The sequence below is a fragment of the Devosia sp. Root685 genome (assembly GCF_001427875.1).
GTDB lineage: Bacteria > Pseudomonadota > Alphaproteobacteria > Rhizobiales > Devosiaceae > Devosia.
Window position 1 is genome coordinate 855,916 of the sequence record NZ_LMHK01000002.1, and the last position, 57,671, is coordinate 913,586.

Annotated in this window: 47 protein-coding genes and 3 pseudogenes (2 of these 50 only partly in view); 15 read left to right on the top strand and 35 right to left on the bottom strand. The window is 62.1% G+C overall.

Translation table 11 applies throughout. The features are described from left to right. Positions 1-195, top strand: partial view of a DUF4142 domain-containing protein gene (locus ASD83_RS12500; protein ID WP_056311323.1) — the final stretch only. The gene continues 330 nt to the left of window position 1, outside the view; 195 of the gene's 525 nt are visible here — the last part of the coding sequence; its start codon lies off the left edge, out of view; its stop codon occupies positions 193-195. A gap of 100 nt (positions 196-295) precedes the next feature. Further along, entirely contained in the window at positions 296-559 is a 264-nt protein-coding gene (locus ASD83_RS12505; RefSeq protein WP_056311326.1) for a hypothetical protein, read from the top strand. A gap of 50 nt (positions 560-609) precedes the next feature. Here the strand turns inward: ASD83_RS12505 and treY are convergent, their stop codons facing one another. The 9 genes and pseudogenes from treY to ASD83_RS12545 form a co-directional block, all read right to left on the bottom strand. Continuing rightward, complete coding sequence (gene treY, locus ASD83_RS12510; protein WP_162249160.1) at positions 610-2,844, bottom strand: malto-oligosyltrehalose synthase; 2,235 nt, start codon at positions 2,842-2,844, stop codon at positions 610-612. 110 nt (positions 2,845-2,954) lie between these two features. Then, complete coding sequence (locus ASD83_RS12515; RefSeq protein ID WP_056311328.1) at positions 2,955-3,635, bottom strand: ROK family protein; 681 nt, start codon at positions 3,633-3,635, stop codon at positions 2,955-2,957. Then, positions 3,625-5,040: a glucose-6-phosphate dehydrogenase gene (zwf, locus tag ASD83_RS12520; RefSeq protein ID WP_056311330.1), complete on the bottom strand. Its 1,416-nt coding sequence runs from the start codon at positions 5,038-5,040 to the stop codon at positions 3,625-3,627. The genes ASD83_RS12515 and zwf overlap by 11 nt, the downstream gene beginning before the upstream one ends. Continuing rightward, positions 5,037-6,035 carry a phosphogluconate dehydrogenase (NAD(+)-dependent, decarboxylating) gene (gene gnd / locus ASD83_RS12525; protein WP_056311332.1) on the bottom strand — a complete coding sequence of 333 codons (999 nt, stop codon included), beginning with the start codon at positions 6,033-6,035 and terminating at the stop codon, positions 5,037-5,039. Before gnd ends, zwf begins: the two co-directional genes overlap by 4 nt. Positions 6,036-6,056: 21 nt before the next feature. After that, positions 6,057-8,459: a glucan 1,4-alpha-glucosidase gene (locus ASD83_RS12530; protein WP_056311335.1), complete on the bottom strand. Its 2,403-nt coding sequence runs from the start codon at positions 8,457-8,459 to the stop codon at positions 6,057-6,059. 129 nt (positions 8,460-8,588) lie between these two features. Then, positions 8,589-9,367 (bottom strand): annotated as a pseudogene (locus ASD83_RS12535) (ATP-binding cassette domain-containing protein). Then, positions 9,367-9,519: pseudogene (locus ASD83_RS21320) on the bottom strand (ABC transporter permease); the annotation flags it as partial. The pseudogenes ASD83_RS21320 and ASD83_RS12535, both read right to left, overlap by 1 nt. 1 nt (position 9,520) lies before the next feature. Next, positions 9,521-10,566, bottom strand: a pseudogene (locus ASD83_RS12540) (ABC transporter permease); the annotation flags it as partial. 80 nt (positions 10,567-10,646) lie between these two features. Further along, the gene (locus ASD83_RS12545; protein ID WP_056312401.1) at positions 10,647-11,621 is read right to left on the bottom strand and encodes a sugar ABC transporter substrate-binding protein; all 975 of its coding nucleotides are present in this window, start codon (positions 11,619-11,621) and stop codon (positions 10,647-10,649) included. Positions 11,622-11,851: 230 nt separating this feature from the next. Here ASD83_RS12545 and ASD83_RS12550 point away from each other — a divergent pair, with 230 nt between their 5' ends. Next, positions 11,852-13,048 carry an ROK family transcriptional regulator gene (locus tag ASD83_RS12550; RefSeq protein WP_056312402.1) on the top strand — a complete coding sequence of 399 codons (1,197 nt, stop codon included), beginning with the start codon at positions 11,852-11,854 and terminating at the stop codon, positions 13,046-13,048. 61 nt (positions 13,049-13,109) lie between these two features. Here the strand turns inward: ASD83_RS12550 and ASD83_RS12555 are convergent, their stop codons facing one another. Further along, the gene (locus ASD83_RS12555) at positions 13,110-13,964 is read right to left on the bottom strand and encodes a LysR substrate-binding domain-containing protein (protein ID WP_056311337.1); all 855 of its coding nucleotides are present in this window, start codon (positions 13,962-13,964) and stop codon (positions 13,110-13,112) included. A 96-nt stretch (positions 13,965-14,060) separates the two neighbouring features. Between ASD83_RS12555 and ASD83_RS12560 the strand changes: the two genes are divergently transcribed. The 8 genes from ASD83_RS12560 to ASD83_RS12595 all read left to right on the top strand — a co-directional run bounded on the left by ASD83_RS12560 (position 14,061) and on the right by ASD83_RS12595 (position 23,613). Further along, positions 14,061-14,948, top strand: coding sequence for a PhzF family phenazine biosynthesis protein (locus ASD83_RS12560; protein WP_056312404.1), 888 nt, complete (start codon positions 14,061-14,063; stop codon positions 14,946-14,948). A gap of 191 nt (positions 14,949-15,139) precedes the next feature. Then, the gene (locus ASD83_RS12565) at positions 15,140-16,258 is read left to right on the top strand and encodes an epoxide hydrolase family protein (protein ID WP_244489164.1); all 1,119 of its coding nucleotides are present in this window, start codon (positions 15,140-15,142) and stop codon (positions 16,256-16,258) included. 188 nt (positions 16,259-16,446) lie between these two features. After that, positions 16,447-17,460 carry a LacI family DNA-binding transcriptional regulator gene (locus tag ASD83_RS12570; protein WP_056311339.1) on the top strand — a complete coding sequence of 338 codons (1,014 nt, stop codon included), beginning with the start codon at positions 16,447-16,449 and terminating at the stop codon, positions 17,458-17,460. 44 nt (positions 17,461-17,504) lie between these two features. Beyond that, positions 17,505-18,743 carry an ABC transporter substrate-binding protein gene (locus tag ASD83_RS12575; RefSeq protein ID WP_056311341.1) on the top strand — a complete coding sequence of 413 codons (1,239 nt, stop codon included), beginning with the start codon at positions 17,505-17,507 and terminating at the stop codon, positions 18,741-18,743. A 67-nt stretch (positions 18,744-18,810) separates the two neighbouring features. Further along, the gene (locus ASD83_RS12580) at positions 18,811-19,731 is read left to right on the top strand and encodes a carbohydrate ABC transporter permease (RefSeq protein WP_056312409.1); all 921 of its coding nucleotides are present in this window, start codon (positions 18,811-18,813) and stop codon (positions 19,729-19,731) included. After that, positions 19,728-20,594, top strand: coding sequence for a carbohydrate ABC transporter permease (locus ASD83_RS12585; RefSeq protein ID WP_056311343.1), 867 nt, complete (start codon positions 19,728-19,730; stop codon positions 20,592-20,594). The genes ASD83_RS12580 and ASD83_RS12585 overlap by 4 nt, the downstream gene beginning before the upstream one ends. Before the next feature lie 20 nt (positions 20,595-20,614). Next, positions 20,615-22,531, top strand: coding sequence for a glycoside hydrolase family 127 protein (locus ASD83_RS12590; RefSeq protein WP_056311345.1), 1,917 nt, complete (start codon positions 20,615-20,617; stop codon positions 22,529-22,531). 11 nt (positions 22,532-22,542) lie between these two features. Further along, the gene (locus ASD83_RS12595) at positions 22,543-23,613 is read left to right on the top strand and encodes an ABC transporter ATP-binding protein (RefSeq protein ID WP_056311346.1); all 1,071 of its coding nucleotides are present in this window, start codon (positions 22,543-22,545) and stop codon (positions 23,611-23,613) included. Between the two features lie 89 nt (positions 23,614-23,702). Here the strand turns inward: ASD83_RS12595 and ASD83_RS12600 are convergent, their stop codons facing one another. The 12 genes from ASD83_RS12600 to ASD83_RS12655 all read right to left on the bottom strand — a co-directional run bounded on the left by ASD83_RS12600 (position 23,703) and on the right by ASD83_RS12655 (position 38,106). Further along, positions 23,703-24,656, bottom strand: a complete 954-nt coding sequence (locus ASD83_RS12600; RefSeq protein ID WP_056311348.1) for an NAD(P)-dependent oxidoreductase — start codon at positions 24,654-24,656, stop codon at positions 23,703-23,705. Continuing rightward, positions 24,653-25,651, bottom strand: a complete 999-nt coding sequence (locus ASD83_RS12605) for an MDR family oxidoreductase (protein ID WP_056311350.1) — start codon at positions 25,649-25,651, stop codon at positions 24,653-24,655. The genes ASD83_RS12600 and ASD83_RS12605 overlap by 4 nt, the downstream gene beginning before the upstream one ends. A gap of 77 nt (positions 25,652-25,728) precedes the next feature. After that, positions 25,729-27,603 carry an ABC transporter ATP-binding protein gene (locus ASD83_RS12610; RefSeq protein ID WP_200946505.1) on the bottom strand — a complete coding sequence of 625 codons (1,875 nt, stop codon included), beginning with the start codon at positions 27,601-27,603 and terminating at the stop codon, positions 25,729-25,731. Between the two features lie 11 nt (positions 27,604-27,614). After that, entirely contained in the window at positions 27,615-28,499 is an 885-nt protein-coding gene (locus tag ASD83_RS12615) for an ABC transporter permease (RefSeq protein WP_200946506.1), read from the bottom strand. Continuing rightward, on the bottom strand, positions 28,500-29,435 hold the full coding sequence (locus ASD83_RS12620; RefSeq protein ID WP_056311353.1) for an ABC transporter permease: 936 nt from the start codon (positions 29,433-29,435) through the stop codon (positions 28,500-28,502). It lies immediately after the preceding gene. A 57-nt stretch (positions 29,436-29,492) separates the two neighbouring features. After that, entirely contained in the window at positions 29,493-31,088 is a 1,596-nt protein-coding gene (locus tag ASD83_RS12625; RefSeq protein ID WP_056311355.1) for an ABC transporter substrate-binding protein, read from the bottom strand. Between the two features lie 75 nt (positions 31,089-31,163). After that, on the bottom strand, positions 31,164-32,756 hold the full coding sequence (locus ASD83_RS12630; protein ID WP_056311357.1) for an ABC transporter substrate-binding protein: 1,593 nt from the start codon (positions 32,754-32,756) through the stop codon (positions 31,164-31,166). Between the two features lie 24 nt (positions 32,757-32,780). Further along, positions 32,781-33,893 (bottom strand): mandelate racemase/muconate lactonizing enzyme family protein, encoded by a 1,113-nt coding sequence (locus ASD83_RS12635; RefSeq protein WP_082561154.1) that lies wholly within the window; start codon positions 33,891-33,893, stop codon positions 32,781-32,783. Beyond that, positions 33,890-34,342, bottom strand: a complete 453-nt coding sequence (locus ASD83_RS12640; RefSeq protein ID WP_082561155.1) for an acyl-CoA thioesterase — start codon at positions 34,340-34,342, stop codon at positions 33,890-33,892. Before ASD83_RS12640 ends, ASD83_RS12635 begins: the two co-directional genes overlap by 4 nt. A 142-nt stretch (positions 34,343-34,484) precedes the next feature. Further along, positions 34,485-34,979, bottom strand: coding sequence for a MaoC family dehydratase (locus ASD83_RS12645; RefSeq protein ID WP_082561156.1), 495 nt, complete (start codon positions 34,977-34,979; stop codon positions 34,485-34,487). Beyond that, positions 34,933-35,748 (bottom strand): hypothetical protein, encoded by an 816-nt coding sequence (locus ASD83_RS12650; RefSeq protein ID WP_056311364.1) that lies wholly within the window; start codon positions 35,746-35,748, stop codon positions 34,933-34,935. The genes ASD83_RS12645 and ASD83_RS12650 overlap by 47 nt, the downstream gene beginning before the upstream one ends. Next, positions 35,749-38,106 (bottom strand): CaiB/BaiF CoA transferase family protein, encoded by a 2,358-nt coding sequence (locus tag ASD83_RS12655; RefSeq protein WP_056311366.1) that lies wholly within the window; start codon positions 38,104-38,106, stop codon positions 35,749-35,751. Positions 38,107-38,320: 214 nt separating this feature from the next. On the opposite strand from ASD83_RS12655, the gene ASD83_RS12660 reads away from it, so the two are divergent. Next, a complete protein-coding gene (locus ASD83_RS12660; RefSeq protein ID WP_056311367.1) occupies positions 38,321-39,406 on the top strand; it encodes a LacI family DNA-binding transcriptional regulator in 1,086 nt (361 codons plus the stop codon). A gap of 36 nt (positions 39,407-39,442) precedes the next feature. Here the strand turns inward: ASD83_RS12660 and ASD83_RS12665 are convergent, their stop codons facing one another. The 10 genes from ASD83_RS12665 to ASD83_RS12710 all read right to left on the bottom strand — a co-directional run bounded on the left by ASD83_RS12665 (position 39,443) and on the right by ASD83_RS12710 (position 50,948). Further along, entirely contained in the window at positions 39,443-40,906 is a 1,464-nt protein-coding gene (locus ASD83_RS12665; protein WP_056311369.1) for an NAD-dependent succinate-semialdehyde dehydrogenase, read from the bottom strand. Further along, entirely contained in the window at positions 40,906-42,153 is a 1,248-nt protein-coding gene (locus tag ASD83_RS12670; protein ID WP_056311371.1) for an iron-containing alcohol dehydrogenase, read from the bottom strand. Before ASD83_RS12670 ends, ASD83_RS12665 begins: the two co-directional genes overlap by 1 nt. An 11-nt stretch (positions 42,154-42,164) precedes the next feature. After that, positions 42,165-43,172, bottom strand: a complete 1,008-nt coding sequence (locus ASD83_RS12675; RefSeq protein WP_056311373.1) for an Ldh family oxidoreductase — start codon at positions 43,170-43,172, stop codon at positions 42,165-42,167. A 9-nt stretch (positions 43,173-43,181) separates the two neighbouring features. Further along, a complete protein-coding gene (locus tag ASD83_RS12680) occupies positions 43,182-44,186 on the bottom strand; it encodes an ABC transporter ATP-binding protein (protein ID WP_056311375.1) in 1,005 nt (334 codons plus the stop codon). Then, complete coding sequence (locus tag ASD83_RS12685) at positions 44,170-45,159, bottom strand: ABC transporter ATP-binding protein (protein WP_056311377.1); 990 nt, start codon at positions 45,157-45,159, stop codon at positions 44,170-44,172. Before ASD83_RS12685 ends, ASD83_RS12680 begins: the two co-directional genes overlap by 17 nt. Continuing rightward, positions 45,156-45,968 (bottom strand): ABC transporter permease, encoded by an 813-nt coding sequence (locus tag ASD83_RS12690; RefSeq protein ID WP_056311379.1) that lies wholly within the window; start codon positions 45,966-45,968, stop codon positions 45,156-45,158. Before ASD83_RS12690 ends, ASD83_RS12685 begins: the two co-directional genes overlap by 4 nt. Next, positions 45,968-46,900, bottom strand: coding sequence for an ABC transporter permease (locus ASD83_RS12695; protein ID WP_056311381.1), 933 nt, complete (start codon positions 46,898-46,900; stop codon positions 45,968-45,970). The genes ASD83_RS12690 and ASD83_RS12695 overlap by 1 nt, the downstream gene beginning before the upstream one ends. Positions 46,901-46,969: 69 nt before the next feature. Continuing rightward, on the bottom strand, positions 46,970-48,556 hold the full coding sequence (locus ASD83_RS12700) for an ABC transporter substrate-binding protein (protein ID WP_056311383.1): 1,587 nt from the start codon (positions 48,554-48,556) through the stop codon (positions 46,970-46,972). A gap of 23 nt (positions 48,557-48,579) precedes the next feature. Then, positions 48,580-49,755, bottom strand: a complete 1,176-nt coding sequence (locus ASD83_RS12705) for an enolase C-terminal domain-like protein (protein WP_056311385.1) — start codon at positions 49,753-49,755, stop codon at positions 48,580-48,582. Between the two features lie 11 nt (positions 49,756-49,766). Beyond that, a complete protein-coding gene (locus ASD83_RS12710; RefSeq protein ID WP_056311387.1) occupies positions 49,767-50,948 on the bottom strand; it encodes an enolase C-terminal domain-like protein in 1,182 nt (393 codons plus the stop codon). Positions 50,949-51,110: 162 nt separating this feature from the next. Between ASD83_RS12710 and ASD83_RS12715 the strand changes: the two genes are divergently transcribed. Further along, positions 51,111-51,788, top strand: a complete 678-nt coding sequence (locus ASD83_RS12715; RefSeq protein ID WP_244489165.1) for a GntR family transcriptional regulator — start codon at positions 51,111-51,113, stop codon at positions 51,786-51,788. 33 nt (positions 51,789-51,821) lie between these two features. Here the strand turns inward: ASD83_RS12715 and ASD83_RS12720 are convergent, their stop codons facing one another. The 3 genes from ASD83_RS12720 to ASD83_RS12730 form a co-directional block, all read right to left on the bottom strand. Then, the gene (locus tag ASD83_RS12720) at positions 51,822-52,910 is read right to left on the bottom strand and encodes a helix-turn-helix domain-containing protein (protein ID WP_082561159.1); all 1,089 of its coding nucleotides are present in this window, start codon (positions 52,908-52,910) and stop codon (positions 51,822-51,824) included. A gap of 390 nt (positions 52,911-53,300) precedes the next feature. Then, entirely contained in the window at positions 53,301-54,665 is a 1,365-nt protein-coding gene (locus tag ASD83_RS12725; protein ID WP_056311392.1) for a metal-dependent hydrolase family protein, read from the bottom strand. Between the two features lie 144 nt (positions 54,666-54,809). Next, entirely contained in the window at positions 54,810-55,382 is a 573-nt protein-coding gene (locus ASD83_RS12730) for an SH3 domain-containing protein (protein ID WP_056311394.1), read from the bottom strand. A gap of 578 nt (positions 55,383-55,960) precedes the next feature. Here ASD83_RS12730 and ASD83_RS12735 point away from each other — a divergent pair. Both ASD83_RS12735 and ASD83_RS12740 read left to right on the top strand, forming a co-directional pair. After that, positions 55,961-57,397: a basic amino acid/polyamine antiporter gene (locus ASD83_RS12735; RefSeq protein ID WP_056311395.1), complete on the top strand. Its 1,437-nt coding sequence runs from the start codon at positions 55,961-55,963 to the stop codon at positions 57,395-57,397. 16 nt (positions 57,398-57,413) lie between these two features. Continuing rightward, positions 57,414-57,671, top strand: the start of a protein-coding gene (locus ASD83_RS12740; protein WP_056311398.1) for an arginine deiminase. Its footprint extends 981 nt past the window's final position; the window shows 258 of its 1,239 coding nt (coding positions 1-258); it begins with the start codon at positions 57,414-57,416; its stop codon lies off the right edge, out of view.

The following is a 57,671-nucleotide window of genomic DNA, read 5'->3' on the forward strand; positions in this document are numbered from 1 at the left end:
CTTTCGGACCTGACGGGAGAAGAATTCGATGCTGCCTATGTTCAGGCCCAGGTACAAGCTCACGATGAGGCGGTCGCCCTGTTCGAAGGCTATTCCACGAATGGCGAAGAAGGCCCGCTCAAGGCATTCGCCGCAGCCACCTTGCCCACACTCCAGTCCCATCAGGAGCACATACACGGCCTCTCCGGCCACTGAAATCTCCAGCGGGACTGCGGTGCCAGTGCACCGGTGACAATGCCACAGCGCGAGCGTCAAGCCCTAAGCTTGACGCCCCCCAACTCAACAGAGGTAGGCCATGCATGACAAAGCAAAAGAAGTTTCTTTCCTCGTCGACAACTTCGATATCCCCGCCGTAAAGGCGGCCGAGGTTGTCTCCAATGACGAAGCGGAAATCGCGGAGCTGAGCGCCCGACAGCTCAAAAACGAGCGTGAGCGCGACCCTTTCGTTCCGGAATCCAAGGTTCCGGTCTCTCCGGAAGAACACGCCATCAAGGACAATGGCGGGCTGCAAAAAACGGTACTGCACAAAAGCAACAAGGCCGGGAACGCTGGCCCATGAGCTGTATCTGCGTTCCTGCGGTCCGAAGCGGCGATTGGAAGATCACTCTATCAACGCCAGGCGATACCAAGAGCATAGTCGCCCGAACCGCTCTGCCATATCGGCGTTCCGGCAATGGGTTTACCAAGGGTTATAGCGAGCGTGCGGCCACCACCGATCCGAGCCAGGATCGTTCCACTGCCTTGTTCGACCTTGGCGGCGGCGGTTGAAAAGAACGACGCCTCCTCCCGGCGCAGCGCCAGCAGCAGCCGGGTTAATCTTGCCTTGTCGCCTCCAAAGCCTTCGGTCTCGGGGAGCTTTGCGAGGGTCTGCCAGTCAACCGGCCGTCGATTGTCGGGATCGGTTAGGGCAAAAAACGGACCCTCAGCGCCTCGGTAGATATCTGGAAAGCCCGGAAGGAGGCATTTCAGCGCGACTTGTGCCAAAGCCAATGCCTCCCCTGTCGCAATTAACTGCTGGAGTTCACGCGGCTGAGCTTCCCGCCAATGATCGCATAGCGCATCTGAAAACCTGTCAGCCGCTGCCTCCACTACCTCGTTGGGCTTGGTCCAAAAGCTCTCCAGCTTGGCCTCGCGCAAAGCCTTTTGGTTGTGCTGACGAAGACGCTCCTTGATTGTGCCAATCTCCTCCCCCCAGAGGGCCAGCGACGATTGCACGATGTACCAGCGCCAGCGCCGCGAGAGCGCATCGCTCGCAAGGCGGTCGGCGTGTTGGACCAGGGAGACAAACGCCTCGGGATGGTGGCTTATGGCAACAAGACGCATCCGGCTGTCTTCCGAGCGCTTGGTATCGTGCGAGGATGTCAGGGTCATCTCGCTCGCGGGGCGCTCGGCAAGGAAGGCGTTCGCTTCCGCATCGGTCACGCTCGTCTGTTCCGGTTCAGCGCCAACCTCGTTGGCGGCGAGGTACCGCGTCCATCGAAAGCCGGCAGTGTCTTCCTGCGACTTGGCCAGAAGCGCCCCCGAAACCTGCTGAAAGCGCACCGTAAAACTGCGGTCAGCGCTATTGCCCGGGTTCGCGAGATGCCGGGCAAGATGCCTAACGATGCGCGAAGAGCGTACCTGATTTTTGGCGCCATCGACGATATGGCGCAACAGGTCTCTTTCCTCCGCCGAGGCACCGGAACCATCGATATAGGTGCGGTAGCGCGGCATCCCCAGCAGTAGCTCGGTGACTGCCTCGCGCAGACCCTCCGGGCCGGGCTCGACATCTGGATCATCGGCAAGAGACGCGCCCGCCAGGGCCGCCAGCTGATGGAGCTCCGTCGAAAGCTCGTTGTGGAGGATTTCCAGCTTGGCGGCCCTGAGGGCCGCGGAGAAATCCCCGCCAACGCCGGTATAATCACGCCATTGAGCATCAAGCGCCTCGATCCCGCCAGCCTTGGTCAATAGCCGTACGATGAGACGAGCGGCCTCATAACCCGTCGTTCCAACTGTCTTCCAGTGGCGGTCGAGCGCTTCGTTACCCACCAGGATTTTTTCCACCCAGACCGGCGTGTCCGGCAGGACCGCGGCGAGCTGATCGAGATAACCTTTGGGGTCTGCCAATCCGTCAATGTGATCGACGCGCAGACCATCAACTAACCCGGCCCGGACCAGATCAATGATCAACCAATGGGTGGCTTCGAACACTGCGGGGTCTTCGACCCGCATGCCAATAAGCGAGGTCACGTTGAAAAACCGCCGGTGCGTGATGCAGTCCCGCTCAAGTTCCCAGTGACGCAAGCGCCAATGCTGTTGCTTGTGCAGCATCGAAAGGTCGTCGGCGGAATCCAAATTGCCGTCGTGATAGACGGCCAACGGGACCTCATTGTCGCCAAATCTCCAATTGCCGTTTACGACCGTGAAGTCTCCCCGCGCCAGCATCGCCTCGAATGGTTCGGGCAACAGGGGAAGCACCAGCGGGCCGGCGGCCCAGTCGATGTCAAAATAGGAAGCAAACGGGCTTTTCGCCCCGTGCCTCAACACGTCTCGCAGCCACGCGTTCTCAAGGGTGAAGGCGGTATGGTTTGGAACAATATCGAGAATGATCCCCATGCCCGCCGAATGAGCGGCGCGAGCCAATTTCTCAAAGCTTTCGCGCCCACCGAGCGAGGGTTCGATCTCGGTTGGATCGAGTATGTCATATCCATGGGTCGATCCTTCGCCGGCAGCAAATATCGGCGAAAGGTAAAGGTGCGAGATACCAAGGCTTTTGAGATAATCGAGCCGCTCCTCGACATAGCCAAAGCTAACGCCCCCACGCATCTGAACACGGTAGGTCGCCGAAGGAATGGGCTGGATCAATTGAGATGCACCTGAAGATGGTCTCAGCAAGCACGCTGACGTCAGGCGCCCAATGGCCCAGCTCCGATGAGGTTCCATGACAAGTTCGCAGCGCTCACGGCTATGCGCCCCTAGACAACGAGGGTCTTGTCCAACCAAAGAGCGAAGCCGCCCTTGAAGGCGTTGGCATTATCGCCACGGCGGGCATTGGGCGGCATTTTGTCGAGCTTGGCGACATTGCCGCCGCCGATAACCACATAGTCCGGCTCCACGGCCGCGCTGAGCTGCTCTACCGCATCGAAGACGTGCCTTTGCCATTTGTCATGGCCGCGTTTTTCAAGGCTCGCTTCGCCAAGGTAGTCCTCGAAGGTGTGGCCCTTGCGGTAGGGCAGATGCGCCAGTTCCATGGGCTGGGCGACATTCTCGACGATCATGGCGGCGCCGAGCCCCGTCCCGAGGCCCAGGAACAGCATACGCCCGCCCTGATAGCTGCCGATGGCCTGCATCAGCGCATCGTTGACGATGCGAACCGGCTTGCCGAAGCGTTTTTCGAAGTCAAAGCCTACCCAGCCGGGCGCGAGATTATGCGGGTCGATCAGGATTTTGTTGTGAACGACCGGGCCGGGATAGCCCATGGCAATGACGTCGAAGGCGATGCCATCGGCCAGCTTTTCAACACTGTCGGCCATGGTCGCCGCGTTCATCGTGGGGCCGGAAACGGCTTTACGCTCTTCGCCTCCGCCACTCGACTGAATTTTGACGTGCGAGCCCCCGATATCGATGGTAAGGACGACGGGCTCCTTATTTTCCATGCACGATCACTCCATCCTTGCCGGGGTCCACCCAGCCACCGGGCGGCTCAAACCCCTGCATCGCGGCGAGCGGTCCCCAGCTGCCGGGAGCATAGGGCGCCGGCTCGGCCTTGCGGGCAAGGACGGGATCGACAACGCGCCAGGCAAGTTCTGAGGCATCCTGCCGGGTGAACAATTGCCGCTTGCCGTCCATCGCATCACCGATCAGGCGCTCATAGGGCATCATGTCGTCGGTGGTGTCATCGACCGCATCGAGTTCGACGGGCTCCCCGACCATATCGCTGCCGGGCGCCTTGCGCCGTGCGCCAATGCCGATCATCACCTGCGGGCCGACCCGGAAGCGCAGATAGTTGGCGGCGGCGTCTTCAACATCGTCAAAGAGCGCGACGGGCGGCTTGCGGAAACGCACGACGACTTCGGTGGCGCGAACCGGCAACTGCTTGCCGGCGCGAATATAGAAGGGCACGCCCTTCCAGCGCCAGGTATCAACGAAGAGGCGCACGGCGGCGAAGGTTTCGGCCTTGGAATCCGGCGCGACGCCCGGCTCGTCGCGATAGCCGTCAAACTGGCCCCGAACCACATCGGCCTCGCTCAGTGGCCGCATAGCCTTGAGAATCTGCACTTTTTCGTCGCTGAGATCATCCGAGGCACTGGTGACGGGCGGCTCCATGGCGAGCAGCAGCAGCACATTGACCAGATGGTTCTGGATCACGTCGCGAATGCAGCCGACCTCATCATAGAACTTGCCGCGACCGGCAATGCCGAAATCCTCGGCCATGGTGATCTGCACGCTTTCCACATAGGTGCGGTTCCACACCGGCTCGAGGAAGGCGTTGGCAAAGCGGAAATACAGGAGGTTCTGCACCGCCTCCTTGCCGAGAAAATGGTCGATGCGGAAAACAGCTTCTTCGGGAAAGGCACGGTGCAGCACCGCGTTAAGCGCCTGTGCCGAGGCCAGGTCATGCCCAAAGGGTTTTTCGACCATCAGCCGGGATTTTTTGGCGATGCCCGCGGCCTTCAGCGCATCGATGACGGTGCCAAAAAGCGATGGCGGGATGGCGAGATAATAAAGCGGGTGGGTGGCGCCACCAAGTGCAATGCGCAGCTTGTCAAAGGTTGCCGCCTGTTTGTAGTCGCCACTGACATAGCGCAACTGCGCCTTGAAGCGGGCAAACACGGCCTCATCGACACTGCCGAACTGCTTGACGATGCCGTCCCGGGCGCGCTCGGCCAGTTTGTCCACGTCCCAATCGTCGAAGGCGACGCCGACAATGGGTTCACTGAGGTGGCCGCGCCGCACCATCTGGTAAAGCGAGGGCAGGATCATCTTGTGCGCCAGATCGCCCGTGGCGCCGAAAACCACGAGAGCGTCTGAGCGATCCCCTGAAACTTTGGCTCTGTTCATTTTTCTTCGTGCCCGCCAAACGAATAGCGCATGGCCGAAAGCAGCTTGTTGGCAAATTCGTCGTTGTCGCGCGAGGCGAAACGGTTAAAGAGCGCCGACGAGAGGACCGGCGCCGGCACGCCGGTTTCGATGGCCGCCTGCAGCGTCCAGCGCCCTTCCCCCGAGTCCGAGACCTTCCCGCCAAAGCGCGACAGTGTCGCGTCGTCCTTGAGGGTCTGCGCCGTCAGGTCGAGCAGCCAGGAGCCGATGACGCTGCCATGGCGCCAGACTTCCGTGACGGCGGCGAGATCGATATCGAAGCGGTAATATTCGGGATTGTGCAGCGGCGCGGTCTCGGCGTCGGCCGCGCGCTTCTCGTTGCCGGCATCGGCGGCCTTGAGAATGTTCAGGCCCTCGGCATAGGCGGCCATGATGCCGTATTCGATCCCGTTGTGAACCATTTTGACGAAGTGCCCGGCGCCGGCCGGACCGCAATGGAGGTAGCCTTGGCCCGCTGTATCCGCAGTGCCGGGCGTGCCGCCGGATCCGTCATGGCCGGGCGCGAGCGAAGCAAGGATTGGGTCGAGCGTTCTAACTGCCTCGGGCGTACCGCCGACCATCAGGCTATAGCCGCGCTGCAGGCCCCAGACACCACCGCTCGTGCCGACATCGACATAGGATATGCCACCGGGGGCGAGTTCGGCGGCAAGGTCCACCGCGTCGCGATAGTTGGAATTGCCGCCGTCGATGAGAATGTCACCCGGCGCCATCTGCTTGGCGATCTCACGGGCAACGCGCCCGGTGATTGCCGCAGGAAGCATCAGCCAGACGGCGCGGGGCTTTTCCAGCTTGCCCAGCAGTTCGGCGATATCGGCCGCGCCAATGGCGCCCTCTGCAACCAGCGCCGCAACGCTCTGCGGGTTGAGATCGTGCACCACGCATTGATGGCCCGCCTGCATCAGGCGCCGGACCATATTGGCCCCCATGCGACCCAGACCGATCATTCCCAACTGCATAGGCTTGCTCCTGTTTGACGCTTAGTCGCCGACGACCTGAACCCTATACTGGGACGCATCCCAGCGCTCGCCGTCGAGCCAGAGGAAGGTGAAGACCACCACCCTGCCCGGCTCCAACGTGGATATGTCGAGATCGGCCACATGGGTTCCAAGACCACTTTTTCGTGTCTTCGTGTCCGTTGCCGCCTGCCAGTCATCCAGCCCCCAATGGACGAGAGCTGGTTCCGTCAGTTCAAGCCGCAGGCTTTTGCCGGACGGCATGCGGGTAATGGCATTGTTGAGCCGCCAGATGCGCAGATGCGACGGTGACTTATTCGCAATGTAGCGTGCATGCGTCTGGGGCGGTTTGTCGAAAACGGCGCCGTCGGCGAGCGAGCGCAAAAGCTTGATATGCTCGGCATGAGCCCAAACGAGAGGCATGGCACTGCCCGAGGCGCGACCAAGGAACAGTTCGCGATCCGCAATATCAGCCGCGTCCCAGCTTTGCTCTGGAAGCAGGCCCTCGACACTTGCCGATGCTTCGAGCGTCCCGAGCAGCCGTTCTGCTTCCTCGGGCCGGCCCGCGCACAGCTCGTAATGGGCGCGTTCACCTGCAAGCAAAGGCCAGGCACGCCCCTGCCCCGTCCCATTAAACGCGGAGCCATCGCCGTGTTCGCCATAGCCATCGCCGGTATAACGATACCAGAGTGGCCCTTGCGGCAGGTCCACCTTGAGCGTCGCGTCGATCATCCTGACGGTATCGAGAATGCGCGGATCGTCAGCCGCCCGCAGTCCGAACCGCACGAGTGCCAGGGCATCGGGGCTCAGCACCTGCCGGGTCGGCAGTTCGGACTTGCCGATCACCTGGTTGCGGATAACGGTTACCCCGGACCCGGCATCGGCGATATCGGTCGAGAGGTCATTGCCCATGCGGACATAGTAACCGGCAACGCCCAGACTTGGGTCGGGATCGCCCACATAAGTCCAGTTTTCGATCTGCTCGTTCCAGCAGTCCGCGGTTTCGCGCAGATGCTGCCCGGCCTCTTCATCGCCCAGAAGATCCGCCGCAGCCAGAAGAGCTGCAATCTCGACCGAGAGCGTAAAGGGGCTATAGCCCCCGTCTTCTTCCCACCGATCCTGACGGCTCGCCGGACCATTGGCGATGATATAGCCAGCGGCGGCCCGGACCATGGGCAGATAACGCTGCAAAGCCTGGCCCTTGAGAACTCCCTTGCGCCGCAAAAGGTCCGTAAGCAGGATTGGGAAGGCGCATTCATCCATCTGCACGCCGCGCCAATAGGGCCTGCCATCGAGCCACATATTCTGCGCCCAATGGCCGGAGGCCAATTGCACTTCGCGTAAGTATTCGAGGATGTTTGATGCCTCCCGATGGTCGCCCGCCGCCAGAAAACCGCCCGCTGTTTCGACGAGATCGCGCGGCCAGACAAGATGGTAGCCGCCCATATCATCGTCGCCCTTGCTCGTGCCCCAGGGAATGGAAAGGCTCGCCACCACGGCTCCCGGCCGATCAACGGCGCGATGGCTGGCAAGCACCGCCGTCGATACGCGATAGGCATTGACCTTGCCCGGCTCGGCTCGGTCGAGACTGCGCAGGTCGCTCTGCCAATCCCGCCAGTTCCGGCAATAATCGGCGAGGGCACCGTCCCAGCCGCTACGCAGGCTCGCCAGCACATTGGCGCCGGCTTCGGTCTCGGACTGGCCAAAACCCAGAACCAGATCGACCACATTCTGCTCGCCAAAGCCGATCTCGGCGGTGATGGCAACATTGCCATCGTCAGCGCGCTGATATTGCGGATCGAGCCGACCGGTTTCGCTCAACTGCTGGAACCCATCCGATTGCCCGACGAAGCCGACGGAATGGCTCCGCCACGGCAGCGAACTCCCGAGGGCCAGATAGCGAGAGCGCCCGCTGGCATAAAGCAGGGTGACATCGCGTTGCGCACTGATCCAGGCGGAGTTCCCCATGCCCGCATTAACAAGATGCGGCGCCAGCAGCGCGTAGATCCGGTAGTCAGCCAGCGTTCCGACCAGCGGAAAAAAACTGATCCGCTGGATGAGACTGGGACGATCGGGATCGGTGATGATCTGTTTTTCGATCCGATAGCGACCGTCGCGTGCCGTGTTGACGACATGGAACGCCGGCACACCCTCTTCGAGGTGCGTGGTCGTGCTTTGGCAATCGCGTTTCTCTTCGGAGAGATAGCCGTCCGGCCCCGCAATCAGGAGTTCGAAGTCACGCGTACAAGCGCTATCGACCCGCGGGAAATAAACCTCGTTCAGAACGCCGTGACTAAGGGTGAACCAAACAGGAGATTTGAGCGACAAGGCCGTCCCGACGCCGCTCTTGGCGCTGGACGTCCATCGCGGCGTGATACCCGGCGCGCCGGGAGCAAAGTCAAGCAAGTCGACTTTAGATAGTGTCATGGTAGAGCCTCGCGGGACCCACGACAGGCAGCGCTTCACAGAAGCGTCACCAAAAATGCGTGGCCGTCGCGTAGTTTATGTCTCGGGTGACCTTTACCTGCAAGGCCCTGCCGACGCCCCGCCGCCAGCCTATTCGGTGTGCTCAGCAACCTCCGGCACCTTTGCCGGCGCCGCCTTGGCGCCGGTCATAAAGGCGACGGCATCCGACATCGTATAGTCCTTGGGGTCAATGACGCAGAGGCGCCGTCCAAGCCGATGAACATGAATGCGGTCGGCGACTTCAAAAACATGCGGCATGTTGTGACTGATCAGGATGATCGGAATGCCGCGCGCCCTTACATCCTGGATCAGCTCCAGCACCCGCCGCGACTCCTTGACGCCCAGGGCCGCGGTCGGCTCATCGAGAATGATCACCTTGGACCCGAACGCTGCCGCCCGCGCCACGGCGACCCCCTGCCGCTGCCCACCGGACAGGGTCTCGACGGCCTGATTGATGTTCTGGATCGTCATCAGGCCGAGGTCGGAGAGTTTTTCCCGCGCAATCCGCTCCATGGCTGGCGCATCACCTTGCCCATGAAGCCGGGCTTCCTCAGTTCGCGCCCCATGAACATATTGTCGGCGATGGAGAGCGCCGGCGACATGGCGAGCGTCTGRTAGACGGTTTCGACACCMGCCTGGCGAGCGGCGATCGGCGAGGGAAAGCTGACCTGGCGCCCCTCGAGAAAAACCTCGCCGCTATCGGGCTGGATGGCGCCGGACAGCACCTTGATCAGCGAGGATTTTCCCGCGCCATTGTCCCCGATCACGGCGAGAATTTCGCCGGGCATGAGATCGAAATCGCAATTGTCGAGCGCGGTGACCTTGCCATAGCGCTTGTTGAGGCCACGGGCATAAAGAACCGGTTCCATCACGCAGACACCTTTCTGATCCACTGGTCGACCGCGACGGCGGCGATGATGAGGACGCCGATGAGAAGGTACGTCCATTGCGCATCGGCCCCGAGGAGGCGCAGGCCGAGCGAGAACACGCCCACGATCAGCGCGCCGAACAGCATGCCCATNCTTTCTGATCCACTGGTCGACCGCGACGGCGGCATGATGAGAACGCCGATGAGAAGGTACGTCCATTGCGCATCGGCCCCGAGGAGGCGCAGGCCGAGCGAGAACACGCCCACGATCAGCGCGCCGAACAGCATGCCCATGATCGAGCCCCGGCCACCGAACAGCGAAATGCCGCCGATCACCACGGCCGTAATGCTTTCAATATTCGCCGTCTGGCCCGAGGTTGGCGACACCGAACCGATGCGGCCAATGAGAACCCATCCGGCAAAGGCGCAAATGAGGCCCGACAGCATATAAACAGAGATCAGCACCGAGCGTGTGTTGACGCCGGCTAGCTTGGCCGCTTCCGCATCGTCACCCACCGCATAGACGTGCCGGCCCCAGGCGGTGTGGCGCAACACATAGGCGAGCACCAGCACAATGGCGATGAAAGCCAACACGCCGTAGGTGAAGACCGCGCCGCCCACCGAGAACGACTGCCCAAAAAACTGTAATAGCGGCGCCTGGGTTTCGATCTCCTGCGCCCGGATCGTCTCATTGCCCGAATAAAGAAAATTACTGGCGAGCGCGATCTGCCAGACGCCGAGCGTCACGATAAAGGGCGGCAGTTTCACGCGCGCGATCAGCCAGCCATTGATGAAGCCGACAAACGTGCCGAGCACGAGGCCACAGGCAATGGCCACCGCCGGCGGCATGCCGAGGCGGAAGGTGAACTGACCCATCACCACCGAACTCAAGACCATGATGGCCCCGACCGAAAGATCGATGCCGGCCGTCAGGATCACCAGCGATTGCGCCGCGCCAACAATGCCGACGATGGCGACCTGCTGCAGGATCAGCGTCAGCGCGAAGGACGAGAAGAACTTGCCGCCCAAAAGGGCGCCGAAGACCACGATGGAAAGCACCAGCACGATCAGCGGCACCAGCGCGGGATTGCTGTGCAAGGCGTGCTGCAGGCGCGAGAGTAGCGTTATCTGCTGCTCAAAACTTGCAATCGTCTCGCCGCGGCGGGCGAGGCCTGCCTCGGCCTCGGTTGGGTTCGTCATTGGGGTCCTCCTCGCCCGAATTCCCTGATGGTTCAGGGCGGCCTCGACCGCCCCGAACCGATTATAACTGGCCTGGGCCTTCAGCCCCAGCAGAGTTCGGTGCCCTCGGTAGTATCGATCGAGTCGACCCCATCGACCGGCTGGTCGGTTACGAGTTTGACGCCGGTATCGAAGAAGTCCTTGCCTTCGGTCGGGGTCGGCTTGGCGCCGCTATCGGCCCAGGCCTTGATCGCCTCGACGCCGAGCGCCGCCATCTGCAGCGGATATTGCTGCGAGGTCGCCCCGATGACGCCGTCCTTCACATTGGCAACGCCCGGGCAGCCGCCATCGACGGAAACGATCGTGACATCCTTTTCCCGGCCGATGGATTTCAGCGCTTCGTAGGCACCGGCAGCCGAGGGTTCGTTGATGGTGTAAACGACGTTGATCATCGGATCCTTGGCGAGAAGGTTTTCCATGGCCTTGCGGCCGCCCTCCTCGTTGCCCGCGGTCACATCGTGACCAACGATGCGCGGATCGCTTTCGTCGCCCCACTTGTTGGGATCTCCCAACTCGATGCCGAAGCCGGAGAGGAAACCCTGGTCGCGCAACACGTCGACGCTGGGCTGGCTGACAGCAAGATCGAGCATGGCGATCTTGGCATTGGCAGCTTCCGCACCGAGCTTGCCCGCGGCCCATTTGCCGATGAGTTCACCGGCAAGGAAATTGTCGGTGGCAAAGGTCGCGTCCGCCGCATCGACCGGGTTGAGCGGCGTATCGAGCGCGATGACAAGCAGGCCCGCATCGCGCGCCTTCTGCACCGACTGCACGATGGCCGAGGTGTCGGACGCAGCGATGAGAATGCCCTTGGCGCCATCTGCAATGCAGGTCTCGATGGCCGCAACCTGGGTTTCGTGGTCGCCGTCGATCTTGCCGGCAAAAGCCTTGAGCGCCACGCCCAGCTCCTGCGCCTTGGCTTCGGCGCCTTCCTTCATCTTGACGAAGAAGGGGTTGGTATCGGTTTTGGTGATCAGGCAGGCGCTGACGGTGTCCTGCGCCAAAACAGCCGACGACATGACGGCAAGGCTCAATGCCGTGCCAATAAGCAGCTTCTTCACGGATATCTCTCCCTTGAACCGGCCCCAGCCAAAGCGGCTCCTCCACAGGCTGGAGGCTGGTCTCATGTGTTTTCACGCTCTTATCGTTGCGCGTCCCGGATCACCCGTCAATATATAAATCTCATTTATTTATTTATTCGAAGCGCGCTATCTTCCGCTTCGGAATACCTCCCACTATGGTGCCCGTCATGACTACGGCAAACATCAGAAGCGTCAGCAGCGGGGTCAATCAGAGTGGGGTTCGGGATCATAACGAACGGCTGCTGCTGACCCTGTTGCAGCGCCATGGAGCCCTGGCCGGCAGCGACCTGGCGCGCCTCGCAAACCTCTCTCCGCAAACGGTTTCAATTATTTTGCGCGAGATGGAGGCCGAGGGCCTTCTCGCGCGTGGAGCGCCGGTCAAGGGCAAGGTCGGCAAACCTTCCGTGCCGATGAGTCTCGCCGAAGGGGGCGTGCTCTCCATTGGGTGCAAAATCGGGCGGCGCAGCGCGGTATTGCTGCTCGCCGATTTCCGCGGTGCCGTGCGCCAGCAATTGCAGATCACCTATTCCTACCCTCTCCCCGAACACATCTTTTCCTTTCTCCGGGAAGGCCTGGCGCAAATCCTGGCTTCCTGTTCGCCAAATGAACGCACCCGCATCTGCGGCATTGGCATTGGCGTGCCGTTCGAACTCTGGAAGTGGAACGAGCTGGTGGGCGCGCCGGCTGACGAATTCGCGCTCTGGAAAAATGTCGATTTCGCCAAAGAACTGGCCGATTTCACCGACCTGCCCGTTAGCCTCGTCAATGACGCCACGGCAGGCTGCCAGGCCGAACATGTCTACGGCCGGGGCAAGGAATTTCGCGATTACGCCTATTTCTTCGTCGGCGCCTTTATCGGTGGTGGCATCGTCCTCAACAACACCGTCTACCAGGGCCATCGCGGCAATGCGGGCGCGCTTGGCTCTCTGCGCAGTTTTGGGCCGCAAGGCGAAAGCCAGCAATTGATCGACGCCGCTTCGATACATCTCCTTGAAACGCGCCTGATCGAAAACGGCCTCGACGCCGCCGACCTGTGGACGTTGCCGCAAGACTGGAGCCGCTTCTCTCGCTTCGTCGAACCCTGGATCGGCCGCACCGCCCAAGAGCTGGCGCGGGCCAGCCTTTCTGTCTGCGCCGTCATCGATTTCGAGGCCATTCTGATCGACGGTGCCTTCCCCGATCCGGTCAAGCAGGAACTCGTCGATCGTACGCGGCGCTATCTCGTCAATCAGGATATGCGCGGCCTGATCGCCCCGCGCATCGAGGTCGCGACCGTCGGGTTTAATGCCCGGGCCATTGGCGCAGCCGCCAGTCCCCTCTTTGACCGCTATTTCCTGAACGGCAATATTCGCCTCTCGGGCTGATGCCTGTTCCGTTCAACGAGCCGCTCACTAATCTCGATGCCGAACTGCACGGCACTCAGCATTACCGCTGGCGCACCTGGTCGTGGAGCCAGTCACAAAAATGGCGCGGCGCGGCGCGGTGGTCGCCTTCGCGGATGAGCGCGAAGTACCAGTCGGGACCCTTCAACACGGTATCCAGCGGCGCCACCAACTGCCCGCTGTCCAGTAAAGGCCGGAACAGCGTCGGCGACAATAATCCCACGCCCAGGCCGCTTACCGCCGCATTGGCGATGAGTTCGAAGATCGAATAGTTGACGCCGGCAAAGCGCAGATTGCCCGGCACGGGTCGCTCGGCCCGGGCAAACCACTTGCCCCAATCGGGGTGCGGCAGCAGGTCGAAATTCGACAGGTCTTCCGGCACCCCCAGCGTCCCGGCACCCAGCAGCCTGGGCGCGATCATTGGCGTGACATCGACCGGCGTGAGGGCATATTCGTCAAGCCCGTCCCACCCACCCCGTCCGGTCCGTATCGCGACGTCGAAGGCCGTTGGGTCACGCAGGTCCGAGGATATGTCCAATTCGATGCTCCCGCCGCCGGCGGCCCGATAGCCTGATAGCCGCGGCGCCAGCCAGCGCGAGGCAAAGGTTGGCGGCACCGTGACCCGTAAGGGCCCGGCACCGGCCTGGAATTTATCGAGAGCCGTGCTGATGCCATCGAGCGCCTGCCGCACCTGGTTCGCCAGCGCAACCGCTTCCGGCGTCGGGACGACACGCCGGCCGACGCGCATGAACAAAGCCTGGCCGAGCTCGAGTTCAAGCGTACGGATGCGCAGGCTCACCGCGGCGGGGGTAAGCGCCAGGCGATCCGCCGCACCGGCGAAGCTGCCCGCGCTGACGCACATCTCTAGGATACGGAGCGATTCAAGCGCGGGACGAATGATAAGTTTCCCTTGTCATATGGGCAAGCAATGCGCGTTTTGGGACGCCGCCGCACTGGTGCACAGTCTGCCTATCAAAGCGATAGGAGCGATGCCTTGCAACAGCAATCAAGCAGTTCAGCCTTAGTGGTCGGCCTTATCGACGTGTTTGCCGATACCGCCTTGAGCGGCAACCCGCTGGCCGTTGTTGAAGGTGCTGATGGTCTGTCCGACGCGCAGCTGCGCCGCATCGCCGGCGAATTCAACCAGGCCGAAACGACCTTCGTCATGCACAGCGATCGGGCCGACCTCAAACTCCGGTCCTTCACGGCCGCCGGGGCTGAAGTGGGCGGCGCCGGCCACAATGCGCTCGGTGCGTGGCTGTGGTTGGCCGAGGACGGCAAGCTCGGGCCGATCGAGGCCTCCCGAACCTTCCACCAGGAAATCGGCGGCGAACTGCTTCCGATCGAGCTTCGCCGGGTCGATGGGCGGATTGTTGGACGCATGCGGCAATCAACGCTCACGCTGGGACCGGCACTCACCGATCTGGCCCCGCTGGCGGCCGCGCTTGGCCTATCGTGCGAGGATGTTCTCTCCAAGCCTGCGGCGCGAGTCGCCGCCACGGGGGTGGCGCACCTGCTGGTCCGTCTTGCGGATATGGCGGCGGTCGATCGGGCCGACCCATCCGCCAAGGGGCTGCTGAAAGTTCTGGCCGGGGCTTCGGCGGAGGGGTGCTACGTCTATGCCCTCGATGGCGCTACGCCAAACCGCGCCTATGCAAGGTTCTTCAACCCCACCGTGGGGTTGTGGGAAGACGCCGCCACCGGCACTGCCGCCGGACCGCTTGCCGCATATCTGGCAAGCGAGGGCCTGATCTCGGGCGCGATCGAGATCGAGCAAGGCACCAAAATGGGACGCCGGAGCATTTTGCGCGTCAGCCTTGCTTCCGAGCCCGAAGTTTCGGGTGCCGGCATCATCGTGATGCGCGGCAGGCTGTTCATCTGAGCCAATCAACCAACTGACCAAACTCCAGAACGTCGCGACAGTCGTCGCGCCCTCGCACCGTGCCCTCGCAAATCCCCGCAAGTGAAAGGACCGACATGCCTCTGACCCGCCGTCAATTCAACAAGGCCCTTGCCGCCTCAGCTTTGCTCAGCGGCTTCACCAAAACCGCCTTCGCACAGGAGACCTCTGCCGTGACCACACCGACAGCTTTCCAAATCGCCATCCCCGAGGCCCAGCTCGCCGACCTCAAATATCGCCTCGAGCACACCCGCTGGCCGGACGAGCCGGCCGACGCAGGCTGGGCCATGGGAACCAATCTCGACTACATGAAGCGGCTGACCGATTACTGGCTCAACGGCTACGATTGGCGCCGGGCCGAGGCGAGTTTGAACGCATTTGCCAACTTCAAGGTCGGCATTGACGGGATCGATCTGCATTTCATCCATCAGCCCTCCAAGAACCCCGACGCGGTTCCGCTCCTGCTGCTGCATGGCTGGCCGGACTCGTTTTATCGCTATCACCGTGTGATCGCGCAGCTGCCCGAAACCTTCCATGTCGTTGTCCCCTCGATCCCCGGCACCGGCTTTTCCGGCAAGACCGCCCTGCCAATGGACCAGGTCGCCGATCTGTTCGCCCGCCTGATGAAAGAGACGCTCGGCTATGAAAAATTCATCGCTGCGGGTGGCGACGGCGGTTCCATCATCTCGATGTCGCTGGCTCAGCGCCATCCCGAGGTCCTCCTCGGCCTTCACGTGACCGATGTGGGATATCCCGATCACACCACCGACTTTGCCGTTCTAACCCCGCCGGAACAGGCCTATGCCGGCGCCATCCAGCAATGGTTCTTCGCACACGGCGCCTTCAATCTGGTGCACGCGACAAAGCCGCAAAGCATCGCCTTTGCGATGAATGACTCCCCGGTCGGGCTGGCGGCCTGGATTATAAGCTTCATGGCCGGAATGGGTCATGGCGACGAAGCCGATGCGCGCTTTGGCCGTGATGAACTGCTCACCAATATCATGATCTATTGGCTGACCGAGACGGCCGCCTCATCCTTCCGGATCTATAACCAGAACATGATGCATCCCCCCACCATCATGGGCAGCAATACCGGCATCCCGGTCGCCGTGGCCAGCGAACTGCCCATCCCCGGGGGCGTGCGCCTGCCGCGAGAATGGGCGGATCGCCAGACCTCGGGCAACGTGGTCCAGTTCCACGACATGGAGAAAGCGGGCCATTTCGCCGCCTGGGAAGACCCGGCATTCTTTGTCGGCGATCTCGTCCAGTTCGCCGAACTCCTCAAGAGCTGATCGCGGTCGCAGGCCCGCACACCAAAGGACGCCGGGTGGGACCTCCCGCCCGGCGGCTTCGAGCCGGTCGTGGATCTTTAGCAGAAGAACCGCCCAGCCCGGCCCCGCCTCAATGAAAATGGTCTTGACTTTCGTTAGAGAAAAGGCTTTTTCAAATCTGCGAAAAGGCTTTCTCACGGAAAACACCCTTGTCATTTCAGCCCACGAAGCGCGTACGGATTTATGACGTTGCCCAAGCGGCCGGCGTCAGTGTGGCTACCGCCTCGAAGGCGCTGAACGACACCGGGCGCATGACCGAGGAAACCCGGGCCCGCGTCAAAGAGGCTGCGAGCAGCCTCGGTTTTCGACCCAATGCGATGGCGCGTGGCCTCATACAGCGTCGCAGCTTTACAGTCGGGCTGCTGACCAATGACACCTATGGCCGCTTTACCCTGCCCCTGATGGCGGGGGTTTCCGAAGAGCTCGTTGATCAGGGCATATCGGTTTTTCTCTGCACCATTGAGGACGATCCGGCGCTCGCCAAAATTCATGTCGATGCCATGCTCGACAAACAGGTCGATGGCATCATCGCCTCAGGTAAGCGCATCGATCGGCAACTGCCGGTCGATCTCGCCAACCTCAACATCCCGGTGGTCTACGCGTTCACCAAGGCTCCGGCCGATGCGGTGAGCCTCGTGTCGGACGACGCGGAAGGGTCGCGCGAGGCTGTCGAATGGCTCAAAAGCCTCGGCCGCCAACGCATGGTTCACGTGACCGGTCCCAGGAGCTTTGCCTCGGTGGAAGAGCGTGCCGGTGCCTATCGCGCGTCGGTCGGCGAAAACGCTCCGGTCTTCTTCGGCGCCTGGTCCGAGCAATGGGGCCACGAAGCGGTCGCCCAGATCTGGGACGCCACGGGCGAAAAGCCCGATGCCATTTTTTGCGGCAATGACCAGATCGCCCGCGGCGTCGTCGATGCCCTGCGCGAGCGCGGCGTCTCCGTGCCCACAGATGTTTCGGTCATCGGCTTCGACAATTGGGAAATCGTGGCCGCCGCCACGCGCCCGCCGCTTACGACGATCGACATGAATCTCAAGGAACTCGGCCGGGAAGCTGGCCGCCTGGTTCTGGCTTTGGCAGCGGGAGAGACTGTCGAGCCGGGGATCCGCAAGCTGCCATGCCAGCTTGTGGTCAGACAATCCTGCGGGGGCGCACCCCGCAGCTAAACGCAGGGACCGGCGCACAGGTCCAAATTGGGAGGAGTAAAATCATGATCCGCAAACTACTGGTCGCCACCAGTCTTGCATCGCTGTGCCTTGTCTCCAATGCCATGGCGCAGGAAACCATCAATATGTGGGTGCGTACCGGCATCGGTACCGCGTTCACCTCGCTGGCCGACGCCTATAATGCCAGCCACGAAAACCAGATCGCGCTGACCGAAGTGCCGTTTGCCGAACTGGTGCAGAAATATGCGACCGCCATTGCCGGCGGCCAGGCGCCTGACGCGCTCTCGCTCGACCTGATCTACACCCCGTCCTTCGCCGCAGCGGGACAGTTGCAGGACCTGACCGAGTGGGCCAAGAGCCTCGACTATTTCGACAGCCTCTCCCCCTCGCATGTGACGTTGGGGACTTACCAAGACAAGGTCTATGGCCTGCCGCTGCTGGTGGAAACCTCAGTGCTCGCCTGGAACAAGGGCCTTTACGAGCAAGCCGGCCTCGACCCGGATAAAGCGCCCGCCAATTGGGATGAGGTCGAAGCAAACGCCGAAGCCATTCGCGCCCTCGGCGGCGACAATTACGGCTTCTACTTTTCCGGCGGCTCCTGCGGCGGCTGCATGATCTTCACCTTTACCCCGCTCGTTTGGGGCTCGGGCGCCGACATTCTGTCCGAAGATGGGCAGACAGCGACGCTCGACACCCCGCAGATGCGCGCCGCCGTCGCCAAGTATCGCTCCATGGTGGAAAAGGACCTCGTGCCCGAGGGGTCTGCGACCGACAATGGCGTCAACTTCCTCAGCTTCACCAATGGCAAGATCGGCCATCAGAGCCTGGGCGCCTTTGCCATCGGCACGCTGGTCAACGACTACCCCGATATCGACTTCGGCGTGACCATGATCCCCGGCATCGAAGGAGGCACCTCGTCCTTTGCCGGTGGCGACAATATCGTCGTGACCAAGGACACCCCGCGCCTTGCCGCCGTTGAGGAGTTCATCGAGTTCGCCTACTCCCCTGAAGGTCAGAAAATCCTGGCGCAGAACGGTTCGCTGCCGACCCGTTCCGATATCGCCGCCGAAACCCTAGCTGGCCTTGATCCGCGCCTGCAGGTTGCCGTCGATGCCATCGCCGTGGCCAAGACCCCCTATACGCTCTTGTTCAACGACCTGATCAACAGCGCCAATGGCCCTTGGGCAACCTTCACCAACGCCGCCATCTATGGCGACGACGTGGATGGCGCCTTCGCCAATGCCCAATCCGAAATGCAGTCGATCATCGACAACGCGCCCTGATGGGGAAAAGCGGGAGGTTTTGGTTCGCCAGAGCCTCCCGCATCTTCAACCGGATTTTTTCATGTCCATGACTATCGCCACACCAGTTGCGGCTGCAGAGAAACCGCGACGCCGCGCACGCAAAAACCGCCAATTGCAGGGGCTGCTCTACATCGCGCCGGCCGTTATTCTCGTGACGATCTTTTTCGTCATTCCGGTGCTGTTCACCGTCTGGATGAGCTTTCACAATTGGCCACTACTGGGCCAGCCAAGCTGGATCGGGCTCGGCAATTATACCCGCATGTTCAGCGACACGCGCTTTGCGGCGGCGCTGAGCTTCACCGCCTATTATACCGTCATCGCCACCATTGCGATTTTCGCCCTGGCCTTCCCACTGGCCCTTTTCGTGCAAAACGAGCGGCGCGGGGTCAGCGCCTATCGCACCATTTTCTTCATGCCGGTGGTCGTGGGCCTTGCAACGGCGTCGCTGCTCTGGGTCTGGCTCGCGAATGTCGATAGCGGGCTCTTCAGCCCGATCCTGCGCATGTTCGGCGTTACCGGCCGCAGCGCCAATCTTCTCGCCACCTTCAACAATGCCTTCCCAACCATCATCGTCATGGTGGTGTGGAAGATCGTGGGCTTCACCATGATCATTCTGCTCACGGGGCTGCAGTCCATCCCCAGCGACCTGATCGAAGCGGCGCGCATCGATGGCGCCGGCCGCTGGCAGCGCTTCCGCTTTCTCACCCTGCCCCTCATGCGCCGCACCCTGGCGCTGGCACTCATTCTGTCGGTCACCGGCTCGGTTCTGGCCTTCGACCAGTTTTACATCATGACCAGCGGAGGCCCGCAAAACCGCATGATCTCGGTGGTCTACTATATCTTCAACCAGTCCTTCGTGTCGTTCCAGCTCGGCTATGGCTCGGCGCTCTCCATCGTCCTTCTCGGCATTCTGGTGGCGCTCAGCGTCGTCCAGCTCTGGCTGCTTCGCGTGGGAGACGACAAATGAGCGCGGCGACAAAAGAGGCGCGCGTCCGCCGCAAGTTTATCGGCAGCCTGGGCTTTCACGGCTTTGGCGTCATCGCCTCGTTCTTCTTCCTCGCCCCATTCTTCTGGGCCGGGCTGTCATCGCTGCGCAGCGGCAGCGAATCCCAGACCCCGCCCCTGCCGCCTTGGCCAACCACCGGCATCAGCTTTGACAGCTACGCCACCCTCGACACGTTCGGCTCGGGCATCTGGCAACACACCTTCAATTCCCTGCTCGTCTCGCTCAGCACAGTCGTTCTCACGGTTATCGTCTCGCTGCTCGCCGGCTATGGCTTCTCGCGCTACCGGTTCCCGTTCAAGAATGTGTTCTTCATCCTGATCATCGCCACGCTGATGATCCCGTTCCAGTCGATCTTGACGCCGCTCTTCATTATCCTCGCCAAACTCGGCCTCAACAATTCGCTCGTCGGGCTGATCCTCGTCTATGTGACGCTGCAACTGCCCTTCTCTGTCTTCATGATGCGCAATGCCTTCGATGCGGTACCGCGAGAAATCGAAGAAGCCGCCCGCATCGATGGCGCCCGCGACATCAAGCTTTTAGTGCGCGTGCTCCTGCCGCTGGTCATGCCCGGCGTGGCAACGGTTGCCATCTTTGCCTTCCTCAACGCCTGGAACGAGTTCCTCGCGGCGCTGATCCTCCTTTCGGACAATGACAAATACACCCTGCCCGTCTTGATGACCGCCGTTCGCGCCGGCCGGCTGGGGGCCATCAACTGGGGCGCGGTGCAGGCCGGCGTGATGGTCATGACCATCCCCTGCCTCGTCATCTTCCTTCTCCTCCAACGCTATTACATGCGCGGCCTGATGGCTGGCGCGGTCAAATAATCTCACCCACAGGTATCCCCATGACCATCGCTCCCAACCGTCAGTTCCGCCCGCTGCCCGTTCCGTCCGTTACCGTTGGCGGCTATTGGGGCGATTGGCAGGAAGCCGTCTGCGACCACACCGCGGCAATCCTCCTCGATCGCTGCGTCGCCGCCGGCATGCTCGATCAGATCAACCCGGACGTACCAAGCCCCGGCATCGTCATCCCGATCCTTCATTGGCTCGGCACGCCGCAGATGTTCTGGGATAGCGACCTCGGCAAATCCATCGAGACCATCGCCTATTCGCTCTATCGCAAGCCAAATCCCGAGCTCGAAGCACGGGCCGATGCCATCATCGACATGTACGAAAAGCTGCAGGACCCCGACGGCTACCTCAGCTCCTTCTTCCAGCGCATCAAGCCCGAATGGAAGTGGACCAACCTGCGCGACTTCCACGAGCTCTATTGCGCCGGCCACATGATCGAAGGCGCCGTCGCCTATTATCAGGCCACCGGCAAGCGCAAATTCCTCGATGTGATGAGCCGCATGGCCGACTACTGCGTCAAGAAATTCGGACGCGGTCCCGGCCAGGTCCGCGGTTATTGCGGCCATGAAGAGATCGAACTGGCGCTGGTCAGGCTCGCCCGCGTTACCGGCAAGCAAGACTATATGGACCTCGCAAAATTCTTCGTGGACGAGCGCGGACAGGAGCCGCACTTCTTCATAGAAGAAGCCCTTGCGCAGAACCGCGACCCCAAAGGGGTGCAGAAGAACACGCTCGAATACAACCAGTCGCATCTGCCGGTACGCGAGCAGACCAAGGTCGTCGGCCATGCCGTGCGCGCCATGTATCTCTATTCAGCCATGGCGGACCTTGCCACCGAGTATAACGACGACAGCCTGACATCGGCGCTCGAAACGCTCTGGGCCGATCTCACGCAAAAGCAGATGTACATTACCGGCGGCATTGGCCCCGCCGAAGCCAATGAGGGCTTTACCGACTATTACGACCTGCCCAACGACACCGCCTACGCCGAAACCTGCGCCTCGGTCGGCCTCGTCTTCTGGGCCTCCCGCATGCTCGGTCGCGGCCCCAACCGCCGCTATGCCGACACCATGGAACAAGCGCTCTACAACGGCGCCATCACTGGCCTCTCCACTGACGGCAAGACCTTCTTTTACGACAACCCGCTGGAATCAACCGGCAAGCACCACCGCTGGACCTGGCACCCCTGCCCCTGCTGCCCGCCCAATATCGCGCGTCTCGTCACCTCGCTCGGCTCCTATATCTACGCCGTCGCCGACGACGAAGTGGCCGTGCATCTCTATGCCGAAAGCGAAGCGCGCATCGATCTCGCCAATGGCGCCAAATTCACGCTGACCCAGCACACCAACTATCCTTGGTCGGGCAATATCGACATCCGCGTCGAACCGGAAACAGCGGCCCGGTTCGCCGTCTCCCTCCGCATTCCGGCCTGGGCCCATGGCGCCAAACTTGCCGTAAACGGGGAAGCACAGGACATCGCCACCGCAACCACTGACGGCTATGTGCGCATCGAACGCGAATGGAAAAAGGGCGACACCATCTCCCTCGACCTGCCGCTCGAGCCGCGGACCCTCCGCGCCCATCCCTCCGTCCGGCACGATGCCGGCCGTGTCGCCGTCATGCGTGGCCCGCTGGTCTATTGCCTCGAAGGCATCGACAATGGTGCGGGCCTCAACTCCATCCTCCTCCAGCGCGGCCTCGGACAGTCGCAGACCGCGACCATTCCGAACCTGCGCGGCGCCATCGCCATCGACATTCCGGTGCTGCGCGAAACCGCCGAAAACTGGGGCGACGACCTCTATTCCGACAAGGCTCCAGCAACCGAGCCTGAAAAGGCCCGCCTCGTGCCCTACCACCTTTGGGACAACCGCGAGCCCGGCGAAATGCTGGTCTGGCTACGTCAGAGTTGAGAGGAGCGAGCATGACAAACGCAACGGGCATGGCGCTGCGGCAGGTCCGCAAAAGCTATGGTGCAACCAATGTCGTCCACGGCATCGACCTCGACGTAGCGGCCGGCGAATTCGTCGTCTTCGTCGGCCCCTCAGGCTGTGGCAAGTCGACGCTCCTGCGCATGATTGCCGGGCTCGAAGAAGTCACCGACGGCGAAATCAGCATCGGTGGCCGCGATGTGACCGATCTCGATCCCTCCCAGCGCGGCATCGCCATGGTCTTCCAGTCCTATGCGCTCTACCCCCATATGAGCGTGCGCGACAATCTCGGTTTCGGCCTCAAAATGGCCAATACGCCAAAGGCGGAGATCGAGACCCGCGTCACGGCAGCCGCCAAAATCCTCAAGATCGAGCCCTTGCTCGAACGCCGCCCGGGTCAATTATCGGGCGGCCAACGCCAGCGCGTCGCCATCGGCCGCGCCATCGTGCGCAAGCCGGACGTGTTCCTGTTCGACGAGCCGCTCAGCAATCTCGATGCCGAACTGCGCGTCTCGATGCGCATCGAGATTGCCCGCCTCCACAAAGAGCTCGGCAACACGATGATCTACGTGACCCACGACCAGACCGAAGCCATGACCCTCGCCGATAAAATCGTCGTGCTGCGCGATGGCCGGATCGAACAGGTCGGCACGCCGCGAGAGGTCTACGAACACCCCGACAACATCTTCGTTGCCGGCTTCATCGGCTCCCCCAAGATGAATTTTCTTGCGGGCGTCGCGGCAAACGATGGTTTTGATCTGGCTGGAAAGACCTTCCCCTTGGGATATAGCCTGGCGGAACCGGGAACGCCGGTGACCGTCGGCATCCGGCCCGAGCATATCGAGGTGGGCCCTTCCGGCGCAGCCACCTTCTCCGTCGAGGTCGATTTTAGCGAGTACCTCGGCGGCACCCAGTACCTCTACGCCACCCTTGCCGACGGCCAGAGCCTGGTCATCGAACATCGCGAAAACACCGAAATCCTTGGGGACGGGTCTATCACCGTCTCGTGCGACCCCGGACGCATCGAGGTTTTTTCAGCAACCGGGCGACGGATGAGGCGGTAAAGGCAGCAGGGCGCCTTGGTTGCCGGTTCGCTCACGCCCATCGGTAGTGCCGCGGCAATCGCCATGGCATTGGCAAACCGCGTGTGCTTTCAGTATCCCAGGTCCCTGTTCACCTCGCCTTGCAGTTTCACCCGGTTGCGATACCGCTCCAGATTATCCCTGAAATAAGCATTGGCCCGCTGGCGGGTCTGCTGCGAGCTGCCGGAAATATGGGGGGAAATGCGGACCTTGGGATGAGTGAAGAGCCAATGCCCGTCCGGCAGAGGTTCCGGATCGGTAACATCGAGGGTGGCGCCCCCGAGATGGCCGTCCAGCGCCGTCCTGAGCGCCTCGGTATCGAGCAAAGCGCCACGGCCGACATTGATGAGATGGGCACCCGGCTTCATCAGGTTCAGCGCCGCCGCATCGATCATCCCGCGGGTTTCCGCGGTCAGTGGCGCACTGAGCACCACATGGTCAGAATTCCGCAGCAGCGCGTCCAATGGCAGCGACGCGACGCCCTCGACGCCCAAGGGCCCCGGAGAGCGCCGTGTTCCGACGACAGTCATGTCAAAGGCCAGCGCCCGCTGCGCGATAGCCTTGCCGATCTCGCCAAAGCCGACAATGCCAAGGGTCTGACCGGACAGGTCGGCCAGCTGGTGGTTGCGCCAGCCGCTGCTATCGACGGCCCAGATGGCGGGCATGTGCTTGGCAAAGCTCAACATCGCCGCCAGCACATATTCGCTGATCGGCACGGCATAGCCACCCCGGTTGACCGTGACCGTGGGCACGTCGAATATCCAGTCGGGATACTTGTCGATGCCGGTCGAGCGGAGATGGACCCATTTGAGGTTGAACGGCCAGCCGGCAGGCGCAGCCATGGCCTTGTGCAGGCCGATCGCCGCACTGTTCTGGTTGATCAGCAGCACTTCGGCATTATGGGGTATAGCCCAGGCGGTCTCGGGCGTCGTACCCAGCGCCACGAAACGAACGTCGCCCAAAACCCCCTCGCCGACCGAACCGGCGCGCCCGTCGTCATATTGATGACAGACGACAAGGCTCATGCCGTGTCCCGCGGATTGACGAGGATACGGCCCTTGACCTGCCCGGCCAGGATTTGCGCCGCCGCCGCCGGGAGCTGGTCGAGGCCCACTTCGCTCACCATGTCCGAATAGGCCGCGCGGTCGAATTCCTCCACGAGGCGCGACCAGGCGGCCACGCGCTGGGCATAGGGCTGCATGACGCTATCGACGCCGAGCAGCGACACGCCGCGCAGGATGAAGGGCAGCACATTGGTCTCAAGGCCGATCCCGCCGGCATTGCCGATGGCAGCAACGGCCCCGCCATATTTCATCTGCTTGAGCAGCTTGCCCAAAACCTTGCCGCCGACGCTATCCACCGCCCCGGCCCAGCGCGCCGTTTCCAGAACCTTGTCCGGTTCGGCCAGAAAGGCATCGCGCGCGATGATGCTGCGCGCGCCGAGCGCCTTCAGCGCATCGGCATGTTCCGGCCGCCCCGACAGGGCCGCCACATCAAAACCAAGCCGCGCCAACAGCGACACCGCAATCGATCCAACCCCGCCCGCGGCGCCCGTCACCAGCACTTCTCCGCCAGCCGGCGTCACGCCAGCCGCTTCGAGCCGCATGACGCAGAGCATGGCCGTCAGCCCGGCCGTACCCACGATCATGGCGTCGCGCGTGGAGAGTCCCCTAGGCAACGGCACCAGCCAGTCGGCCTTGACCCGTGCTCTTTCCGCATAGCCGCCCCAATGGGCTTCGCCGACCCGCCAGCCGGTAAGCACCACCTGGTCGCCTGGCCGATAGCGCTCATCGGCGCTCTCGCGCACCCTGCCGGCAAAATCTATGCCCGCCACATGGGGATAATTGCGCACAAGGCCGCCGGCCCCAGTCAGGCAGAGGCCGTCCTTGTAGTTGAGCCCGGCCCAATCCACATCGACGCTCACCTCCCCTTCCGGCAGCCGGTCATCCTCCAGCCGCTTTACCGCGGAGGAAACCTTGCCCTCGGCATCCCTATCGGTCACCAGCGCACGAAAACTCATTGTCTTGCCTCTTCTTCAATTCCAGTGGACATCGGCACGATCCGGCACACCATGGTGACCGTGTCGCGGCACGCCGTCTATACCGTCCAGTCGCTACCCCAGACCTGCACCACATGCCCGTCCGATACCCTGCGATATTCGCGCTTGGGCGGGTCGTAGTCGGCGGGGCGGATCGGGCTCCTGATCTCGTCATTGTTGATCGGGCGTACTTCCAACCGGCGCGCCGGATCGGGAATGGGCACCGCCGCCATCAGCCGCTTGGTATAGGGGTGCTGCGGATCGCCGAACACCGCCTTGACCGGTCCCATCTCGACGATTTCGCCCAGATACATCACCGCCACCTGATGGCTGATGCGCTCGACCACGGCCATGTCATGGGAGATGAAGAGATAGGCGAGGCCGAACTTTTCCTGCAGGTCGAGCATCAGGTTCACCACCTGGGCCTTGATTGATACGTCGAGCGCCGAAACCGACTCGTCGGCCACGATGATCTTGGGCTCGAGCGAGAGCGCGCGGGCAATGCAGATACGCTGCCGCTGTCCGCCGGAAAACTGCTGGGGATAGCGATTGGCCATTTCGGGCGCGAGGCCCACCTGTCCCAAAAGCTCCATCGCCTTCTGCCGTGCCTGTGCCTTGCTCCCGAGCTTATGCGTCAGATAGGGCTCGACAATGGCTTCGCCCACCGTGATGCGGGGGTTGAGGCTCGCATAGGGGTCCTGGAAAATCATCTGGATATGCCGGCGCATGTCGCGCATGCGCTCCTTGTCCAGCGCCAGGATATCGGTGCCATCAATGGCGATTTCCCCGCTTTGCGGCTCGACGAGGCGCATCAGCGTCCGGCCGGTCGTGGATTTGCCACACCCCGATTCCCCCACCAGCGAAAGCGTCTCGCCAGGGCGCAGGTCAAAGCTCACATTCTCCACCGCATGCACCCGGCCGCGCGGCCCGGAGAAAAAGCCGCCCGGAAGATCGAAGCGTTTGACGAGGTTTTTTACCCGCAATACCGGCTCGGCACTGTGCCGGATCGTGTCGGGGCGCAATTTGCCCGAAATAATCTGCCCGCTCTCGCGGTCAAGGGTCGGAAAATGCTGTGGCTGGCCATTGCCGCTCGCCGTGCCCAGTCTTGGCACTGCCGCAATCAGGGCCTTGGTATAGGGGTGGCGCGCCCGCGCAAAAATGGCATCGGTACCGTCGGCCTCGACCGCCTCGCCTTGCAGCATCACCACGGTCCGGTCGGCAATTTCGGCGACCACGCCCATGTCATGGGTGATGAACAGCACGCCCATCCCCTCTTCATGCTGCAATTGCTTGATCAGCTGCAGGATTTGCGCCTGGATGGTCACATCGAGCGCCGTGGTCGGCTCGTCCGCAATCAGCAGTTTTGGCTTGCAGGCAAGCGCCAGCGCAATCATCACCCGCTGCCGCATACCGCCCGAGAGCGAATGCGGATAGTCGTTGAGCCGTGATTTGGCCGCCGGCATGCGCACCCGGTCGAGCAGCCGCTCCGCCTCCACCATCGCTTCCCCGCCCGACATGATGCCATGGATGGTCAGCACTTCGGCAATCTGGCTGCCGATGGTTTGTAGCGGATTGAGGCTGGTCATCGCCTCCTGAAAGATCATGCCGATCTGCCGGCCGCGCACGGCGCGCATCTCGGCCTTGTTCAGCGTCAGCAATTCCCGGCCGCCGAGTTTCACCGAACCTTCCACCCGGCTCATCTCGGGATCGAAGAGGCGCATGATCGAGAGCGCCGTCACGGACTTGCCAGACCCGGACTCCCCTACGAGCGCCAGGGTTTCCTTGGCCGCGATGTCAAAGGAAATGCCCTTGACGATATCCACCCATCCGCTCGGCGTGCGAAACGAGGTCTTCAAATCGCGGACCGACACCACATTGTCCGACCCGGCCTCGGGCGCGATGGCTTCCTTGGCAAAACTACCCATTGCGGTCATGGCATGGTCTCCTAGCGGGCCGTGGATGGGTCGAGTGCATCGCGCACCGCGTCACCGACAAGATTGAAGGCCAGAACCACGAGCGTAATGGCCGCGCCCGCCCCGATGATCGGCCAGGGCGAACCGAAAAGGCTGTTGAGCCCATCGCGGATGATATTGCCCCAGCTCGGATTGGGCGCCTGCGTGCCGATACCGAGAAAGCTCAATGAGGCTTCGATCCGGATGGCCGAGGCGACCCACAGGGTCATCAGCGCCACGATCGGCGCCATGATATTGGGAATGATGTGCCGCAGGATGATCACCGGCGTCCGCACACCTACCGCGATGGCCGCCTCGACATAGGGTTCCTGCTTGACCGAGAGGGTCTGCGCCCGCGCCACCCGGGCAAATCCGGGAACGAAGGCGATGGTGATCACGGCGATGATGTTCCAGAAGCCGCCACCCAGCACCGCCGCGATCAGGATCGCCAGCAGCAGTTCGGGAAAGGCCAGCAGCAGGTCGACCAGCCGCGAGATGATCCGGTCCACCGTGCCGCCGAAATAACCGGCAACGACGCCCAGCAGCGTGCCGAAAATCGCCGCCAGCACCGGCGAGATGAAGCCGAACAGCAGCGAATTGCGCGAGCCGTAAATCATCCGGCTCAGCACATCGCGGCCGAACTGATCGGTCCCCAGCCAATTGTCCCAGCTCGGCAGCTTGTTGATCTTGAGCATGGATTGCGCCAGCGGATCATAGGGCGAAATCCACGGCGCCAGCACCGCGACCACCACGAAAACGGCGATAATAGCGCTGGCAAAGATCGTCGTAGCGCGACCGAAGAGAATCTTGCGGACCATCGTCAACGGCCCCGGCAAGGCGGGAATGGAGGGCATGCTGCCTTCGGACATAGCGGCCATTTACTGCACCTTCACGCGAGGATCGACGACGACATAGACCAGGTCCATCAGGAGGTTGATCAGAACCACGAACATGGCAAAGACCAGCACCCCGCCCTGGATCACCGCATAGTCGCGCTCGGCGATGGCGCTGATCAGCAGGCGCCCGATGCCCGGCCGGTTGAACACCAGCTCGATGGCAACCGATCCGGAGAGCGTAGAAAGAAGGCTCAGACCCAGGCCCGTGGTGATCGGCAGCATGGCGTTGCGCAGCCCGTGCCGGTAGATCACCCGGCTTTCCTTGGCGCCCTTGGCGCGGGCGGTGCGGATGTAATCCTTGCCGAAGACTTCAAGCAGGCTCGTCCGCGTCAGCCGCCCAAGAAACGCCGCCTTGACGAAGGCCAGCGTCAGCGCCGGCAGGAAGACATGATAAATTCGGTCCACGAACCCGTCGCCGGCCCCATTGATCGGGAACCAGCCCAGATTGAGCGAGAAGGTGATCAGCAAAAGCGCGCCGAGATAAAAATCGGGAATGGCATAGCCGATCAGCGAAAAAATCCGCACCCCGCTATCGGGCATCTTGTTGCGATTGGTCGCGGCGATCACGCCCAGCGGAATACCGGCGACAATGCCCATGAGCATGGCCATCACGGTCAGCTCGATCGTATAGGGCAGGTTCTGCGCGATCAGTTGCAACACCGGCGTATTGGACAGCAGCGAGCGCCCGAAATCGAGCGTCAGCACCCCGCCCAGAAAATTGAAATATTGCTGCCACAACGGCACGTTGAGGCCCATTTTCTCGCGGAATTCGGCGATCTGCTCGGGCAGCGCATTGTCGCCCAGCGCTGCCAATGCGGGATCGCCCGGCAGGATACGCATGGCGATGAACACGAGCGTGAGCACGAGGAGAATGGTGGGGATGGCATCCGCCAGCCTCAGAAGAAGGTATCGTGCCATTGCTGCGCCGCCTTTCAGGTTGAGGCGCCCGCCGCAGCGGGCGCCCGGAGGTTTGGATCAGGCCGTCTTGGTGGCGCGGTGGAAGCGCCAGCGCGCATAGCCGCTCTCGACGGGATAGCCGAGGTCGATCCTTGCATTGCGCACCGCCGTAAACGACAGCGTCGACAGCCCGATCAGCGGCAGGTCACGCAGCACCTGCAATTCGATCTGCTTGCAGGTTTCGAGATACGTCTCGTAATCCGTCGCCGAAAGCGCGGTGGCGAGCAGATCGTCGATGCCCGGCATGGCAACACCGTAATGGCTGTAATTGCCGCCGCCCGAGCCGTCCGACTTCACCTCCGAACGCGACGACAGCTGCTGGAAATAGATCTGCGTCGGGATCGGCGGATAGCTCGACGAATGCATGGCGAGCGTATTTTTGTCCGAGCGATTGTCGGCATGATAGGCGGTGTGATCGCCAATGATCAGGTTCATGTTGAACCCGGCCAGTCGCAACTGCTCCTGCACGATCAGCATGGTCGAGGAATAATCCTCGCGCTGGCTGCAATTGCTGTCAAAGCTGATGCCGTCGGGGAACCCGGCCTCGGCCAGCAGCGCCTTGGATTTCTGGGGATCATAAGGATATTGCAGCTCCGCCGGCAGGTCCTCGATCTTGTATCCCGCCGGAAAGAAACTCGGCTGCAATCCCGCCATGGTGCCGCCCATAGGGGCCAGCGCCTGCGCCACTGCCGGCCGGTCGATGGCATGCATCAGCGCCTGCCGCACCAAGAGATTGTCGAACGGCTTGCGGTTGAGATTGATATGGAGCGTGTTGAACGAGCCGGGCACGGTCATATCAACCTGCAGCGTTGCGTCGCGCTGGAGGATGGAGTCGATCCAGCCCGGCGCGCGCACCGCCTCGATGATATCGACATTCCCGCTCAGGAGCGCCAGCGTCCGCGCGGTGGTATCGGCAATATAGGTGCATTCGACATTGGCGATCTTGGCCTTATCCCCCCAATAGCCTTCATGCCGCTTGAGCTTGGTGCCCGATTCCGGATCGAACGTGACCAGTTCATAAGGCCCCGTTCCCACCGCATCGGTGATGAAGGCTTCCGCCCCGATTTCCTCGACAGCCTTTTTCGAAACGATGGAGCTGTTATTGGAAAAGATCGTCGTGCCCAGAAGGTTCACGTCGGGCGTCTTGAGCGTGATCGTCACCTCATAGGGCCCATTGGCCACCACGCTCTCGATATTGGAGAAGATGGTCTTGTTGGTGCCGTGGTCGATGGCGCGCTCATAGGAGAACACCACGTCCTCCGAGGTCATCTCGCCAAAACCCTTATGAAACTGCACCCCTTCGCGCAGCTTGAAGGTCCAGACCCTGGCATCGTCCGACGTGCTCCATTCCGTCGCCAGCGTCGGCAGATATTCCTCGGGCTTGAGCGCGAAGCGGCCATCGTCAGGCCGAACGAGCTGTTCATACATCTGCTCTGTCGCCCAATTGTCCGACCCTTGCGTCGTTTCATTGGGGTCGGAATGGCGCGGGCCATTGGCGGCAATGCCGATCCGGATGATGTCCGCATCCTGCGCATTGGCCGCGGTGACACCCACCACGCTCAGCGCCGTGCTGGCCGCGGCAAGTTCGAGAAAATTCCGTCTGTTCAGGCTCATCTTGCCTCCTCCCAGAGAACATCGATCACGCCGTTTTGCCGGCTTTGAAATCACGCCGTAGCGGCGCGATAGAGATCACGCCTTGGTGGCGCGATGCAGTCTCCAACGTGCGTAACCACTCTCCACCGCGTAGCCGAGGTCGAGACGGGGATTGCGCACCATGGTGTAGGACAGGGTCGAAAGACCGATCAGCGGCAGGTCTGTAAGAACCTTCAGCTCGATCTCGCGGCACAATTGGACATAGGTGTCGTAGTCGGTCGCCGCGAGCGCCTGTTCGAGGAGGTCATCGACCCCCGGAATAGCGACGCCATAATGGCTGTAATTGCCGCCGCCCGTTCCGTCCGCCTTCACTTCCGCTTTGGAATAAAGCTGCTGGATGTAGATCTGCGTCGGGATCGGCGGATAGCTCGAGGCGTGCATCGCCAGCGTATTTTTGTCCGAGCGATTGTCGGCGTGATAGGCGGTGTGATCCCCGATGATCAGGTTCATGTTGAACCCGGCCGGGCGGATCAGCTCCTGCACGATCAGCATGGTGGAGGAATAGTCCTCGCGCTGGCTGCAAAGCGCGTCAAAGCTCACCCCATCGGGAAAGCCCGCCTCGGCGAGGAGCGCCTTGGATTTTTCAGGATCATAGGGATATTGCAGCTCGGCCGGCAGGTCCGCGGTCTTGAGCCCCGGCGGAAAGAAGTCCGGCTGCAACCCAACGAGCAGCCCACCCATCGGCGCGAGTGCCTGGGCCACCGTCGGCCGGTCGATGGCGTGCATCAGCGCCTGGCGCACCAGCAGATTATCGAACGGCTTACGGTTGAGGTTGATGTGAAGGGTATTGAACGAGCCCGGCACCGTCATATCGACCAGAAGGTTCGGGTCGCGCTGCTTGATCGTATCGATCCAGCCCGGCGCCCGCACCGCTTCGATCATATCGACCTGGCCCGAGACCAAAGCCAACGTCCGCGCCGTCGTATCGGCAATATAGAGGCACTCGATATTGCCGACCTTGGCCTTGTCGCCCCAATAGTCCTCGAAGCGCTTGAGATAGACGCCCTTCTCCGCATCGTAGCGCACCAGTTCATAGGGACCCGTCCCCACGGCATCGGTGGTGAAGGCTTCCACCCCGATCTCTTCATAGGCCTTCTTGGAGACGATATTGGTATTGAGCGCAAAGACCGTTGTGCCGAGGAAGTTCACATCGGGCGCAGTCAGCGTGATGATCACTTCATAAGGACCATTGGCGACGACATCGGCGACATTGGCCATGATGACCCGCCCGGTCCCAAAATCCTTGGCCTTCAAATAGGTGAAGGCCACGTCCTCGGCGGTCATCTCGCCATAACCACGATGGAACTGCACGCCTTCGCGCAGCTTGAAGGTCCAGGTCCTGGCATCTTCCGATACGGTCCATTCCGTCGCGAGAACCGGCAGATATTCCTCGGGCTTGAGAGCAAAACGCCCGTCATCGGGACGCGCGAGCTGCTCATACATCTGCTCGGTGGCCCAGTTGTCGGGTCCCTGCGTCGTCTGGTTCGGATCGGAATGGCGCGGGCCGTTCGCGGCCAGCGCGATGCGGATCGTATCATCGCCCTGCGCCTGCGCGGCCGAAAGGCCAAGGCCCGACAGCGCCGTCGAAGCAGCAGCCAGTTCGAGGAAGTTGCGGCGGTTCAAAGTCATAAAAAGTCTCCTCCGGCGGCGCGCTTAGCGGCGGCGCTTTTCCAGTTCGTCTTCGATCAGGTCGAGCCCCAGCCCCGGACCATCCGGAATGCGGAATTTTCCGCCTTCCGGCTTGGGCAGATTGCGGAAGGCTGGATGCATGCGGGTATCGGGGTCGGCGAATTCGGCAGGCTTGGTCAGATGCATGATGGTCGCGAGCACATGCAGGTTCGCCACGTGGCCGATGGTTGGCTGGGTCTGGTGCGGCACCAGTTCGACGCCATGGGCGAAGCAGATGGCGGCACATTGCATCAGCCCGGTAATGCCGCCCATCTTGACGATATCGGGCTGCACCATGCGTACGCCGGCATTGATGACGTCGACCAGCGCCTGGGTCGTATAGGTCTGCTCGGCCGCCGAAACGGTGATGTCGAGCCGCTGCGCCACCTCGCCCATGGCGCGCACGTCATAGTGCTGCACCGGCTCTTCGAACCAGATGAAACCCAGCTCTTCCAGAGCCCGGCCAACGCGAATGGCACCGCCGACCGAATATTGATTATTGGCATCGAAGGCGAGCGGGAAGTCGTCGCCGACAAGCTTGCGCACCGCCTTGGCCTTGGCGATATCGCCGGGAATGTCATAGTCCTGCCGCGTGCGGTCGCCGTCCCAGCGGATTTTGATGGCGGCTGGCGTCTCGCTCTTCCAGCGCGCTTCCACCACGCGCACCGTCTCGTCCACGGTGCGGCCGGCATTGCCGCCAATCGAGGCATAAAAGGGCACTTCCGTGCGCCAGCCGCCGCCCAGCAGTTTGTAGATCGGCAGGTTGAACAGCTTGCCCTTGATATCCCAGAGCGCGATGTCGAGCGCGGCCAGCGCGCCGGTCACTGCGCCTTCCGGCCCCAGCTTCACATAGCGATGCAGCAGCCGGTCATAGATCACCGCATGGTCCAGCACATCGGCGCCGACCAGCGAGGCCGCAGCATCACGCAGCACCCAGAGGGAATGCTCGCCGCCATGCATGGGCGAAGCCTCGCCATAGCCGACCAGTCCCTCTTCGGTCGTCACCTTGACCAGCGCACTGCGCCGGCCCGGCGGGTCGCCCGGATTCCATTCTACCTGGAAGGCATCGACGGCTTTGATCACTGACGCACGGCTCACGCGGATATCTCCTGGGCAATAGCGATGGTTTCGAGATGTTGGCGCACTGCTCGATCGAGCGGCGCCGGCCGCTTGGTAGCGGGGTCGAGAAAGACATGGACAAAGTGGCCGTCGGCCACGGCCTCAGCTCCACCATTGATGAAGGCGGCAAGCCCGTAGCGAACCGAGGATGTGCCGAGCCGCTCCACCCTCAGGCCCATTTCGAGCCGGTCGGTGAAGACGATTTCGCGCAGAAACCGGCAGCCATTTTCCGCCACCACCATCGACATCCCGCCCGGCGCGATGCGGGCATCCCTCTGCGTGTGAAGGAAGCGCACGACCGCGGTGTCGAAGAACTCATAATATTGCGCATTGTTGACGTGGCCGAACACGTCAATGTCGTTCCAGCGCAAGGTGATGTCGCAAAACCAGCGATAGTCCTGCCTGCTTGCTGCCGGCAACCGTCCCATCACGCACCACGACCGGCGCGCGTCATCCGCACCTGCCGATGCCTCGCCATAGCCTTCTCCTCCGCACCTGCCGATCTGAAGTCGGCTTTTGGTGCAATTTCTTCGCTCAGCTTACCCGTATTGAAACCGTATGCAAGAGCCTTTAGCCCTCTTTTGCATCCGTATTCATCCATTTCATCACATGCTCGGCAACAGCCACCGTCACGCCGTGCTGATTGACCACCGCAACATCGGCGAGAGAGCGGCGCCTGGCCTCGTCCACACTCTTGATGGTGTAGCTGGCGGTCACTGTGTCGCCGAAGAAAACCGGCGCGACAAAGCGCAACCTGTCATAGCCGAGCGACACCGGAACATCGCGATTGCCCCGCGCCTGAGCCGCGCGGATCGCCATCGTACCGACGGCCGACATATAGCCGACCAGCAATGCACCATGAGCGATGAGCCGGCCAAAACTCGATCTGGCCATGAAATCGGGATCGGTATGAGCCTCATAGTCGTCGCCGCTGAGGCGAACGAAATCACTCACGTTTTCTGCTGTCACGGGGAACAGTCTGCTAACATTTAGCCCCTCAAGGGTAACGCCAAATGGCTCATCCATAGATCTGCGTCCTCCGAAAACGCGCTGCGATTTTGCCATCGGCAAACATGTATTCTTCGCTCACCAGATAGTGCCGCCCCTTGCGCTCAAACGTCTCGACCACCTCGCCACCGACCCGGATTTGCTGGCCCGGACACACCAATCCGAAATGCTGCGTCTCCGTCGACACCAGCACAAAGGGCCCCGGCAGTTTCCAGGTCGAATTGGTATCGCCCATCGCAAGCCGCATCAGCATGCCCGAATGCACGAAACCGGGATCTCGATAGAGCCCATGCGTCTCACCAAAATCGGCCAGAGAGGTCTCGAACGCCTCCTCCGTCAGCACCCGCTCCCGGCTGCGCAGCGGCAGCCCGGCTTGCAGGCCGCCCGCCGCAATCACAGGCGGATTATCGAGCATTGGCAATAATTTAACGGCACCATCTTCTGGCGGCTCCGGCGCCCGGTGCGGCAGGGCAATCCAGCCCTCGGCCACCTCCTCGGCATCGCCATTCCGAACCACGACCATGGCCTTCTGCGCACCATCTTCATCGAGCAATGGACCGGCACTGACCGTAATATTCTCATGATTATAGACCGGCCGGCGAAAGCGGGCCGACATGGCTCCGCGCTCTGCCCAGTCCTGTCCCCAGGCCTCGATAGCCAACCGGCTCATATGCCCATAAACAAAGGCCCCCGGCACCAGCGCAGCCTTATAGCCACGCGCCCGCGCCACGGCATCGTCATGGATCGAACCCCGATAATGCGGGGCATCCCCGAGCAGAACATGGACCTTCAGCTCAGCCGGAAACGATGTTGCCAAGGCGCTCATCTACGCCCCCGCCAGCGGGACATTGCCCATCGCATCGCTGGCTTCGATGACAGCTATTTCCTCAGGCGTCAGCCCCAATATGGTCTCGAGCACATGCCTGTTGTGCCCGCCGAATTGCGGCGCCGGCCGCACCTGCCCACCGGGCGTTTCACTCAAGTGAATCGGCAGACCCGGATGACGATGCCGGCCAGCATCGGGATGCTCGAGTTCGGTGAAGAAACCGCGATAATCGAGGTAGGGGTCCGCCGCAAGATCCTTGGGCGTCTGCACCGGAGCCGCCGCCACCCCTAGCGCTTGTAGCCCCTCGGCGATGGCGTGCTTGTCGCGCGTTCGGGTCCAGCCTGAAATAATCTCGCCGAGCGCCGCATGGTGCTCAAGCCTTTGTTGCAGCGAACAAAACCGTGGATCTATAGCCAATTCTGGACGTTCCATGGCGTGGCACAGCGCCACCCATTGCCCCTCATCAAGGGCCGCGATCGCCACCCATTGATCCGCCCCCGCTGCCGGAAAAGCGTCATGGGGCGCGGCGAAATTCACCTGGTTGCCACTGGGCAAGGGATCAATCCCCGTTTCAGCAGCCGCCAGAATTTCAGCGCCGATCAACTGCATGGCCGCCTCAACCTGCGGCACTTCCACATACTGGCCCCTGCCCGTTTGCTGCCGATAAATCAAAGCCGTCAGCACGGCCGCCGCGGCATTGAACCCGCCAATCGGATCGAGATAGGACGGCCCGGTCACCTCCGGCTGGCCATCGGGATAGCCGATCATCGCCGACATACCGGCCGCCATTTCCATCGTCGGCCCCAGCGCGGCATAGCTCGCCATCGGGCCGGTTACGCCAAAGGCCGGCAGCTCGGCAACGATGATATCGGGCTTGATGGCAGCAAGCGCCGCATAGTCCAGCCCGAGCTTTTTCAGCGTGCCCGGCCGGAAATTACAGATCAGCACATCGGCCACGCCGACCAGCTGCCGCAGCGTCGCCCGTCCCTGCTCGGTCTTGAGATTAAGGATGCAACTGAGCTTGTTGACGTTCTGGGAATTGAACAGGAACGAGCGGTCGTACCAGCGACTACCCGGCTCGCCGTCGGGAAAGTTCACCGGGTTGGGCTTATCCTTGTTAAGCCGCCAGGAATTGACCCGATTGGGCGCCTCGACATGAATGCTCTCGGCCCCGAAATAGGCCAGCACACGCCCCGACATCGGCCCCGCCCAGGCCGTCGTCAACTCGATGACACGCACATCGCCAAGCGGGCGTGCAGGCGCAACACCACTCTTGATCTTCTGGGCGCGATCGGGACCAGCGCTGTCACCAGCAGAGCCCAGAACAGGCGCCGGACCCTGCACTTGCCGGGGCGTTTCGGTCATGCGGAATGGAGGCCCAAGAATGGTCCTGCCGTCCACTTTTTCCCAATAGTTACGGGCCAGAAGATGCCGGCTTTTGATCAACTCGGAAGGGCGATAGGCCTTGGCCGCAATCACCTGCGCCGTCTGTAAAACCTCGACCAGATCCTCCGCCGCCATATCGGCAACCTTGTCCTGGATAATGGCGAAAAGCGCGTCCCAATGTGCCCGCCGCTCGGCCGGATCGGCAAAGCGCGGGTCCATCTCATAGTCCAGGAGGCCCAAGGCCTCGAGCAGCGCATGCCAGCGGAAATTATAGATCCAGATGCACACCCAGCCATCGCGGCACAGCACCTGCCCGGCCTGCACCGCCTGGTCGGTCCGCAGGCGATCCGTACCGTTATAAATGTGCTGCATCACATAGGGAAAACACATGGCCGCCGCCGTCTCGGCTGCATCGATCCGCACCACCTGCCCCCGGCCCGTAGCCTCCCGCGCATAAAGCGCCGTCAGCGCGCCGATATAGGCGCCGACCCCAGCCGCCATCTCCGCGCGATTTCCCGTACCAAAAAGCGGCTCGCGTCCCGCCGCGCCATTGTTGTGCATCATGCCCGAGAGCGCCTGCAGCACAATCTCCGGCCCCAACCACCCCGCCCGCGGCCCGTCGCTACCAAAACTCGAAGCCACCACAACAACAGCCGCCGGATACCGGCGAGACACCGCCGCCCCATCCCCATCGCCCGGCAAAACCACCACATCCGCCGCACCCAGCAAACCGGCCAGCAACGGATCATCCATCCCCTCAATCACATAAGACCGCTTGCCGAGATTAAGATGCGCGAACTGGAGTGACTCGCCATCCCGGGCAAAGGGCGGCATCCGCCGGACAGGCGAGCCATCGGACGTCTCGACCAGCGCGACCTTGGCCCCGAAATCGGCGAACAGCCGCGCGCAATACTGCCCGGCAAGGCTATTGGAAAGATCGACCACATTCAGGTGACCCAAGGCGCCAGTCATGGCCGCTCCTCGACTACAACACGTGTCAGAAAAAAGCTCCTCCGCGCACCGAAAGGCCCGCGCCGGCATGCCCGTCCGCCCGCGTTGTCATGGGGTCGGTTCCGGTTGCCTTACCTTGAAACTGTAGCCGTCATTGCATCCGTATGCAACGACGAGTTTGCATCCGCTTGTCACTTCGTGCGATAGATCGCCAGCGAGTTGATCGGGTGGGTGCATGAGCGGGGCTGATATTGCAGGTACCAAACGGACCAAGCCGATCACCGCGCGGGAGCTGGCCCGTCTTTTGGGTGTTAGCCAGTCGGCAGTTTCGCGGGCCTTTACACCCGGCACCTCCATTTCCCCTGAACTGCGCCAGCGCATCCTGCGCGCCTCCGAGGAACTGGACTATCAACCCAATGCCATCGCCTCGATGCTGTCGACGCGCCGCAGCAATATCGTCGGCATCGTCGTGTCGGAGATGCAGAACCCTTTTTACCCGACGCTGATCGAGAAACTGTCGCGCAGCCTGCAGCAGGCGGGGCTGCAAAGCCTGATGTTCAACATCACGCGCGGCTCCAATGTCGAAGAGCAGCTGGTCGCGTTGCGCAAATACAATGTCGATGCGGTTGTGGTCATCTCGGCAACGGTGGTGTCCGGCCCCTCGCTGCGCTGGGCCACCGAAGGCCGGGCCGCGGTCCTGGTCAACCGGGCCATTCCGGAGGGCGGCATCGCGACGGTCACCTGCAACAATGTCGACGGCGCGCGGACCATCGCCAACCACTTCCACGAGATCGGGCGGCACAAGGTAGCTTATATCGGCGGCCTGCCCCACACCTCCACCAATATGGAGCGCCAGGGCGCCTTCATCCAGCGCGTCGCCGAACTGGGTATGGTGCTCACTCACAGCATGTCCGCCGGAGAATACAGCTTCGAAGCGGGCTATCATGCAGCGCTCGAGCTGATTGCCAACAGCCGGCCTGACGCGATCTTCTTTGCCAATGATATCCTGGCCATGGGCGGCATGGAGGCGCTGCGCGACGTTGCAGGCCTGCGCATCCCCGAGGACATTGCCGTGGCCGGCTTCGATGATATCACGCTCGGGCACTGGCCACGCTTTTCGCTGACCTCTTACAGCCAGCCCGTGGACCAGATGGTCGCAACGACGATCGATCTGATTACCCGGCAACTGGCAAATCCCGATCATCCCGTCACCACTATTCAGCTAAGTGGCGAACTGTTCGTTCGCCACTCGAGCGTCGCCGCAACGCCACCGGAAGCGGTGCCCCGGACCCATCCACAGACGACCAAAGCAGCGCCCTGAATCGTTTGCCGGCGCTTGCCGTGCCCTGGTCCATCCTCACCAGGACACCGCGATATATTTGGCTTCGCAGAACTCCAGAATGCCGTGATGAGCGCCCTCGCGGCCGAGGCCACTCTGTTTGACACCACCAAAAGGTGCGGCCGGGTCCGAGGCGAGGCCCCGATTGAGTCCGACCATGCCAGCCTCAATCTTTTCGGAGACACGCAGACCACGGGCCATGTCTCCTGTGAAGACATAGGCAATGAGGCCATATTCGGTATCATTAGCCTTGGCGATGACTTCCTCTTCAGTCTTGAAGCTGGCGAGCGGCGCCACGGGCCCGAAGATTTCGTCTCGCACCAGCATGGAGTCCGCAGGCACGTTCTTGAGCACGGTGGGCGGATAATAGTAGCCCTCGCCGCCCGCCGCCTTGCCGCCAGCCAGCGCTGCGGCGCCCTGCCCGACGGCCGCGTCCACCAGGCCGCTGATCCGATCGAGCGCCTCCTGATTGATCAGCGGACCGCATTGCACGCCGTTGTCATAACCCTTGCCCAGCTTGAGCGCGCCCATGCGTTCGGCGAGCTTCTTGGCGAAGGCATCCATGATGCCTTCCTGCACATAGAAGCGGTTGGCGGCGGTGCAGGCCTCCCCGCCATTGCGCATCTTGGCCACCATCGCCCCCTCGATCGCCAGATCGAGATCGGCATCGTCGAAGACCACGAAGGGGGCATTTCCGCCCAGTTCCATGGAGCATGAAATGACCGTGTCGGCGGCCTCGCGCAACAGGCGGCGTCCCACTTCGGTCGAGCCGGTAAAGCTCAACTTGCGCACGCGCGAGTCATGCAGCATGGCGCTGACGGTGGCGCCGGCCTTGGAGGTGGTGAGCACATTGACCACGCCATCGGGCACGCCGGCCTCGCGATAGATTTCGGCCAGGGCATAGGCGGTAAGCGGCGTCTCGGTTGCCGGCTTGAGCACGCAGGTGCAGCCGGCCGCCAAAGCCGGGGCGATCTTGCGGGTCGCCATGGCGGCGGGGAAATTCCATGGTGTCACCAGCACAGCGACGCCGATGGGCTGATACTGCACCAGGATGCGGTTGGCCCCGCTAGGCGCCACCGACAGGTCGCCATTGAGGCGCACGGCCTCTTCGGAGAACCAGCGGAAGAATTCGGCGGCATAAACGACTTCACCCTCGGCATCGGGCAGGGCCTTGCCGTTTTCGAGGCTGATCAGCTGGGCCAGCATGGCCTTGCGCTCAATCATCAGCTCGTAGCAGCGGCGCAGGATGTCCGAGCGCTTGCGGGGCGCCGTGGCAGCCCAGGCCGGGGCTGCGGCATGGGCCGCGTCGACGGCACTTAGGGCGTCCTCGACACTGGCATCGGCAACGCTGGTGATTGGCTTGCCGGTAGAGGGATCGATGACATCGATGCGCTTGCCGGTGCTGCCGGGGCGCCACTGGCCGCCGATCCAGAGGTCGGCTGGCAGCGTGGCGGGATCGAAGGAAAAAGGAGAACTGGTCATCAGCTTGCTCTGGCGTCAGGTTGATTGGGTGAGGAAAGGGACTGGCGATCGCCCGAGAAGGCGGCGGCGACCAACTGGTCCATGCCGGCGCGGTCAACCGGCCTCGGATTGTTCTTGATCAGGCGGTTGGCGCCCAGCGCCTGTTCGGCGATCCAGGGCAGATCCTTGGCCGCGATGCCGATCTCGGCCAGGGTTGCAGGTATCCCAACGGCGCCGAGCAGTTTCGTGATGCCCTCGATGGTCGCATCGGCCGCGGCCTCGTCGTCGCTATTGCCCGTAACGAGGCTCATCAGGCGCCCAACCGTCGCAATCTCGGCGGTGACGTGGTGGCGGTTGAACTGGAGAGCATAGGGCAACATCAGCGCGACGCCCAGGCCATGGGCGGTGTGGGTCAATGCCCCCACCGGATATTGCACGGCGTGGCAAATCGAAGTCCCGGCGCTGCCGAACGCAAGGCCCGCCAGCATGGAGCCCAACATGACATCGGTCCGGGCAACGAGGTCATCGCCTTGATCGACGGCGCGCACCAGCGACTGGCCGATGCTGGCAATGGCCGTCCTCGCATGCTGGTCGGTCAATGCATTCTTGCCCACGAAGACATGTTCGAGGGTGATCGCCGCATCGCCATCGCGGGGGGCATTGGTAAAAGCCTCGATGGCATGCACCAGCGCATCGGCGCCCGAAGCGGCGGTCAGGCCCGGCGGGCAGGTCAGCGTCAATTCGGGGTCGCAGATCGCCGTGTCGGGAATGAGATAGGGGCTGGCGATTCCCACTTTGACCGCCCGGTCGGGATCGGCGACCACGGCGACAGGAGTAACTTCCGAACCGGTGCCGGCGGTGGTCGGCACGGCAACGACTGGCAGCAGGGGACCGGGTATCTTGAACTCGCCATAATAGTCGCTCATCGCGCCGCCATGGGTCAGCAGCAGCGCGATAACTTTCGCGGCATCAATGCAGCTGCCGCCGCCAATGCCAACGATAACATCGGCCGAAGCGGCACGACCGGCCACGACACCGGCTTCGATACATTCGGCCGGCAATTCGGCTTCCACGCCGTCATAAAGGGTGACCGCGACGCCGGCCGCGCGGATGGTGTCGATCACAGCGGCAAACTGGGCATCGGCGGCCATGCGGGCATCGGTAACGACCAGGGCCCGGGCGCCGAGCTTGGCCACATAGCCGCCCAGCGCCAGGCGCTGTCCGCGGCCAAACAGGATATTTCGAGGTGAGCGCAAAGCCCCAAACATGGGTCGTTCCTTCAATTGGTCAAAGCCGGCTCTCCGGCAAGTTCGCAGAGGCGGCTCCAGGTCACGTCAGCGACCTTTATGCCTTCCTTTATGGCCCGCTGGCGCAGATCGCGGCCACGTTCTCCCGGAATACGGACCTCGCTGAAGCCTTCGGCGGGCGCCTCGGCCCGCAAGAGGTCGAGAAAACCGGCAACCGGGGCGAGGTTTTGGTCGATGACGATAAAGAGGTCCGCCTTGCTGGCAACCTCGGTAGAATCGAGCGTGCCCTTGACCTCGCGCCCGATGGCGGCACCAGCCAAGCTCGTCACCAGCAATTCGAAAGCCAACCCCAGGGCGTAACCCTTGGCATTGCCAAAGGGGGCAATCGCCCCGTCGCGCGCTGCGGCCGCATCAGTGGTCGGATTACCCTCTCCGTCGAGCGCCCAGCCGAGCGGAATGGGCGCACCACGATTGGCATGGTCATGCACTTCGCCCATCGAGACGATACTGGTGGCCGTATCCATCATGAAGGGTCCGTTGCCCGTCGGCAGGCCGATAGCGATTGGATTGGTACCGATCATGGCCCGGCGTCCGCCCCAGGGGTGGACCAGGGCCTCGCTGGTGGAAAAGGCGATGAGACAACGGCCCGCTTCGGCCACGCGGTCGGCATAAAAACCGAGCATGCCGATATGATTGGAATTGGCGATGGAGGCGAGCGCGACGCCCTGAGTGCTGGCTCGTTCGAGCAGGGCATCGATGGCCGCCTGCGCCACGACGGGCCCGAGCCCTCGCTGCCCGTCGACATGGAGGAAACCGGGCGCGCGCCAATCGTGATGGCCGCGCGTCGTGGGATCGGCGACACCATTGGCGATGCGCTCGACAATCCTCGGGAGGCGCAGCAAGCCATGCGAGGCGATGCCCCGCATTTCCGCGTCGAGCAGCAGATCGCGCTGCAGCACAGCATGCGCGTCCGGCACGCCCGCCTGAGCGAGAATGCGGTCGACGACGATCACGGCCTTTGAATAATCAATACTGGGCATAGAAGGCTTTCAGTTCGATAGTTCCGCCAGAGGTTCGGGCGCCATTGCCTCTCCGAGACGGGATGCGATCGGCCAAGCCTGCGCAAAGTGACACGCGGCCAGATGATTGTCTGCCACCTGTGCCAGTGCCGGTTCTTCGCGCCTGCAGACGTCCTGCGCAATCGGGCAGCGCGTGTGGAAGCGACAGCCCGGAGGAATGCGGATCGGACTCGGCGGATCCCCTTGCAACAGGATACGTTTGCGGCGCTTTTGCGGATGGGAAGCGGGCACAGCCGAGAGCAGCGCCTCCGAATAGGGATGCCGTGGCGCCGAGAAGAAAGAGGCCTTGGGCGCCAGTTCGACGATCTTGCCGAGATACATCACGGCGACGCGGTCAGCGATGTGCTTCACCGTCGCCATGTCATGCGAGATGAACAGATAGGCCGTGCCTTTTTCCTCCTGCATGTCCTGGAGGATATTGATCACCTGCGAGCGCACCGACACATCGAGCGCTGAAACCGGCTCGTCGGCGACGATGAGGCGAGGCCCCAGGGCGAAGGCGCGGATAATGCCGAGGCGCTGGCGCTGCCCGCCGGAAAACTGGCGCGGCCAGTTGTCGACATGCTTGGCGCTCAACCCTACCGCCCTGAGCAGGGTTTCCGCCGTCTCGCGGCGCTGGCGCGCGCCCTTGACCATACCGTGAATCGACAGCGGTTCGGTGACGATATCGCCGGCGGTCATGCGCGGGTCGAGCGAGGAAAACGGATCCTGGAACACGAACTGGATGTCGCGGCGGATTGCCTTCAAGGCACGCTGCGACATGCGGGCCATATCCTGTCCCTCGAAGCGGATCACGCCGGCCGTCGGGTCGGTAAGGCGCAGGATCAGCCGCGACACGGTGGACTTGCCGCAGCCCGATTCCCCGACCAGCGCCAGGGTCTCGCGCTCGCCCAGCGAGAAGCTGACGCCATCGACCGCCCGGACGCTGCCGCCGAAGATTTTGCTGAGATCGGTGACTTCAAGCAGCTTGGTCATTGGCCTGCCTCCGTGCCCAGCACGCGACCGACTGATCGGCAGAGATGGGTAGCAATTGGGGAACGCTCGTGTCGCATTCCGGGCGCCGTTCGGGGCAGCGCGGATGGAAAGCGCAGCCCGAGGGCATTTCGGAAATGTGGGGCACCGCCCCCCCAATGGCCGGCAGGCGGCGCTGCTCGGGCATTTCCAGCGTCGGCGTGGCATTATGCAGGCCGATCGAATAGGGGTGCTGAGGATTGTCGAACAGGGTTCCGACCTCAGCCTTCTCCACCACCCGGCCGCCATACATGACGTTCACCCGGTCCGCGATTTCGGCCACGACGCCGAAATCGTGGGTGATGATGATGATGGCGAGGCCAAGCTCCTTCTGCTTGGCGCGCAGCAGGTCGAGGATTTGCGCCTGGATGGTGACGTCGAGCGCGGTCGTGGGCTCATCGGCGATCAGCAATTTGGGCTCGCAGGCGAGCGCCATGGCGATCATCACCCGCTGGCGCATGCCGCCGCTCATCTCGTGCGGGAAATTGTCGATGCGGCGTTGCGGATCGGGAATGCCCACCGATTCCAACTGCTCGATGGCCCGCGCCCGCGCTGCCTTGGCCGAAAGGCCCAGATGCTTGCGCAGCGGCGCGGCGATCTGATCGCCAACCCGCATGACCGGGTTGAGCGCGGTCATCGGTTCCTGAAAAATCATGGAAATGTCGTTGCCGCGCACTTGCTCAAGCTCGGCGCGCGTTGCGGTGGTCATTTCCCGGCCCTCGAACTCAATCGAGCCGGCATTGACCCGGGCCGCACCCGGCAGCAGGCGCATGGCAGCAAGCGCCGTCAGGCTCTTGCCCGAGCCCGATTCCCCAACGAGGCCCAGGCATTCGCCGCGACGCAAGGTGATATCAACGCCGCGCAGGGCCTGGATCGTGCCCTCACCGCTCCCAAAGGCGACCTGCAGATCGCGGATCGTCAGAAGATTTTCGGTCATCGCACAGCCTTGTCCGGATCGAGGCGGTCGCGCAAGGCATCCCCAAGGATGTTGAACGACAGCACGGTGAGAGTGATGGCCAGCCCGGCGAACAAGGCCGGTAGGGGCGAACCGAAAATGTTCTGCACGCCATAGCGCACGATATTGCCCCAGGACGGCGCCGGCGGCTGCGCGCCCAACCCGATAAAGCTCAACGTTGCTTCGAGGCGAATAGCCGTGCCGACCCAGAGCGTCGTCACCACCACCAAGGGGCCCGAAATATTGGGGAGCACATGGCGCAGGATGGTCGAGTAGGAGGGCCGGCCCATGGCGATTGCCGCATCGACATAGGCCTCCTGGCGCACCGCGAGGGCGGAGGCGCGGGAGAGGCGAATGAAGCTTGGGATCAGGGCAAAGGAAATAGCAATGGAAAGATTGAGGATGCCCGGCCCCAGAAGGGCCACGACGAGCACGCCGAGTAGCAGCGGATCGAAGGACATCATCATGTCGGTGGCCCTAGTGATGATGCGTTCGGCCCAGCCCCCGAAATAGGCGGCGCTGGTGCCCATCGCGATGCCGATCACAGCGGCGATCAGGGGCGAAGCGAGGCCAATAGTCATGGAGAGGCGCGAGCCCTCGAGGATGCGCGAGAACACGTCGCGCCCGAAATCGTCGGTGCCCAGCCAGTATTCGGCGCTTGGTCCTTTGTCGCGGGCGAGGAAGTTTTGCAGCAGCGGGTCATGGGGCTGGATGAAATCGCCGAAGACAACGACGATGGCCAGCAGGGTCAGGAAACCGACCGCGAGGTATAGGAAAATCCGGTCCAGCATCAGGCTGTCCTCACACGGGGATCAATGACCGCATAAAGCAGATCGGTCAGGAAATTGATGGTCACGACCAGCACCGAGAGGATGACGATACCGCCCTGGATCAGGGTGTAGTCGCGCGAGGTGACCGCGCCGACCAGTAGTTGGCCGACACCGGGACGGTTGAAGACCAGCTCGATGGCGATGGTGCCGCCCAGAGTCGCGATGATGGAGAGAGACAGATGCGTCGTCACCGGGATCAGGGCATTGCGGAAGATGTGGCGCCAGACGACGTTCTGCCGGCTCATACCGAGCGCTTCGGCGGTGCGCACATAGTCGCGGCCGGCAACATCGAGCACGGCCGTACGGGTCAGCCGGATCATGCCGAACCCCTTGAGCAGACCCAGCGTCATCGCCGGCATGACGAGATAGCGCAGATCGAGCGCGGTATCGCCGCCGCCTAAAAGCGGAAACCAGCGCAGGGTCAGGCCGAACAGCATCAGAAACAGCACGCCCAGATAGAAATCGGGCAGAGCCGAGCCGATCAGCGAACCCATGCGCGTGACATGGTCGGTGGCTTTGCCGGCGCGCATGGCCGACAGCACGCCCAGCGGGATGCCGATCACAATGCCGACAATGGTGGAGGCTATGGTCAAGGCAATCGTATAGGGCAGGTTCCGCATCATGGTCTCGGTGACCGAAGCGCGGTTGATCAGGCTCTGCCCGAGGTCGAAATTGACGAGCCCCCAGAGAAACTCGCCATATTGGACCAGGATCGGCTTATCGAGGCCTAGCGAGGCGCGCACATTGGCGATCGTCTCGGCGCTGGCGCGGTCGCCCAGCATGGCAATGACGGGGTCGCCGGGCAGCAGCCGCATGGCGAAGAAGACGAAACTGAAGACCAAAAAGGCCGTCAGGATCGCGTCAAGCGTGCGCTTGAAGACAAAGCGTAGCATTGGCGATCTCCAGGGATGAAAGGGCGGTCCGGGCCGCCAGGGAGGCAGCAGCCCGGACCGAGGCGGATGCTATTCCGTTACGCGCCGGGCGGTGGCGAACTCGTGCTGGCCGAACCCGCTGATGGGTTCGTAGCCGAGGTCGATATTGCCCTGCAGCACCGACAGGAGAGGTGCGGTCTGCAACGGAAGCACCGGTACATCGCGCAGGATCTGCAACTGCGCTTCGGTGAGGAGTTCCATCTGCTTGGCGGTGTCCGGCTCGCCCACGGCTTGGGAGACCAGGGCATCGACATTGCCGCCCAGCTCGCCATAGTGGGAGAAGTTGCGCAGAGCCGAAGGCTTGCCTACCGCGGCCGCTTCGCTGAGGAACTCGTTGATCACAGCCGGCGCCGTGGGGGCGATGGCGGTGGAAAGCTCGACAATGGTGCCCTTATCTTCGCGGATATTGGCGTGGTAACTGGCGTGATCCTGCACCTGCAGCTTCACCTCGATACCGACCTGACGCAGCATGTCCTGCACCATCAGCATGTTGGTCAGGTAGTCATCGCGCTCGGAGATGATGGCGTCGATGGCAAAGCCGTCCGGGAAGCCGGCTTCCGCCAGCAATTCCTTGGCCCGTTCGGGATTGTAGTCGTAGCGAAGATCTTCGGGGATATCTGCGGTCTGCAGCGCTCCATAGAAGCTCTCCGGCACGATGGCGGTGAGATCGCCATGCAGGATGCCAAAGGCGCCTTCCCACACATTGCGATCGACGGCATAGGCGATGGCCTGGCGCACCTTCACATTGTCGAGCGGGGGAACCTTCATGTTGAAATGGAGGAATTGCAGCGAGCCCGGCAGCATGGTGATGATCTGGGCGCCGGGCGCTTGTTGCTGGATCTGAGCCACCCATTCCGGCGTGCGTTCACCGCCCGAGCTATCGAGTTCGCCGGCGATGAAGGCGATGGTGGCGGCATTGTTGTCGGGAATGTAGCGCAGGTGCAGTTCGTCCATCGGCGGACGGCCGAGGAAATAGTCCTCATTGGCCTTGAGGATCACGCGGTCCTGCGGACGGTATTCTGCGAATTCGAACGGGCCGCTGCCCACGGGGGCGAAGCCGAACTGTTCGCCCAGTTCCTCGACAGCCTTCTGGGGAACGATGAAACGGCCGAAGCCCGGCGTCAGGGCCGAAGCATGGAAAAAGGCATTGGGATTCTTGAGGGTGAACCGCACGGTCAGCGGATCGACCACCTCGATGCTGGCGATGTCCTTGAAGCTGGCGCCGTGAACCCCGCCCAGCGCCGGGTCCATCTGCCGCTCATAGGAGAATTTGACATCCTCGGCGGACACTTCGCCATAGCCCTTCTGCCACTTCACGCCGGGGCGCAGGTGAAAGGTCCAGATCGTGTTGTCGTCCGAGATTTCCCAGCTCTCGGCCAATTGCGGCTGCAAATCGCCGATGTCCATGTCCAGCGTGCCGCGCGGCGGCGCCACCAGCGAGTTGAACACCTGCAACACGACGGTTTCGTCATCGCCGGTCTTGGTCAGTGCCGGATCGATCGAGCCGATATCACGCGCGCCGAGGCGAATGTTCATCACCTCCTGCGCCAGCGCCGTACCAGACAGGGCTGCTGCCGCTACCGCAGCCAGGATCAGCCGTTTTCCCCAATGCTTCATTTTAGTTTCTCCTCCCAGTTGGTTCATTCGATGACGATGTGATCGACGAGGTTTTTCTTGACGAAATCCCAGTCGTACTGGACGCCGAGCCCCGGTCCCTCCGGCACGGCGAAACAACCATCTGCGCCCACGGCATCGAGCGTGTCGGAATAGTCCGAGGCGTAGATGGAATTGACCATCTGGCCCCGCGAGGGGCCGACCATGGCAAGTTCGTAGAAATTGGTGTTGCGGATGGCCGCCATGCAGTGGCGATGGGCGGGGCCATTGCCGTGCAGCTCGACATCGAGACCCATGGCTTCGGCGAAGTGCGCGATCTTCATCGTGCCGGTGATGCCGATATCGAGATCGGGATCGGCGCGCACGAAGTCGGTGCCGTCGAGCAGAACCACATTGGCCATGGCCTCGACGCCGCGGACATGCTCGCCCAGGAGGATCGGCGTCTTGATGATCTCGCGCAGCCGGCGATGGGCGTGGCCTGCAAGACCGCCATCGCTATAGGGGTCTTCGTACCAGAAGAACCCGGCCTCATCGCAGGCTTTGCCGACCAGCACGGCATCCCCAAAAGTCTTGAGATGGCAGGCGCTGTCATGCATCAGCGCCATGCGCCCGCCGACCTGCTTGCCGAGCGCCAGAATGGCGTTGATGTCGTTCTCGGTGCCGCCGTCGGTCCAGCCATGCATCTTGAAGGCCCGATAGCCGAGGCCATAGCATTCCTCGGCGAAGTCGGCGAAAGCCTCGGGCGTGGCAAGCCCGCCGCCCGGCCCGGCGAACCAGGTCGAAGCATAGGCCGGCAGCCGCTTCGGCTGACCGCCAAGCATCTGCGTCACCGACGCGCCGATGCTTTTTCCGGCCAGGTCCCAGAGCGCATTGTCGATCTGGCAGGCCCCGATCCGGTCTTCCTTGCGCAGATAGCGGCGGGCAATCTCGTAGATCTGCTCGCGCCCGAAGGCATCCATGCCCAGGATCCATTTGGCGAGGAACTTGGCATGCAAGTAGGTATCCGAGCGGCCGCCGATATATTCGCCGCGAGCGCCATCGCGTGTTTCCACCGCCACGCCGAGGCGGGTGCGGGTATTACGGATGCCCGGCATGTCGATGCCGCCGGGATTAACGTCGAAGGCGACGTTTTCGATGTCCTGCTTGAAGAGAAAAAGTTCGACACGGCTGATCTGCGAGCCACGGCTGGTTGAGGTGTCCATCGGCCCCGCCCCTACTGGATCGTCAGTTTCTGAGTGGTCATCTTTTCGATGGCCTCCCAGTCGTAGGTGACGCCAAGGCCCGGCCCTTCCGGCACGGGGAAAGTGCCGTCCGGGCTGACATCGTCGAGTGCGTCGGAATAGCCGCAGGTATAGACCGGCGCGTTGAAATTGCCGCGCGATGGCCCGACCATGGAGAGTTCATAGAAATTGGTGTTTCGGATCGCGGCCATGCAGTGGCGATGAGCCGGACCGGGCGCGTGCAGTTCCACATCGAGGCCAAGCGCCTCGGCAAAATGGGCGATCTTCATCGTCCCGGTGATGCCCATGTCGAAATCGGGATCGGCGCGCACGAAATCTGTACCGTCGGCCAGTACCAGCGTGGCCATGGATTCAAGGCCGCGCACATGTTCGCCCAAGAGGAGCGGGGTCTTGATCAGTTCGCGCAGCCGGCGATGTGCATGAGCAGCGAGGCCCCCATCGCTATAGGGATCTTCATACCAGAAGAAGCCAGCCTCGTCGCAGGCGCGGCCGACCGCCAGTGCATCGGCAAAGGTCTTGAAGCTGCAAGCACTGTCATGCATCAGCGCCATGCGCCCGCCGACACGCTTGCCAAGCCCGAGAACCGCATCGATATCGCGCTGGATGCCGCCATCGGTCCAGCCATGCATCTTGAAGGCGCGATAGCCGAGATCATAGCATTCCTCGGCAAAATCGGAAAAAGCCTCAGGGGTTGCAAGACCACCGCCATCACCACCGAACCAGGTCGAGGCATAGGCCTTGACGCTCTTGCGGGCGCCGCCCAGCAATTGACTCACCGAAGCGCCAGTGCGCTGGCCGGCAAGATCCCACAGGGCGTTGTCGATCACCCCGGCACCCATGCGGTCTTCCTTGCGCAGATGGCGGCGGATGACCTCATAGGCATGTTCGCGGGCAAAGCAGTCGATGCCGATAATGGCTTTCGCGCAGGTCGCGGCCTGTGCCAGCGAATTGGCCTGGCCGCCCACATAGGCGCCCACGGCGCCATCGACGGTTTCGATGCGCACGGCAATGCGGGTACGGCTGCCCTTGGCGCCCGGAACGTCTGAACCACCAGCCCCGACCCCGATCATCGGATAGGCGAACAGGCTCAGATCGACCCGCTTGACGGCTGTCGCCTTCGATTCCGGAACGTCCCGCACAACGGCCTCAGCCATCGATCTCTCTCCCATATATCCTATATTATTTTGACGATAGGATATAGGATTTGAGTCACGAGCGAGTCAAACCTTTTTGTTGCGAGGGGAGATATTTCCTTCTGAAATGCTATAGGATAAACGAAGCACCGAAGCCGCAAAGCGGCACTGGAGTATGCTGAATTGGACAGACAACAAGGGATATCGGCGACCACGATCAAGCGCCCGCCACGGCTTGGAGACGAGGTCTACAACGCCGTCTATGCCCAGTTGATGAGCCAGAAAATCCTACCGGGCAGCAGGATTTCCATCGACAATCTCGCCCGCGAACTGGGCGTCTCGCAGACCCCGATCCGCGAGGCCCTGTCTCGGCTCGAAGCGCAGGGGCTGATCGTCAAAACACACCTGATCGGCTTCAGCGCCGCCCCGCAGGTGGACCGCGCCCGCTTCGATCAGATCTATGAAATGCGGCTACTGCTCGAACCCTTTGTGGCACGCAAGGCCGCTACCGCGATCGAGGCATCGCAACTGGCTTTGCTGCAGCGCCTCGCGGCCGAAATGCGCGGTGAAGGCGGCCGGGAGGTGGCGAGCTATTCCGAATTCGCCCAGTTGGACGGCGAATTCCACGACACGATTGCGAGGGCCTGCGGCAATGAACTGATGCGGGAGACGCTGGCGAACCTACATACCCACATCCACCTCTTCAGGCTGTTTCCCCATTCCGGCGCCACGACCAAGGCCAATTCGGAACATGCCGATCTGCTCACGGCCCTCGAGGCACACGATCCCGCTGCGGCGGAACGGGCCATGCGCAACCATGTGAAGCGTTCCTATGCGCGCTTCAGCACCTATTTCGGATAACGGCTCCGCTGCTATCAGAAAAGCAAATGGGGCTCAGCTCTGCATGCGCTTGAGAAGATCGGTCAGGTCTTTGGCATGGGGATCGGAATGCACGCGGTCGGCGATCGGCCGCGGCCGGTTGGCCCTGACATCGGAGGGACTATAGGCAAATTCCCGCCGGAAGGCGCGGCTGAATTCGGCAGCATCGTTGAAGCAGAAATCCTCCGCCACCTCGAAGATGCGCCGCCCGCCCGCGGGATCGGCAAGGACTTTGTGCGCCGCCAGCAGCCGCCGCTTTTGGATATAGTGCATGATGCCGCCCGATGCTTCAAAGAGGCGATAGAGCCGGGAGCGGGACACGCCGAGCCCGCGCAGGATGAAATTCACATCGAGCGCGGGGTTTTGCAGGTTGTCCTGCACGCATTGCCGGGCCCGTTCGAGGAGCGCGTGGTTGATCAGGGCGCCGGCTTCTTCGAGACGATCCGGCGACGGTGCGATCGCCGCCAACAGCAGCGCGCGCGTGGCGGCGACCAGTTCGGCGAGGTCGTCCTGTTGCAGCTGCGGCATGCGGCTTTCAAGGCTCAGCATATAGTCCGCGAAAATGCCGCCCATGCCGTCTTGCAAAAGGGTGAGCGAGGCGGCGTCGAGCAGGTGAGCGGTCTCGCGGCAGGTGTCGCGCGGGATATAGAGAAGGTGCGCCTTGCCCGCGGTAATTTCACCATGGAACGGGTCGCCAAGCGCGGTAAGATGCGGAATTCCCGAGACATTTTCGAGAAGAACCTTCGAATCTCCGATCGTGCAACGGCCGTTGACGAAGAGCGAAATCACCCAGTGATCGAGAGGATCGCGCTTGGTCTGCTCGGCGAGACCGGCAAAGCGCAGGCCATCGGATTCGAAGGTCTGGAACGCCATGCCGCCCAGGTCCCAGGTTCGGTGCCGACCCCGAAAATTCCTGTTGTCCTGGCTCGGTGTCAGATCGAAAGCCGCCGAATGGACAGTCCGCCAGGCATCGAACCGGTCCTCGACGGACACTTCGTTCGTCGAAAAATCGATAGGCCTCAGACCGATAAGGTCGTCCTCCGGATGATCGACCGGTGGCATTGGCTGCGGGTAGCGCGGACGAATACCGGACGCATGATACATTTCTGACCCCTCCTCCGACCCCTGGCGTCAGTGAACGCAAAGGGCAACGCATAACGGAGGGGCTGCGAGGCAGCCCATCCTTGCTTTGCGGCAGACCACAAGGGCGTACGGCAGCAAGAAATTGAGAAGGCCCAGAGGGCAGTATGACTGTGCTAAAATTTTATCCGAAATTTGCCGCCGCGCGCAATTTGCTTACCCTTAGTGGCCCAAGACAGGCAAATTGGTGATTAACAATATCATATACTATCCCGAACGCATGTGCAGTCCGTCCCAGACCTTGTCTTTCTGTTCCTATCTGGCCGGGCAATCGTCACGCTTTCACGCCTTCCGGTTAACAGACTGTGAACATCGAGAGGCGCGATAGCGGCAATTGGGTAATCTTGCGCGGAGCTAGGGCGCCTCGCCGGTGATATCCTTGTAGATCACCCCATCCTTCATGATGACGAGGAAGTTCTGCTCGGGATTACCGACCACGCTCAGGTCCTCGAGCGGATTGCCTTCCACCAGCAGCAGATCGGCATAAGCGCCTTCCTCGATAAGGCCGATGCGCCCCGGATAGGGATTGCGCTTGCCCGAAAGCAGCAGCAATTCGCCATTGGTGCCCGTGGCCATCTGCAGGGCCTCGACCGGCGTGTACCATTTGAGCAGGTTAAGCAGCATATTGTTCTGGCCGCGGGCCAGAATGGGCGAGAACAGGATGTCCGTTCCCCAGGCCGTCTTGAGATCGTACTTCTTGGCAAATTCGTAGACATTGCTGGTGCCTTCCAGCACCTCATGGAATTTTTCCATGGACGAGGGCGGCAGGCCCGCGCTCATGGCTTCGTCAAAGGGCTGGGTGCTGAGCCAGATGTCCTTTTCGAGCATGAGCTGGGCCGTCTCGTCATCGATCAGGTGCGCATGCTCGATGACTTTGACGCCCGAATTGATCGCCGTCTGCACCGCCTGGGGCGTGTAGGCATGGACCCCGACATAGGTACCCCAATTGGCCGCCGCCTCTGTCGCCGCCCTGATCTCTTCGTCGGTAAAGGTCGAGACGTCGAGCGGGCTATAGGGCGAAGCTACCCCGCCGCCGGCCGTCATTTTGATCTGGGATGCGCCCTGCATCAATTGCTCGCGGGTCCTGAGGCGCACCTCGTCGGGCGAATCCACCACCATGGCCATGCCGGCGGTTTCCATCGGCTCAAGCTCGCCGATCCGGCGCGGCAAATCTTCAAAGCCGCGGAAATCGCCGTGGCCTGAGGTCACGGTGAGCATGGCGCCGGATGGGTAGATCCGCGGCCCCGGAATAAGACCCTGATCGATGATTTTCTTGAGCCCGAAGGCCGGTCCGCCCAGATCGCGCACCGTGGTGAAGCCGCGCATCAGCGTCGCCGTCGCCTCGACCCCGGCAATGAGATGGGTATAGCCCATATCGGCGAGCCCGGTATCGGGCGTAACCCCGATCAGCATGGTGTGCCAATGCGCGTCGATCAGGCCCGGCATCAGCACCCTGCTCTCGCCATCGATCACGGTCGCGCCGTCTTCGCTGATCTCACCGGTCGAAATGCCGGCAATCTTGCCGTCCTTGACCAGAACATTGGATGGGGCGGTCAATTCGTCCGACTGCCCGTCGAAAATTCTGACATTTTCAAAGATGACTGGCGGTCTGGCTGCCTGGGCAAAGACCGCTGGCGCTGCGACCAGCAGGGCAGCGGCCGCAACGGCTGGGCCGACAAAAAACAGCGATACCAGGGATTTGGCCTTAGAGACACTCATGACCCGCAGAGCTCCTTACACTTCCAGGAGACAGAGCTTATTCGGATCAGAGGGCCCAACAATCGCACACCGTCCCAATAACCGGCCGGCCGTCCCAACTGCGGAGGCGGGCCGGACGGAGTGTCATAGGCGCCGGTAGCGCGCCTACCAGACTTTTACCGAGGCAATGGCGCCCTGCAGGTGACGGCTGACATTGGACATGTCGTCGCGGATCGAACTGCAATTGCGGAAATGGCGGGCCGTGCACAGATCGACGCTGAGCGAATGACTTTGGCTGCCGCGCAGGGCCACCGAGGCGATCCGGTTGCGCCAATTGCCCAGATCGTCATTGCCATTGCCGGGCCGCAGACAAAAACTGTCGCCGCGGAAATTGGGCCGGTCGTAAAAGCAGACGCGCGTCGGGCCGGTATCGAAGTCGGGCCAGAGCGGGGGCGGGGGCGGCGGCGCGGCGATGAGGCGCATGACATAGGACTGGGAGAGCCAGCCGGTATCGCGTCCGGCATTGACGAGACACCAGTTGCGCTCGCAGCGGACGATCGTCACCTCCTCGCCCGAGCGCACCACGCGGATCATGGCATGGTTGGTGCCCGGCCCATTGCGCAGATTGACATTGGCAACCGTGACCGCCGGGCCGAACATCTGGGCAAAGGCGGGCAGCGACAGCACCAGGACGGCAACGAGCGCTAAGGCGAGCCGGACAAGTGTCTTTATCATCATGAGACCTCCCAATCGGACGCCGAGTGGCTGCTTTTGTGCGCCAAGCCAGCGCTGCGGTGAGCAAAACTGATCGCATCGCCAAAATTCAAAATAGAAATTTGTGATTTTACTGACGGTAGCACAGACAAAATTTCGAACAACGCCACATCAACCTCGAATCTGAAAAAATGGACGGAATGCTAAGACTTTGGACGGGCGAACAAGGCGTTCAATTTTTCATTTATTGATAGAGTTATTTGCTTTTTCGCCGGTGCATGGGAGTCGATGCGAAGCGTCACCGAATTCGCGATGGCGAATTCGGTCGGGGTGGGCGAGTTAGGAGCAAGAAGAAAGGCCCCCTCACCCGGCCCTGCGGGCCGACCTCTCCCCCAAAGGGAGAGGTGGAGGGAGAGGCTTCGACCCCGCAAGCAAGCCGTCGCCTCAAATGCCAAAAGCCCAAAACCGAAAGTCACGAAGCGGGACGCCGGGCCAAGTGCGGGGACGCCGCGCCATTCTCCTCACGCCCCGGTGAAGGATAGCCTTGACGGGCTCCAAAGTGGATTTGTGTTTTGTTGGAGCCTGTTAGGGGGAGTGGCAACATGGCGGCGCCGGACAGGGGTAAACTATCGCTATTTGCGCTGACGGCGATGGTCATAGGCTCCATGGTGGGAGCCGGTATCTTCAACCTGCCGGGGCGCTTTGCGACCGCAACGGGACCCTTTGGCGCCATCATCGCCTGGGTCATTGCCGGCACTGGCATGTATATGCTGGCCCGCGTTTTCCAATCGCTGGCGACACGACGGCCCGATATCGATTCCGGCGTCTTTGCCTATGCCAAGGCCGGTTTCGGCGACTATATGGGCTTTCTTTCCGCCTTCGGCTATTGGCTCGGCTCTTGCCTCGGCAACGTCTTTTACTGGGTTCTTATAGGCTCGACGCTCGGGCGTTTCTTTCCCGAGCTTTTTGGCGATGGCAGCAGCCCGGTGGCGATCATCGTGTCGCTCCTCGGCATCTGGGCTTTCCACTTCATGATCCTGCGCGGCGTCGAACAGGCCGCCTTCATCAATACCGTCGTCACCATTGCCAAGATCGTGCCGATCGTCGTGGCGATCCTGCTCTTCGTCTTCTTTTTCAACTACACCCAGTTTTCCGAAAACTTCTTCGGCGGGCTCAATATGCCCGAAAAGAGCCTGGTGGCGCAGGTGCGCGACACCATGCTCATCACCGTCTTCGTCTTTCTCGGCATCGAAGGGGCGAGCGTCTATTCGCGCTTTGCCAAGAAGCGCGAGGATGTCGGCTCCGCCACCGTGCTCGGCTTTGTCGCCGTGACCGGCCTCATGGTCGCGGTCACGCTTTTACCTTTTGCCACCGCGCCACGCGCCGACATTGCCGGGGTGGCGAACCCCTCGCTCTCCGGGGCGCTCGAACTGGTGGTCGGGCATTGGGGCGCGGTGTTCATTTCCATCGGCGTACTGATTTCGGTGCTCGGGGCCTATCTTGCCTGGTCGCTGATCTGCGCCGAGGTGATGTTCGCCGCGGCCAAATCCGAGGACATGCCCAAAATGTTCGCGGCCCAGAACAGCAATGGCGTGCCGGCCAATGCGCTCTGGCTGACCAATATCGTGGTCTCGCTCTTTGTCATCTCGACCTATTGGTCGGCCGACGCCTTCAACTTCATGCTCGACATGACCAGCGTCACCGCACTGCTGCCCTATCTGCTGGTGGCCGGCTATGGCGTCATCGTGGCGCGTCGCGGTATCGGCTATGGGCGCGATGATGGCGATCGCGCGATGGACCAGATCATCGCATGGATCGCGGTCATCTATACGCTCTTCATGTTCGTCGCTGCGGGACTGAAATACGTCCTGCTGGTGGCCGTACTCTTCGTTCCCGGCACGCTCATTCTCTACTTCTGGGCCCGCCGGGAACGGAACGCCAAATTCTTTACCCCGGTCGAACTGATCGTCTTCGGCGTCACTGTGCTCGCAGGCGCGGCCGGAGCGATCGGTCTTTTGACCGGCACCATTACCCCCTGATCGAGGAGCGTTAAGCATGGAATCCAGTTTTGGCGTCCATTCCGAAGTCGGCCAATTGCGAAAAGTCATGGTCTGCGCGCCGGGCAAGGCGCATCAACGGCTGACCCCGTCCAATTGCGATGATCTGCTGTTCGACGATGTGCTCTGGGTCGATGTGGCCAAGCGCGACCACTTCGATTTCATGAACAAATTGCGCGAGCGCGGCGTCGATGTGGTCGAGATGCACAATCTGCTCGAAGCGACGGTGGCACTGCCCGAGGCCCGGGCCTTCATT

Coding starts and splice junctions, on each gene's coding strand:
- ASD83_RS12695 (WP_056311381.1), bottom strand. CDS start 46,900: ATGCTACGCTTTGTCTTCAAGCGCACGCTTGACGCGATCCTGACGGCC.
- ASD83_RS12625 (WP_056311355.1), bottom strand. CDS start 31,088: ATGAGCCTGAACAGACGGAATTTTCTCGAACTTGCCGCGGCCAGCACG.
- ASD83_RS12615 (WP_200946506.1), bottom strand. CDS start 28,499: ATGGCCGCTATGTCCGAAGGCAGCATGCCCTCCATTCCCGCCTTGCCG.
- ASD83_RS12685 (WP_056311377.1), bottom strand. CDS start 45,159: ATGACCGAAAATCTTCTGACGATCCGCGATCTGCAGGTCGCCTTTGGG.
- ASD83_RS12670 (WP_056311371.1), bottom strand. CDS start 42,153: ATGTTTGGGGCTTTGCGCTCACCTCGAAATATCCTGTTTGGCCGCGGA.
- ASD83_RS12640 (WP_082561155.1), bottom strand. CDS start 34,342: ATGGGACGGTTGCCGGCAGCAAGCAGGCAGGACTATCGCTGGTTTTGC.
- ASD83_RS12515 (WP_056311328.1), bottom strand. CDS start 3,635: ATGGAAAATAAGGAGCCCGTCGTCCTTACCATCGATATCGGGGGCTCG.
- ASD83_RS12595 (WP_056311346.1), top strand. CDS start 22,543: ATGACAAACGCAACGGGCATGGCGCTGCGGCAGGTCCGCAAAAGCTAT.
- ASD83_RS12680 (WP_056311375.1), bottom strand. CDS start 44,186: ATGACCAAGCTGCTTGAAGTCACCGATCTCAGCAAAATCTTCGGCGGC.
- ASD83_RS12575 (WP_056311341.1), top strand. CDS start 17,505: ATGATCCGCAAACTACTGGTCGCCACCAGTCTTGCATCGCTGTGCCTT.
- ASD83_RS12545 (WP_056312401.1), bottom strand. CDS start 11,621: ATGTCGTCGGCTGTTTTGGCGCAGGACACCGTCAGCGCCTGCCTGATC.
- ASD83_RS12675 (WP_056311373.1), bottom strand. CDS start 43,172: ATGCCCAGTATTGATTATTCAAAGGCCGTGATCGTCGTCGACCGCATT.
- ASD83_RS12645 (WP_082561156.1), bottom strand. CDS start 34,979: ATGGCAAAATCGCAGCGCGTTTTCGGAGGACGCAGATCTATGGATGAG.
- ASD83_RS12655 (WP_056311366.1), bottom strand. CDS start 38,106: ATGACTGGCGCCTTGGGTCACCTGAATGTGGTCGATCTTTCCAATAGC.
- ASD83_RS12725 (WP_056311392.1), bottom strand. CDS start 54,665: ATGAGTGTCTCTAAGGCCAAATCCCTGGTATCGCTGTTTTTTGTCGGC.
- ASD83_RS12610 (WP_200946505.1), bottom strand. CDS start 27,603: ATGACCGCAATGGGTAGTTTTGCCAAGGAAGCCATCGCGCCCGAGGCC.
- ASD83_RS12600 (WP_056311348.1), bottom strand. CDS start 24,656: ATGAGCCTTGTCGTCTGTCATCAATATGACGACGGGCGCGCCGGTTCG.
- ASD83_RS12590 (WP_056311345.1), top strand. CDS start 20,615: ATGACCATCGCTCCCAACCGTCAGTTCCGCCCGCTGCCCGTTCCGTCC.
- ASD83_RS12605 (WP_056311350.1), bottom strand. CDS start 25,651: ATGAGTTTTCGTGCGCTGGTGACCGATAGGGATGCCGAGGGCAAGGTT.
- ASD83_RS12650 (WP_056311364.1), bottom strand. CDS start 35,748: ATGAGCGCCTTGGCAACATCGTTTCCGGCTGAGCTGAAGGTCCATGTT.
- zwf (WP_056311330.1), bottom strand. CDS start 5,040: ATGAACAGAGCCAAAGTTTCAGGGGATCGCTCAGACGCTCTCGTGGTT.
- ASD83_RS12710 (WP_056311387.1), bottom strand. CDS start 50,948: ATGGCTGAGGCCGTTGTGCGGGACGTTCCGGAATCGAAGGCGACAGCC.
- ASD83_RS12735 (WP_056311395.1), top strand. CDS start 55,961: ATGGCGGCGCCGGACAGGGGTAAACTATCGCTATTTGCGCTGACGGCG.
- ASD83_RS12705 (WP_056311385.1), bottom strand. CDS start 49,755: ATGGACACCTCAACCAGCCGTGGCTCGCAGATCAGCCGTGTCGAACTT.
- ASD83_RS12665 (WP_056311369.1), bottom strand. CDS start 40,906: ATGACCAGTTCTCCTTTTTCCTTCGATCCCGCCACGCTGCCAGCCGAC.
- ASD83_RS12580 (WP_056312409.1), top strand. CDS start 18,811: ATGACTATCGCCACACCAGTTGCGGCTGCAGAGAAACCGCGACGCCGC.
- ASD83_RS12550 (WP_056312402.1), top strand. CDS start 11,852: ATGACTACGGCAAACATCAGAAGCGTCAGCAGCGGGGTCAATCAGAGT.
- ASD83_RS12530 (WP_056311335.1), bottom strand. CDS start 8,459: ATGACACTATCTAAAGTCGACTTGCTTGACTTTGCTCCCGGCGCGCCG.
- gnd (WP_056311332.1), bottom strand. CDS start 6,035: ATGCAGTTGGGAATGATCGGTCTGGGTCGCATGGGGGCCAATATGGTC.
- ASD83_RS12720 (WP_082561159.1), bottom strand. CDS start 52,910: ATGTATCATGCGTCCGGTATTCGTCCGCGCTACCCGCAGCCAATGCCA.
- ASD83_RS12585 (WP_056311343.1), top strand. CDS start 19,728: ATGAGCGCGGCGACAAAAGAGGCGCGCGTCCGCCGCAAGTTTATCGGC.
- ASD83_RS12730 (WP_056311394.1), bottom strand. CDS start 55,382: ATGATGATAAAGACACTTGTCCGGCTCGCCTTAGCGCTCGTTGCCGTC.
- ASD83_RS12620 (WP_056311353.1), bottom strand. CDS start 29,435: ATGGCACGATACCTTCTTCTGAGGCTGGCGGATGCCATCCCCACCATT.
- ASD83_RS12690 (WP_056311379.1), bottom strand. CDS start 45,968: ATGCTGGACCGGATTTTCCTATACCTCGCGGTCGGTTTCCTGACCCTG.
- ASD83_RS12700 (WP_056311383.1), bottom strand. CDS start 48,556: ATGAAGCATTGGGGAAAACGGCTGATCCTGGCTGCGGTAGCGGCAGCA.
- ASD83_RS12505 (WP_056311326.1), top strand. CDS start 296: ATGCATGACAAAGCAAAAGAAGTTTCTTTCCTCGTCGACAACTTCGAT.
- ASD83_RS12660 (WP_056311367.1), top strand. CDS start 38,321: ATGAGCGGGGCTGATATTGCAGGTACCAAACGGACCAAGCCGATCACC.
- ASD83_RS12630 (WP_056311357.1), bottom strand. CDS start 32,756: ATGACTTTGAACCGCCGCAACTTCCTCGAACTGGCTGCTGCTTCGACG.